This window comes from Rothia sp. HMSC069C01 (assembly GCF_001814655.1).
GTDB lineage: Bacteria > Actinomycetota > Actinomycetes > Actinomycetales > Micrococcaceae > Rothia > Rothia dentocariosa.
The window spans coordinates 33505-75781 of the sequence record NZ_KV817381.1; the positions used below are offsets into that span (position 1 = coordinate 33505).

Sequence of the window (42277 nt, forward strand, 5' to 3'; positions counted from 1 at the left end):
TGCCTTGAGCAGCTTGCGGCGGGAAAGGTTAGTGAGCTCATTCGTCATAACAAAAAATCCTTACGCATAAATGTACTATCTAAACTGTGCGAATGTTAAAATTCGTAAGATTTTAGACGTACTGGTTGATTTCGTTCTGGAGAGCCATGATGGTCTGGGAGGGTCCGTCGAGACGGCCATCCTGAGAGATGCCATAGTGGCTTTGCAGAACCCTGATAGTATTTGAAACGAGTGAAGTTTGTGGGGGAACTAACCCTAACCACAAATTCATCCACCTAATGGTGGGAGAACCTGTTGCCTGCCCTGAGGGTACCCACTCCCAACCACCGACAATTCCGGGGCATTGGGGAGCTATTAATGAGCTTTGGGAGCTAATCACGCCATCAACGACGAGACCTGTGTTCAGTTCTCCAGCTGATGCCCAGTCTGTATTTCCCGGAACGACAGCGTTCAAGAATCGCTGCAGTCCTGCGCTGGTTTCTTCGCCCCACCAGCCGTCGGCGGAGATGGCGTTTGCGGAGGTTGCGGTAACCAGGGTGGAGCCGAAGGCTGCAAGGCCTGCGGCGGGAACGCCTATGGCACCTGCCTTGAGCAGCTTGCGGCGGGAAAGGTTAGTGCTTTCGAGGGACATAAAAATATCCTTTCATCGGTGATGCAGATTGATCCTGCATTTTCACTGTAAAAGGATTCATCGACAAATAGCAATCCTAAATTTATTCTTCTATAAAGTTAAATAAAAACTTTTTAAATTTTTTCTGGGTATATTCATGAGCGAAATATTATTATATACGAATAAAATTTTTAAGCATTTTAAATGATAGTGGAATACGTTTATTTAATGAATGATGTACGAAAAATAAAATATTATGACCTGTTGATGTTATAGTCCTTGAACTCGTCTGTAGCGGATCGATACTCTAAAGAGACCGCACTGGAACGCAAGGAGAGATAATGATGAAAGCCAGTTTAATCACCGGAATCCGAAGCGTCGAAGCGCGCGAGATCGAAGATGCTCAGACCCAACAACCCGATGAGGCTCTCATTCGAGTTGCCTATGTGGGCATCTGCGGGACCGATCTTGAGCTGTACGACGGCACCTCAAACTATCTGCGGCGCGGTCTGACCGAGTATCCGCACCATTACGGACATGAGTGGGTGGGTGTGATTGAGACCCTGCCGCAGACTGCTCACGACAGTCGATTAAAAACCGGTGCCGTGGTCACCGGAAGCACCATGATTCCCTGCCTGACCTGCGATTTCTGCCAGCGTGGGCGGCGTAACCTCTGCACAAACCTGCGCGAAGTTGGTCTCTATGAGCATGGTGGGGCTGCGGCACAAAAGCTTGTAATGCCAGCGCACGTGCTGATCGTTATTGACGACGGTTCGGGTGCAGAGCCGCATCCCGAATATATTCTGATCGAGCCCCTCGTGACGGTTCTAGAAGGTCTGGCGAAAGCCATCCCAGAACCCGGCGATAGGGTACTCGTGCTTGGCGGCGGCACGATCGGTACCCTCGCGGCGCTGGTGCTGAAGCAGTACCCCATTGAGGTTGCGGTGGTTGACCCCTCGCAGCCCGTGCACCTTGCCGAGCTTGGAATTATGACCTATAAGAGTACAGATGCGCTCCCCGCCGGAGACTGGGATGCCGTGTGGGAGTGTTCCGGCTCCGGTACGGCGCTACAGGCTGTGCCGTCCCTGTTGAGGAACGGGGGCGCGGCGGTGCTGATTGGCTTCCCACCTGCGCAGACCGATCTTGATGCCTCGGAGCTTGCCCTGCGGGGGCAGTGCCTGGTGGGCGTCCGTCACGGCATCGACCACTATGCGGCTGCTGCGCAGTTCGTGCGGGAGCACCGGGATGAGCTGGGTACGCTCATCGACCACAGCTACAGCCTCGACGATGCACAAGCTGCCTTCGAGCGATTGGAAACAGGGGAGCGGGAACGCCCCAAGGTGATGTTGAGTATCGACTGATTGTTTTAGACAGTAGTCGCTAGCCCGTTTCGTGGTCTTCTGGGTCTTTTATTCCTGAGGTACCGTCATCGTGCGTTGGGTTGCATACGTGTAAGCGCTCGCATACATTAAAAGTATGAGTGTACACCCCCAAGCCAGGAGGCCTGTAACTTTCAGGCCTAATCCCGGTATTAAGAAACGTTTAGACAACTTGTCCCAGCAGACGAACCGTCCGGTATCTTTCTATATCAACGCCATTTTGGAGGAGCATCTGGACGATCTCGAATATGCATATTTGCTCAAAAGCGAGGCAGAAGATATTCGTGCTGGCCGTGCTAAGTCCTATTCTCTGGATAGCGTTAAGAAAGAACTAGGGCTATGAGCACTTGGGCTGTAGAGTTTTCTGCCCGTGCTAGGAAACAGATTAGAAAGCTTGATAGACCTATTGCCCAACGTATTATTATCGAGCTAGAAAAATTGGAGAAATCTGAGCGCCCGCAGGTGCACTGTAAACCACTCACTGGTGACCTATCTGGTTTATGGCGCTATCGTGCGGGAGACTATCGTGTGATTCTTGATTTTGACCGTGGTCAGCTAGTGATTCTAGCATTAGAGATCGCGCATCGCTCGACAGTCTACAGAAAGTAGCTTAGGGTTATCATTTTGTTCTTGTTCTCTGATTACAAAAAGCTCTTTGTGTGATAAGACCACGAAAAAATCTCGCTTTATCACGCAAAGAGCTTTTTATTTTAATCTAGCCTAAAAGGCAGGATGCGCAACGGTAGAGCGTTAGCCGACGTACTGGTTAATTTCGTTCTGCAGGGCCATGATGGTTTGGGAGGGACCGTCGAGCGAGCCATCTACGGAGACACCGTAGTGCTTCTGAAGCGAAGCAATGTCAGTCGGAGAAAACTTGCCGTCTTCTGTAGCCTTGTTGCCCAGCCATTTATGCATGTAGGTTATAGTGGGTGAACCCGTGGCCTGGTAGTAGGGAAACCATTCCCAACCACCGACGATTCCAGGGCACCAGGTCTGCATAGCTGCATCCTGACCACTGATAACCCCATCGACAACGAGGTTTGCACCCATAACTGTGTTCATGAAGCGCTGGAACCCGGCTGAGGTTTCGGAGCCCCACCAGCCGTCGGCGGAGATGGCGTTTGCGGAGGTTGCAGTGACCAGGGTGGAGCCGAAAGCGAGTACGCCTGCGGCAGGGACGCCCAGCGCACCGGCGCGCAGAAGGTTACGGCGAGAAAGATTGGTGTTTTCGAGTGACATAATGCATCCTTTCGTTTGCACTGCGGATAATTCCTGCATTTCCACCCTAAAATTAATGATCGGAGGATTGCAGCCATAGTTTTATTCCACTAAAGCATGCATGAAAGCTATATATAATTTATTCAATATTGTTATATACTTAAAAGTTTTTTGATGGTAAATAAATTAGGATTACTGATTATTTGCTTTGAAAAGTATTTTTAGCAAAAGAAAATATAAACACTAAATTCCAATCAGCGTTATATTGTATTCTCCTGCAACTGCATCCCAATCTTTTATAAACTTGGCTGCGCGTGCACCGGACTTACAAAACACACCCACGCATTCCCCAACGAGCGGCTTCAGCATGGCGCGCACCGCATCCTCTGTAGCTACAGACAGCGGAAGGCGCAGGGAATCCGGGTACTTCACCTGGGTTTCGCGTTCGCTCTGCTCGCGCACATCCAGCAGAATCTTCGGCAGTTTGTAGGCGCTCAAATCCGTCACGGGCACCCGCTCAGGATCGGGGGAGAGCGCAAAATTCTGGAAGGTGCCGCTCAATGCCTCGTAGGTGAGCAGCCGCCCCTCAAACGTCGGCAGCCCCGCCAGGAACTTGAGTGTTTCCGTCGCCATGAGCGATCCGATAACCGCCGTGGTAGCGCCCAGCACCCCGGCCTCGGCGCAGGATTCCAAGGTTTCCGGAGTTGTAGGGAACAGATCACGCAGATGTGCCGACCCTGAGCGGAAGACGCTCACGCTGCCCTGATACCGCAGCACCGACCCCCACACCAGCGGAATACCGGTTATCTCGGCGGCATCGGCAATCAAATATTTAGTCGCAAAGGTATCGGTACAATCGACGATCACCGCAGGGTTCTCATCGGCGAGCAGGTCAAGAATCCAGGATGCCTCCAGGTACCTTCGATACACCCTCACCCTCAGCGCCGGGGCGATCTCGCGGGCACGATGCGCGGCAACCTCAGCCTTCGCCCGGCCGCAATCGGCGATCCCGAACAACGGCTGGCGCTGCAGATTCGACAGCTCAATCACATCGTGATCGACGAGCGCAATCGACCCGACCCCGGCGGCGGCGAGCGCCTGCACCACCGGGCACCCCAGACCGCCCGCACCGATAACGAGCACATGCGCATTGGCGACCGCCTGTTGGTCGAAACCGGGCAGACGATCCTGCCGCAATACGCGCTCAGCTTCGAGAGCCTGCGCCTGCGCGGGGTCCTTTGGCGCTAGAATCTGCGGTGCCTCAGGCACCGAAGGGCGATCATACGAGGTCACATCCATGACACCAGACCTTCCGCCGGGGAGGAAGCCTTCGCGTGCTCGCGCTGAGGAATCCTGCCCGCGCCTCGCGCCAGATAGCCTGCCTCAACGGCGGCTTTCATAGCTCGCGCCATCGCCACCGGATCCTGCGCACGGTTGACCGCCGAGGCCAGCAGCACGCCCGAGCAGCCGAGTTCCATAGCAAGTGCGGCGTCCGAGGCGGTGCCAACCCCCGCATCCAGCAGCACCGGAACCGTGGCGCGGGAGCAAATCAACTCAATATTGTGCGGGTTCAAAATGCCCAGCCCCGTGCCGATGGGTGAGCCGAGCGGCATGACCGCCGCGACTCCCACATCCTCTAAACGCTTGGCGATCACCGGGTCATCAGAGGTGTACGCCATGACCGTGAACCCTTCCGCCACCAGCGTTTCGCAGGCGGTCACGGTCTCGCACACATCCGGCAGCAGAGTATCTTCATCGCTAATCACCTCAACCTTAACCCAGTTCGTGCCCAGGGCTTCGCGTGCGAGCCTAGCAGTGATAACGGTGTCGCGTGCGGTACGGCACCCCGCCGTATTAGGTAGAGGCGCAATATTTAGCCTGGTCAGAAGCGGAAAAATGGGGGTACCTGAGGCGTGCCTGCGCATCGCGACCGTGGTCATCTCGGTGCCGGATGCGACCAAAGCTTTTTCGAGCAGGTCCATGCTGGTGGCGCCCCCGGAACCCATAATGAGCCGGGATGAGAACTCTTTCTCAGCAATAATCATGGTCACTACCCGCCCTGAACTGCGGTCAGCGCATCGACCCTAGCGCCCTCGGGCACTTCGGTACTCGCCCACCGTGAACGCGGCACCACAGCACCATCGAGTGCGACAGCGACTCCCTGATCGGTGCCCGCCTGCTGAAGAATCAGCGCCTCAAGATTCGGGGTAGAAATGTCTAATAGTTCGCCGTTATAGGTTATTTTCATGGACTATTCCTCTCGTTGTTAGTGCACAAACTGGCGGTATGTTGTAGCAAAATCGCGTATCAGTGCTCAAACCTCTTCGGTGAGCAGGGCGCGAACTCCGGCGGAATATCCTCGCCCAAAAACACCTCCGCACCGGCTTTCCCAGCGAGTGCCGCCAGTAAAATTCCGTGCCGAAAATACCCGTTTGAGATCAGCTGCCGCCGCCCGGTCGCCGTTATGCGATAGCCAAAGATCGGCAGATCATCCGGGGTTCCGGGTCGCACCCCCACATTCGCCTCAATGAGCTCGCATTCCTCCACCGCAGGAACCACCCGAATCGCATCTTTGAGCAGCTGATACACGCCGTCCACACCGGGGCGTGTGCGCGTGTCCTCGCGGCTTGTCGCACCGATACACACCTCACCGCCAGGCCGTGGAATCACATAAACGGGCCGCCCGTTCACGAACCCGCGTACTACATGCTCCACCAGCGGATGCGGCGCCTGCAAACGCAGAATATCGCCGTAAACCGGGCGCAGCGGATACTTCCCCGCCGCGCCCAAACCGGTGCACACAATATCCCCAAAATCCGGGTCAGTCACACGCTCACGCACAAACTCGACCCCGCGCGCCCTCAACGCCTTCACGAGAGCCTGCAAAAACAGCCGAGGTGCCACCTGATGATCGCCCTCAATCAACGCCGCACCCGCCAAATCCGGGGCAAGTGCAGGTTCCAGGGCGCGCGCCCGGCTCACGGGAATCGCCTCGGCACTGCGATTGATCGAACGGTAATACTCAGAAACATCGCGCAGATGCGCCGCATCCGCACGGTCACCCGCCACCACCAACGTGCCGGTCGTATCGTAGCCGGTGGGCGCATCCGTCACCGCGGCGAGCCTGCGCATAAGCGAAGGGTACGCATCCGCACTGGAAACCATAAGCGGGAAAAGCGCATCCTGCTGAAACTGCACCTCGGCAATAGGCGCGAGCATCCCACCCGCAAAATAGCTGGCACCCGTGCCGCGCTCGCCGGGGGCTGGGTCATAGACGCACACCCGCTGGCCGCGTTCGGTGAGTTCAAAGGCGGTGGTCAGTCCGATAATTCCGCCGCCCACCACGGTAATAACTTCTGCCATGATTATGCCTGCAATTCCGGGTTTTCCACGAAGGCGCGTGCCATTGCAACCCCGGCAACCCCTGTTTCGCGGATGCTCGGGCAGTCTTGCGGCCAAATATCGCCGATGGCGACCACTGGAACCTCCGAGAGCTCGGCAAGTTCACGTAGCCCTTCAATACCCAGCGGCGGGCGGTTTGAGGCTTTGGTCGGGGAGGGGCGGAACGGTCCGGCACCAATGTAGTCGATCAGGTGCGCAACGGTGTTGGCGCGCTCAACAAGCTCGCGAGTGCCGGTCGTGAGACCAATAATGGCGTGCTCACCCAGCAGACGGCGGGCATCGGCGATGGGCAGATCGTCTTGACCTATATGTACCCCGTCGATGCGTACCCCGCGAGCGCGCAGGGCAAGGGCAACATCCACCCGGTCATCGATCAGTATCTTCTGGTGGGGGAGTGCGATGCGCGCAATCTCTTCGGCAAGGGCGTACAGGTCGCGGGCGCTGATGGGTTTGGAGCGCACCTGTATGCAGGTGGCATGCCGTGCCCGCTGCACCGTTTCGACGGGGTTTTTGCCGGTGACCAGATACAGCGAAAGGTCTATAGGTGTGGCGGTTCCGGCGGTGCTGTTGGGTGTCATGGGATCACGATTCGACTGTGAAAGTAGTGTTTCCTGCGTGCTCATGCGGGTGTTGCGGTGATTTTGCGACGATGCGGCACACGCAGATGTTTCCCACTCAGGCTAGCACACAACCTTTATCGTGGTTCTTGGCGGCGTTTTTATTGCTTTGACATGCTGCCTGAATCCGCGAGCAGGTAGTTTTTGACCGAAAAGGTAGGAAAATACTACCTGCTCGGCCAAAAACCACCTGCTCGTGGGGCTAGCTGAGGAAAATAAAAAAGCCCTGGCAAATACCAGAACTTTTGAGAGCGGCTGACGGGCTGGAAGTGCGGATTCCGAGTGAGCGAGGTACCAAATCCGTGCCTGGAAGTGATTCCCGTCTAAAATTGGGCACACGAAAACCCCTAACAGGAGCTAGGGGTTTATGTGAGCGGCTGACGGGCTGGAGGGTGCGGATTCCGAGCGAGCGAGGTACCAAATCCGCGCCTGGAAGCGATTCCCCCGGAAGCCTTAAAAAGAGGTCTCCAGCCGTTAGGCTGGAGACACAAGTGGAGCGGCTGACGGGAATCGAACCCGCGTATCAGGCTTGGGAAGCGTGCGCTCTACCATTGAGCTACAGCCGCGCATCCGTGATCGGACTTAACCTAGTGTAGCGTGTGCTGCCTCGGTTCGCACACTTTGCCGCAGATTTTTATTTTTGATTTGTCGGCTGTTCTTTTTGAGCAATGGTGAAGTATGGAGTCTGGAGTCGGTATCCTTAGAGTGTGCTTATTTCAGACCGCGATATTCGACGAGAAATTGCTGACGGCCGTATCGTACTTGAGCCGTTTGATGATTCGATGATTCAGCCGGCGAGCGTCGATGTGCGCATCGACCGCTTTTTCCGTCTGTTTGACAACCATAAGTACCCGCATATTGACCCGTCGCAGGAGCAGGAGGAACTGACTCGTCTGGTGGAAGTTGCCCCCGACGAGCCTTTTATTCTGCATCCTGGCGAGTTTGTGCTCGGTTCCACCTACGAACAGGTGACCCTGCCTGCGGATGTGGCGGCTCGCCTGGAAGGTAAGTCTTCACTCGGGCGTTTGGGGCTTTTGACCCACTCAACCGCAGGGTTCATTGACCCCGGATTTTCAGGGCACGTGACCCTGGAACTGTCTAATATGGCGACCCTGCCGGTCATGCTGTGGCCCGGGTCTAAGGTCGGTCAGCTGTGTTTCTTCCGGCTCACAAGCGAGACTGAGCATCCGTATGGTTCCGGCGCATACGGAAACCGCTACCAGGGGCAGCGCGGGCCGACCGCATCGCGCAGCTACCTGAACTTTCACCGTACAGAGATCCCCGTTGAGAAATCTGGCGACTAGTCGCCGTCCGCATGATTTTTTCAAGGAGATACCTTGTCGTTCAAGACAATGGCTTTAAGCCCTGCCGGTGCCGATCTGAAGGTTATTTTTGGCCCCGGTGTTCCAGATGCGCTGCGCGAGCAGATCGTACAGACCTGGGGGAGCCTAGCCCCGCGCCTCTTCGATAGTGTGCATGATGCCCTTGAGGCAACCCAGTCCGTGGCGCACGCTATTGTGCTCACGGACGGGAGTGTGAATCTGTTTGACGAGCACCCCGACCTGGTGAACCCGTTCGGGATTCTGCAGATTCTTAATATTCAGAACGAGAAGCAGGCGTTGGAGACTCTGACGTCTAACCTGACGGTTGCTATGATTCAGCAGTTGGCGGGTAAGCGCACCATGCTGCATGCCGCCGCCATTGGCGACCCCGCTACGAAGCGCGCGCTGGTGCTGGTGGGTGCTTCGGGGCGGGGGAAGACGACTGCCGCGCAGTATCTGGGGAAGAAGTTCACCTATCTTACGGACGAAACCACGATCGTGGGCGCCGACCGCGAGATTTACCCCTACCCGAAGCCGCTGTCGCTGGTTGTTTCTGACGACGAGCCGAAGGAACAGCGCAACCCTGTGGATCTGGGTCTGAACGCGGCGGACTGTGAGGATACGAGCTATACAGCCGCTCGCGTCGTCATGGTGGGGCGCACCGATGAGCCCACGAAACCCTATCTTGAGCGTGTGAGCCTGGGGGATGCGCTCATGTCGATTGCCGAGCAGACCTCCGGCGTGGCGCTCAACCCCGAGGGTGTGCTCTCGATTATTCGCCTGTTTGAGCAGTGCGGCGGCGTATGGCGGCTGGTGTATTCCGAGGTTGAAGATATTGAGCCGCTCGTGCGTGAACTTCTCGCCGAGAATGCTGTGCTCCCGAACTCCGAGAGAGTGGACGAGTACGAGACCTTTGAAACACCCGACCGCTTGCCGAACGTATACCCTAACGGCACGCGGGTTCTTCAGCGCATGTTTGGTACCACCGGGTACCTGGTGGATGGAGAAAGATTCCTGCTGCATCACGGAGATTCACTGGATGAGCTTTCCGCATTCGCGGCAGAGTGCTGGATTAACGCCGCTCACGAGCTGACGGTTCGGGAGCACTACGAGGCTATGCGCGAGCTGTTTGAGGGGCTGCCCGAGGATGCGCATCGCCAGGTTGTTGAGCAGCTGTCTGAAAGCGGCATACTCACGATGCGCACCGTAGACGACCCGCTGTATACCGAAGAAGACTCGAACTAAACAAACCCAATAAATACGCGAACAGATAGCAATCCGCTATCTGCTCGCGGGTTTAAGACTCGTAGGTTGAGGGGCGCACGAGTTTAGGGGAAACGGGTAAAGAGCTACCGTTGCGCCGCCTTGGAAACTTTCTTTTCGGCGCGGCGTGCCTTGCGCAGGTGAAGCGCTTGTGGCGATTCTAACGGCAGGGCCAGCAGCAGGCCCGCCAGCACCACGACCATAATGCCGAGAATACCCCACACCTGAGCATTAAAAATCGTGACGAACAGGCCGAAGAGCAAGGGGGACAAGAAGCTAGTTGCGCGACCTGTTGTCGAATACAGACCGAAGAGCTCACCTTCCGTACCGGGATCGGCGATACGCGCCAAGAAGGTACGCGAGGAGGACTGCGCGGGTCCCACGAAAAGGGCGAGAATGAGCGCACAAATCCAGAAGGTCATAGGGTAGGGGAACAAGAGCAGGGGCACGGCTGCAATCAGAATGCCTACCAGCGAGACAATAATGATCTTTTTGGGCCCCAGATAGTCATCCAGATACCCGCCCAGCACCGCGCCTACGGCGGCAACACCATTGGCGGCAACACCAAAAATAATGACATCCGAAGTACTGAACCCGAAAGAACCGGCCGCCAGCACGCCGCCGAAGGTGAAGATACCGGCTAAACCATCGCGGAAGATAGCACTGGCACACAGGAAATAGAGAGTCTGAGGGGCAGTTTTACGAAGTCTGACAATGGTGCGCCACAGTTCCTTATAGGAGGCGAATAGTCCTCCCTGCCGCGCTGGGGAAAGACGCGAGAGACCGCGCTCTAGGAACCTGAGCTCGCGGGTGGGCAGCACCTCTGGCAACACGTGTTTGCGTCGGCGCATCCGAATCAGGATGGGGGCGCAGAAGACCAGGCACCACAGGGCGGAAAACAACGTTACCGCACGAATATTGAAAGCGTTATCGGTGCTCAGGTGCAGCCCGTTAGGCTCAAAAATAAATCCCCACAACACGATAAGCAGAGCCACCAGGCCGCCCACATAACCCGCCGACCAGCCGATTCCAGAGATTTTACCAATATTATTCGGGGTTGAAACTCGCGGCAGCACGGCGTTATAGTTCACGGCGGCAAATTCGCTGAAGATATTCGCCGCAGAAATCAGGATCACGCCTAACCACAGGTGCCCAGGGTTAGGTTCCACGAAAAAACACAGGGCGGAAAGAAGCACCATGCTGAGCGTGTTCACACCCAACCAGAAGATACCTGTACCGGATTTGTCGGCGCGCTGGCCGCTGACCGGAGCAAAAAACGCAATGCAGACCCCGGAGACAGTCAATCCTAAAGAGAGAGCCGCAGAAGCACTTTCGGTAGACCCGAAATAGGAGCTCGTGAGGTAGACCGTGAAGATGAAGGTCATCATGATAGTGCCAAAACTTGATGAACCAACATCCCACAGCACCCAGGACGTGACCGAACGGCGGCTGTTACTGTGATCGGGAACGTGTGAGGTCATAACGGATGTGTTCACTTTCGTGTAAGACGCAGCTAGGCGCCCTCAATCTGGTGCTGGTTTCGCAGCTTACCCCCGGCGACATTGCCGTAGGCATCGCCTCCCAGCGTGCCAAGCGCCTTATTCTCTTCTGAGCAGGCAGACTATTCAGCACATTGGAAAAGATGCGCACACCGCTACAGCCTGAAGGCTGCGGGGGCGGCGCATCCATCCAAATACACCGTGAAATTACGAGAAGAAACGGCGCTGTGCGCGGGTAATACCGACGCTTACCAGGGCACCTACCACGGAAGTCACGACGCTCCACACAATAACATGGCGCAGAGTGTCTTCGGACTCGGGGTCGGTGGTAGGAGGTTCGTTACCGGTCACACGCTTCCACGCTGCACCAAGACCCTTGCTTGCCAAGGCGGCGGCGGCCATATTGGCACCGGTGATAGCAATCCTTGCTATGGGGTTCATATATTCTCCTCAAAAATCAGAAGTGACTATCCCTAGCCTATCGGCTTTGCGACTTAGATGCAGAGAATATGACCTGTTTTAACGCGCGCATACACGAAAAATTAGGGTAAAAACTCTAGAATGTGAGAAAAAGCACAGTATTGCGGGCCTGAAAGGTGTATACCAGCGGCAAATCAAGGAATCATATTACCGACCTGCCGCACGTTCTTGTCATAAACCGATTCAAAAACTCAACGAACTCACAGAAAACGACTCACACGGCATAGAATGTAAACGTTTATAAGCTTCGAATTCTCGAAGCAACACGACAGGGGAGCGCCGCAGACGGGCGCTGAGAGTGCAACGCAGACCCTCGAACCTGATCCGGTTAGTACCGGCGTAGGGAGTCGAAATATGTTTTTCTCAACACCCCACCCGCAACGGGTGTGGATGTTCCCCTTCCAATCATGGGAGGAAAATATGTCTCAAAAATCTCGCCTCAGCTGGCGGGTCAATGAAATCGTTATCGTCTCTGTGATCGCCGCCGCCTGCGCGGTAATCTTCTGGATCTGGGATATTGCCGTAGACCCCGCCACTAAAACGCTCTTCGCGGCGGTTCCCGAATACCGACCCATCGTCGCCGGTATGTGGCTGCTCGCCGGTGTACTCGGCGGGTACCTTATCCGCAAACCCGGCGCCGCGCTCTACTGCGAAATCGTCGCCGCCGTCATCTCCGTATTCCTCACCGGAGGCGCCTGGAGCCAATCAATCCTCATCGCCGGATTCTTCCAGGGAATTGGCGCGGAAATCGCCTTCGCCGTGTTCGGGTACCGCGTCTGGAACCTCAGCACAGCAGCCTTCGCGGGCGCACTGAGCGGGCTCTTCATGGGCGTCAACGAAATCATCATCTACTACCCAGACATGGAAATCTTCAAAGCCGTCATCTACGTGGTATGTGCGGTCGTCTCAGGAATTGTACTCGCCGGGGTACTCTCCTGGGGACTCACGAAAGCACTCGCTAAAACCGGGGTACTCGCCTCACTGGCCTCCGGCGTGCAGGCACGTACCGCACGCGGATAATAGACAGGCAGGCGTATGTCACAGCCTATCTCAACGCTCAAACCCTCAAACACGGAACATCCTGAACCACCTGCAACCCAGGGTGCAACTATGACCGAACCCCACACTACCGCCCCCGATGCGCCCGCCCGCGGTGCCGCAATCGACCTTCACAACTTCGGTTGGCACCACCCCGGGCGCGAAAAACCCGCGTTCTCGAACGTGAACCTGCGCATCGAACCCGGGCAGAAAGTACTGCTGCTGGGGCCCTCCGGCGCAGGAAAATCAACGCTCCTGCACGCTATCGCCGGGGTGCTGCACGATCACGACGGGCAGAGCCAAAGCGGTAGCGCGCGCATCGACGGCGTAGACCCCGAAGACGCACGCGGACTCATCGGGCTCATGCAGCAAGACCCAGAATCATCGGTCGTGCTCGCCCGCGTGGGCGATGACGTAGCCTTCGGCCCCGAAAACCTTGCGGTCGCATGCGAAGAAATCTGGGCGCGCGTTGATGATGCGCTCGCCGCCGTCGGGCTCGACTACCTGCCGCATGAGCATCCCACGAATGCGCTTTCGGGCGGGCAGAAACAACGCCTGGGGCTCGCCGGGATCCTGGCGATGCACCCGCGCGCCATTCTGCTGGACGAACCCACCGCGAACCTCGACCCCGAGGGCGTTCAACAGGTGCGTGATGCCGTGGTGCAGGCGGTCACGGCAACCGGCGCCACCCTGATCGTCGTCGAACACCGGGTGGGCGTGTGGGCGCAGCATATGGACCGCGTTATCGTGCTTGGTGCCGACGGAGGTATCACCCACGACGGCGCACCCGAAACTGTGCTCGCCCAAGCCCGCGAAACCCTCATCGCTAACGGTGTGTGGGTACCCGGGTATGTTCCCGAACCCGCCGCTGCTGCGGCACCGAGTGGGCGCATACTCCTGAGCGCCGAAAACCTTGTGATTACGCGGGAATTTCCGAGCAAAAAACAGTTACGGGCACGCCGACGGCAGCTCAAAACTATGCCGGAACCCGCACCCGTGCCCCTGGATATTCCCGCCCTGCGCGGGGGCATTAACCTGAGCATTCGAGAAGGCGAGCACCTGAGCATCCTCGGCCCCAACGGCGCCGGAAAATCAACCCTCGCACTCACTCTCGCCGGGCTCCTCTACGCCCCCAATGGAACCCTGCACGCGCACGAGGCACTGCGCGAGTTCGACCAAAACCCAATGGCAGAAAGCTCCCTCACCCGCGAGAAAAAAGCCGCCAGCTGGGATATTCCCTCCTGGACCCCCGCCGAGCTGCTGGGGCGCATCGGCTACGTTTTCCAAGAACCCGAATACCAATTCGTGCGCGGCAGTGTGCGCGAAGAACTCGAACTCGGGCCGCGCCGCCTCGCCGCCCTGCGCCGCGAAAAAATTGATGAGGATGCGCTCGCCGCCGCCACCGCATCCCTCGCCGAACGCTTGCGTTTAGACGGGCTCTTAGACGCCAACCCGTTCACGCTTTCGGGCGGGCAAAAACGCCGGCTGTCGGTTGCATCCGCTTTGGCGACGGCGCCGCGTGTGCTGATTCTTGACGAACCGACTTTCGGGCAGGATGCGAGCACCTGGGGCGAACTGGTGCGCCTGATTCGTGGGCTTCTTGCTGAGGGGGTTGCGGTGATCTCGGTGACTCACGACCTCGAATTTACGGCGGCTTTGGGTGGGCGGAGTATCACGCTTGAAAGCCTGCCGCATGAGCCCGCAGACCGGGGCCTTCAGGAAGGGAAGTAGCGCATGAATACCGATTTTTTCGGGCCGAGTGCCGAACGCAACAGCTGGTTTGGCGGGCTTAACGCGGGCGTCAAATTAGTGGTTGCGGGCGTGCTGGTTCTTGCGGCAATCCTCATTCAAGACCCGATAACCGCGGGTATCATCTTTGGACTGGAACTGCTGGGGTTTATTGCGGTCGGGTTTCGGCCTGTGAACCTGCTGGCGCGCAGCTGGCCTATCCTGATCGCGGTGCTGAGCACCGGCTGGAGTGTGGCGATCCTTGTTAATAAAACCGGTGCCGTACTGCTCGACTTTGGGCTGAACACCATCACGGAAGGGTCGCTCGCGGCGGCGTTTTCGATGATGATTCGTTCCCTGGCGATGATTCTGCCGACCTTCGCATTTGTGCTCTCAACAGACCCAACCGACCTGGGTGATTCGCTTGCCCAAACTTTCCGCCTGCCCGCCCGTTTCGTGCTTGCCGCGTTGGCGGCGTTACGCCTTGTCGGCATCCTATTTGGGGAGTGGAATACGCTGGGGCAGGCACGGCGTGCACGTGGGCTGGGTGCGGGTCAGGGCCCGCTCGGGCGCATCAAAACCGGTGCCGGGCAGGCCTTCGCGCTCATGGTACAGGCAATTCGCCGCGGTTCGCGCCTTGCGGTCACAATGGAGGCGCGTGGTTTCGGTACCGGCAAACGTTCCTGGGCGCGCGTGCCCGCCTATTCCCGGCGTGATGCGTATGTTGCGGTTGCCGCCGCCGTGATCGTGGCGTGCGCCTACGGGGTTTCGCTGGGACTAGGAACTCTGCGTTTCTTGTGGCAGTAGCCGCACCGAAGCTGCCGCTAGGTACTCCGGGCCTGAAAACCGGGGTAAAGGCGCGGCGCAAGTATCAGCCTTGCGCCGCTAACCCTGCACCTTAGCCCTGTGCCAGGTATTCCAAGAACCGGTGCGTGAGCTGCGCATCGTGCGCTAACGCCGTACCGTTCAGATGCGTGACCGGGGCGAGCAGACGCACCGAGGAGGCGAGCCATACCCCATCTGACTCGAAAAGATCCTGCGGGTACAGCGGGCCGTAGCCCAGTTCCCAGCCGTCGCGCCGCGCCGCCTCAAAAATAGCGCCCTGCGTGGTACCGGGTAGGATTCCGTGGTTCGGTTCGGGGGTGTACAGCGTCTTTACACCGTTTTCGATACGCGCCATCAGCACCGACGAGGTTGCCCCCTCCAGAATGCGGCGGTTGTCGGTCATAAAAATCGCATCATCCGCACCCCGGCTGTGCACATACCGCAAAACCGCCATATTAACCGCATATGACAGTGTTTTCGCGCCCGCCAACAGCCACGGGTATGCGGTGTTGTCGGCGGGGTCGTGCCCGCGCGGCAGTAGCATGGCTTTCACGCCGTTCTGACGCTGATTCACGGTAGTTTCGGGTACCGGGGATGCGATCAGCAGGGTGTATGGCCCGGCGGGCATTCCCACAGAGGCACGTGGCAGCCCGCGCGAGATAATGATTTTGACAATATGCTCTTCGCCGATTTCCGTGTGGGCGCCGGGCACGGCCTGGGCGAGAAGGTTTGCCAGCGCGTCCCGAAGCTGGTGCAGGTCGGGTTCGGGCAGGTCGAGCATACGCGCCGAAGATTCGAGTCGGGCGAGGTGCATATCAAGTTTTCGCACTCGCCGATCGACGGCGAGCATGGTCTCAAAAACGCCGTCGCCACGGGTAAACCCTTGGTCTTCCACGCCGATAAGCGGCTGGGTGGGGTCTACGGAAACGCCTTGCGGGTTCTCTGAATTTAGGAGCATCACGGAACTAGTCATGTTTCCAGTGTAGTGGCTCACGTGCCCTCACAGCAGTGCACGCCGAGCGGGCCCAGCTCCCAAGTGGCGTTTTCGGCGATAAAGTATATGTCCGCCTCGGCGATGTCCTCGAAGGTTTCGGGGTTGTCGTTGTCCCCCTCGATGTCGAGCCCGATTTTGCCGTCCCGTTCGAGAACATGAACTCCGCTGCATATGCTGATGAACGGGCCTTGCACCCGGTAGTCCGAAATATCTTCCAGGGTTACGGTGACGTGCCGCCAGACGTCGTCGGTAGCGGCCTTCTCCCAGCCGCCGTCTACATGGGTCCGGTCCACCGCGCAGAATCGCAGACGAACAGCTGTTCCCTTTGCATAGGTTACGGTGATCGAATCCAGCCAGCAGTCGTAGAAGTGGTTGAATCGTTTGATGATCTCTGCACTTGTGAGGTTTTCGTCGGGGCTCACGATCAGTCTCCTTAAAATCTTAGGATTTATCAGAATACCAGCAGCTAGAGCGATTACGAGGAGAAGCGGGTTTCTTCTCGAAAACGATGATATTTTTCATCTTTTCGGCAAAAACCCGCTTCTTGGGTATCAACGTATTAACATGCTCGATGCGAAGCTCTAGCGCCCGCCTTCGCCACCGTCTGCCGCATAGTCGGCATCCTTACGCGGGGTTGTGAAGAGCACGAGTGCGGTCATCAGCGCGAAGCCCAGAATTGAGAACGCCATCGGCATATAGGAACCCTCTCCGCCCAGCGAAACTAGGGGCGCGGCAAGTCCGCCCAGAAGCGCCTGAATCGTGCCCATCACGGCGGATGCGCTGCCCGCCATATGGCGTGCCTCGTTCAGCGCCAGTGCCGAGGAGTTACCGAAAATCAGACCCACCGAGCAGGTGAGGCAGAACAGCAGAATCAGGGTGGGCCACAGCGAAATACCCAGCGCGAATGAGATAGTCAGCAGACTTGAGAGCGTCAGGAGAGAAATCACGCCGATATTGACGATCACGCGCTGACCAATACGGCCAACCAGCGCGGTTGCCAGCGAGCTCATCGCCACAATGCCCAGGGAGTTCACCCCGAAGGCGAGAGTAAACTGCCCGGCATTGAGACCCAAAATGTTCTGGAGCACGAAGGTGGAACCCGAAATATACGAGAACATTGCGCCGAAGGCAAAGCACATGGTGAGGGAAAAGCCCATGTAACGGCGGATTTTGAACACTTTCGGAATCTCGGAGTAGACACTCAGCGCGGTGCCTTTGTACCGTTTTTCAGCGGGAAGAGTCTCGCGCAGAATGAAAATCACGGCGAGCATGAGCAGCGCGGTCACTACGGTGAGCACATGGAAAATATTGCGCCACGTGCCCCACGACAGCACCCACCCGCCGAAGAGCGGCGCCAGCACGGGGGCAAACCCGTTAATCATCATCATGACGCCCATGAGCTTGGCGGTTGCCAACCCCTTGGTGGTATCTGCAACGATCGAGCGGGCAAGTACTGCGCCAATAGCACCGCTGAAGCCCATGAGGAAACGCGCCGCAATGAAGACCTCAATGCTGGGCGAGAATCCGCACAGCGCGGTCGCAATAAAGCAGACTACGGAACCGATCAGAAGCGGTTTGCGGCGGCCGGTTTTATCGGAGAGCGGGCCGATCATAAGCTGCCCGAGCGCCATGCCTATCATGAAGGCGCTGAGAGTCATAGATGCGGCGGCATCGGTGGTGTTGAGCTCGCGGGCAACCGTAGGCAGCGAGGCCAGGTACATGTCGATACCCAGCGGAGCGATAGCGGTCAGCGCGGCAAGGGTGACGATAACGGGGGCAGGAATACCGAAGGAAACTTTAACGTGATCAGGGTGCTCATGACCCTGCTGAGAGGTAGTCTGTGACGAAGACACGGGTAGAGTGCTTTCTAGGTTTATGAACGCGTAACGGCGCCGAATATACCCGGCTGGAAACGCAACTTTTCTAGTCTAGCGGATGCGCGCATCCGGCATAAGTGGGTTTTTCCTCTACCGCTGCCGGATGGGGTGCCTAAAACGGATGCCTAAAAAGAGCCTTGATCGTGAATAAAGCGGGATTTATAACTCTTCATTCACGAACAAGGTTCTTTATATCGGGGGAGGGTAAGCACGGGCACAGCAAACAGCAGGGCAGAGGGCTACACCGTGCGGTAGATGATGTCCGCCTGCGCATACGTGGCGGAGTATGCAGCGAAGAGGGCTTCTTCCTGCGCCGCCCAGCGCTCCCAATGCGGGCGGTAGGTTTCACCGTCGCGGGCTATTGCCCGCCTGTACCGCAGCTCATCGGGCGCCTTCACTAGGATGCGCACATCGCAGGTACCGGTAATCGCCCCCACGCCCTCACAGATGATAACGGTCTCCTGGGCGGGGTCGATCGTGTGTTCGTGGCCGGGCGCATCCGCGTGCCAATCCCATTCTCGGTAGCTGGCGGGCTTACCTTTGCGTAGGTTCCGCGAGATTTTTCGCCAGGTTTTGGTTCCTTCCGCTAGCCCATCCCAGCCGGGGTAGATGGAGTCAAGGTTGAGCACGCGCACACCGATTCCTTCGGCGGATAAGGACTGCTCTAGGAGCTCGGAGAGCCTTGTTTTGCCGCTTCCGCTGCGCCCGTCGATACCGATGATCATCGGTAATGCGGCGTTGTTGCGGGCGTTGGTATCGAGCGGCATTCCGTCTTCGTCGGTGGGCGGCAGGGTGAGTTCGTGGTACATCTCTAGGCAGAACTCGAAAATTTCCTCAACGTCGTTGGTTTCGTAGCCGTTGCCGAAACCTATGCTCCACACGCCCATGCGCTAGTTTTCCTGCGGGGTTACGCTCAGCTCGGCGATCAGCGCCCGCGCCGCAGTGTCGATAAGCTCGGTCGTGTACTCGAAGTCGCGCATCTGCCCGTACCAGGGGTCGTAGATGCCCAGCTCGTCCAGGTTTTTACCCGCCATTGCGGGGTCGAAGGAGCGCATCATACGGATTTTGGCTTTGTCGTCCTCGGTGCGCGCAAGCTGTTTCAGGTGCAGGTAGTGCGGGGTGTCCATCGCCAGAATCAGGTCGTAGCGGTCGAAGTCTTCGGCAACGAATCTGGATGCGCGGTGCCCACTGGGGTCGATGCCGCGCGCGGTGAGTATGCGCCCGGCGCGGGTGTCGATGGGGTTGCCGATTTCGTAGTCCGTGATGGCGGAGGACGCAACCTCAACCTCAAGCCCCGCCTGGCGCGCGTGCTCACGAATCAGGTACTCGCCCACGGGGGAGCGGCAAATATTTCCGGTGCAGACAGTCATGATGCGGTACATAGTTTTAAGTGTATGCCAGCGGCACAGGAAAGGCAGCGGTATTAGGGCTGCTTGCCGAAGCGTCGTTTCTATTCAGAAGAGCTTATCGCTTCTGAATGCAAAAAACTCTTCCAGATAGGCAGGCAAGTTTTGGCTGTTACACCTCAAAGCGGGTTTTAGCCTCGCGCAAGTACGCCTCCCACAGAGCGTAGAGCCTGTCGATGTTCTCTTGGCGAGTGTACGTTGAAGGGTCATAGTCGGTCGGGGGCATGTATCGCACGAATGGGGTCACATCCTTGGGGTAGCCAAAATCGGCGTGAAGAATTTCTACCTCGCCCAGCGGGTCGTCAAAGTTCTTGCGGTGCTCATACACATGTTTGAGCAGCAGGTACAGCCAGAGCGCGTGGCGGGGGTCGGGGTTTCCGGGGTCGGGGTTGGTGATTTCAGGGGAGTCTTCGTGCCGCGCGAGTTCGGCCAGAATCCCATCAATCCGGTAGGTGTGTTCGGGTTTGCACTGGTAGAGCTCGTATTCCAGGTCGCTGGAGTCTTCCTTCAGCCGGTCGGATGCGTATCGCAGAATATCTGCGTGGCTAATGTATCCCTGCGCGAGCCCCCATCGTAAACCCTGCCAGGTGAGGGGACTCTTCCTGATGCCTTCATAGCCTATGTAATACGTGCCCAGCATCAATAGCGTTCACCTCCTATCTTTGTAGTCCCACGAATAACGCAGCATTTGGCGTATTACCCCACCCTAGAGAGTGGGTAATACACCCCAAGGTGCATTATTCGGATGAGTCCTGCGATGTACCCGAAGAATCCTGTCCCGGCTCGGAATTATCCTTCAGCTTGGGCCAGAAAATGTAGGTGAATATGGCGCAGATGATTGCAACAGCCGCGCCTGCCACAAACCCCCGCCCGGAGCCAAAACCACCGAACAGGAGAGTACCAATAGGCAGGGCGAACATGAATACGAGGACGGACGTGAAATAACGTGTAAAGAAGCGGGACATGACGCTCCTTTCGTTGTCTGTATGTAAACGCATCTTGAACGTTTGTTTATTGATAGAGATGTTACTAGATGCTCAACTTTGTTGGGTAGCTCTTAACCCCAACACGTCGCGGCAGAACCCTCTCAAGTCCCAGTCGTAGGATTTGCAAGAACTTATATTACTGCTGTGGATGCACCGTTCTCATGAATAGTGCAGCACACGGGGGAGATATTACGTGTTCCCTTGCACAGCTCGGTAGAGTTCTTCAACAGTGGTTATGTTGGTGGGGTCTTCCTGCTCGGAAGGGTCGTTGGGGTCGACAAGATCTGCTCCCTCAGGAATTATGAATTCTTTTCCGTTATATTCTTCTTTCTTGGGATCAATTTTGCAACTATCACGGCTAACATCAAACTTGTAGTTTTTTGGATCGACTATGCGCGAGAATTTTGCTCGGGAGAAGTCGGGTTCTTCTATAAAGGTTGTGTCAGAGAAAAGAACACTCTGTTTGAATTTAGCCTTAGAGAAAATAGCGCGCTCATAGGTTTCTTCATTTCCAAAGGTTGCTTGAGAGAAATCAGCATTCTGGGTAAAGGTAGCCTCGGCGAAGATAGCACGCTGGTCGAAATTAGCACTTTGGAAGTAAGCATCGTGGAAGTCAGCGAGCCGGAAGGTAACATGCTGTTCGAAATGGGCTCCGAGAAAGTCAGCACGCTGGAAGGTAGCCTTGGTGAAGTGAGCACGCTGTTTGAAATGGGCATCGAGAAAGTCAGCACGCTGGAAGGTAGCCTCGGCGAAGATAGCATCCGAGTCGAAAATAGCACTTTCGAAATCAGCATCCTGGGTGAAGATAGCCCCATGGAAGTTAGCATCCTGGATGAAGTACGTCTTGGAGAATTTTGAGGAAGCACCGAAATAGCTGTTGCTGAGATCAACGGGGTAGAAGAAAACTGCGCTTGAAAAATCATACTCAAAATATGACCATGTTCCAGGTTTAACTTCACCTTTACCATCTTCGTTCTTATCCTTATTGCTATTGAGTCGTTTTTCAATTTCTGACAGAACTGTTTTACGAACCTCCTGTTCTTCTCGGAGAAGTGATTTATCGCGCATAAAATCTTCGTGAGATTGTTTTGCGTTTTTCGGCTTTGGGAGTGGAATTACCTGAGGGCTGTGTAAATCTTGGTTACCTTGGCAGTTCTGCTGATATTCTTCGTAGCTAAGAATAAGTTCGTCATGGCGTTCAGCCAACGGAAAAGAAGAACGTATATACGCGCACAGGCTATCGATAATAATTTGTCCTTCTTGTCGACGTTCTTTCTCGGAAGGGAGGGTTTTCTCGTCATCTAACCAATCATCGACTAGTTTGGCTAGAGTATAGACACCGCCAAGACGGATAGGCGCTTTTTCATCGGCGAGCTGTTCAACCGCTTTGGCATAACGGCTACGCCGCTCGGCATGTACCTGCCGCATATGTTCCTGGTCGTTTTTACGTCGAGTCTCACCCAGAGTGACGGCACCCAAGAGTCCGCCAGTTGTGTAGATTAAGAGCTGGCGTAAGACAGGGCCATCATCATTTTTGTTGAAACCCGAGTTGATAGCTATCGGGAGGAAGAATGCCCAAGTTCCACCGAGAATAGCTAACATCCCAAGCCATACATAGAACGTTCTTAGTGTTACCTTTTTAGATTTCCGTATGTATCTCACAACTGACAGGGATATAAGCCCAATAGCTATAATTCCCAGGGATACAGTAACAATCACCAGAATACACTGTGCTTTTTGGGAGTCTGTTATATCCAATTCTGGTTCAGCCTTTCCTTTAACCGAGAGCAAATATTCACCCTCCATCATAGGGCGAGGGTGACCCTATGTATCGGATTTCCCATTGTTAACCTCATACACCGCGTAAGGTGGAGCGGGGTATCCCTTAGTGATCGCGCGGATTATCGCCCGCAGAGTCCTTAGCTTTCGTGTCGTTTTCGCCCCAAAACCACCAGCACAGCACCCCTTGCCACCTGCCCCTAACTCCTACCCACTTCAAAAACTTGAGTCTTTTTCACTCAAGTCTGTTGACATCCACCCAAACATGTGTAAAACTTGAGTACATGAGGCTCAAGGGGTCACTCACCGGGCAGCATCCCAGCACATCTTCATCGTGCATGCGCTCGGTCTAAAAACCCCTTACGCCCCGAAGATTTAACCAAGGAACCCGCCTCGCCAAGAAGCGGGGCATAACACTAAGGAGTACAAAACATGGCACGTGCAGTTGGTATTGACCTCGGCACCACTAACTCGGTCGTATCCACCCTTGAAGGTGGCGAACCGGAAGTTATCCCTAACGCTGAAGGTGCCCGCACCACCCCCTCCGTTGTCGCATTCTCCAAGGATGGCGACGTTCTGGTGGGCAGCGTAGCAAAGCGCCAGGCGGTTACTAACGTTGATCGCACCATCTCGTCCGTCAAGCGCCACATGGGCACCGACTGGACGACTGAAATTGACGGCAAGAAATACACCCCGCAGGAAATTTCCGCACGTATTCTGCAGAAGCTCAAGAACGATGCTGAAGCATACCTGAACGACAAAGTGACCGATGCGGTTATCACCGTTCCCGCATACTTCAACGACGCTGAGCGCCAGGCTACTAAGGAAGCCGGCGAAATCGCAGGTCTGAACGTTCTGCGCATTGTGAACGAGCCGACCGCAGCTGCACTGGCTTACGGCCTGGACAAGGGTAAAGAAGACGAACTGATTCTGGTCTTCGACCTTGGTGGCGGTACCTTCGACGTCTCCCTGCTTGAAGTTGGCAAGGACGAAGACGGCTTCTCCACCATTCAGGTGCGCGCAACCAGCGGCGACAACCGTCTGGGTGGCGACGACTGGGATCAGCGCATTGTGAATTGGCTGCTTGAGCAGGTCAAGTCCAAGACCGGTGCAGACCTCTCCAAAGACAAGATCGCTCTGCAGCGTCTGCAGGAGGCAGCTGAGCAGGCTAAGAAGGAGCTCTCCAGCGCATCCAGCACCAACATTTCGCTGCAGTACCTCTCGGTAACCCCCGAAGGCCCGATTCACCTGGACGAGAAGCTCTCTCGCGCAAAGTTTGAGGATCTCACCAGCGACCTGCTCGAACGCACCAAGAAGCCCTTCCAGGACGTTATTAAGGAAGCAGGTATCAAGGTTTCGGATATTTCCGAGGTCGTGCTCGTGGGTGGTTCCACCCGTATGCCCGCCGTGGCTAACCTGGTGAAGGAACTCACCGGCCGCGAACCCAACAAGGGTGTTAACCCCGATGAAGTTGTGGCAATGGGTGCAGCCCTGCAGGCTGGCGTGCTCAAGGGTGACCGTAAGGACGTTCTGCTGATCGACGTGACCCCGCTGTCCCTCGGTATCGAAACTAAGGGTGGCGTGATGACCAAGCTGATCGAGCGCAACACCGCTATTCCGACCAAGCGTTCTGAGACCTTCACGACCGCTGAAGACAACCAGCCTTCCGTGTCGATTCAGGTGTTCCAGGGTGAGCGCGAATTCACCCGCGACAACAAGAACCTGGGTACCTTCGAGCTGACCGGTATCGCCCCCGCACCGCGCGGCGTACCCCAGATTGAGGTCACCTTCGATATTGACGCCAACGGCATTGTGCACGTCTCCGCAAAGGACAAGGGCACCGGTGCTGAGCAGTCCATGACCATCACCGGCGGTACCTCCCTCTCGAAGGAAGACATTGACCGCATGGTCAAGGACGCTGAGGCTCACGCAGAGCAGGATAAGGCACGCCGCGAGGCAGCCGACACCCGCAACGCGGCAGAGTCTGTGGCATACTCCGTCGATAAGCTGCTGAAGGAGAACGGCGAGAAGCTGCCCGAAGACGTCAAGACTGAGGTTCAGGGCGATGTTGACGAGCTCAAGAAAGCTCTTGAAGGCGATGACGACGATGCCGTGAAGTCCGCTCTTGAGAAGCTGCAGGCATCCCAGACCAAGCTGGGCGAGGCTCTGTACGCTTCCGCACAGGCAGAGGCTAACGCAGACTCCGCTTCTTCCTCCAAGGAAGATGACGAAGATGTGGTAGACGCCGAGGTTATCGACGAGGACGAAGACGAGAAGAAGTAATCATGGCTGAACACGAGAACACTGCGGGAGACCCACTGGAGGAGGCATTCAACGCCCCCGCCGCCGAGGGTCACCCCGAGGCTGAGGAAGCCCCTGCCGTAGCCGATGCTGCGGCGGGGGAAACCCCCGAGCCGAACGAGGAAGCACCCTCAGAGGATGCGAAACTCGCGGCAGAACGCCTGGACAGCCTGCTTCGCTTGCAGGCGGAGTTCACGAACTTCAAGAACCGTGCCGCCCGCGAGAAGGAACAGCTTCGAGAATTCGTGGCGAGCGATATCGTGAGCCTGCTTCTGCCGGTGCTCGACGATATTGATGCCGCACGCAAGCACGGCGACCTGCAGGAAGGCCCATTCGCTGCGATCGCCACCAAGCTTGAGGATTCTCTCAAAAAAGAAGGCGTGGAACGCTTCGGTGAGGTGGGCGAGCCCTTCGACCCGAATATTCACGAAGCGGTTATGCAGCAGCCGACCAGCGAGGTAGAACCGGACCATATTTCGATGGTTCTGCGATACGGGTACCGTGTGAAAGATCGCGTGGTACGCACCGCCCAGGTTGCGGTGGCTGTCGCCGAATAAACGCTCCGTAGAGCACATAACGGGCGGGTTCTTGAGGAATTGAGAGCCCGCCCGTTTGCCGTATATTTCCGCGGATTTTCTGGGATTTCTCTTCCAAAATTGAGTCTAGTAGACTAAACTTTATATAGGATTAAAAACTAAGGTTGTGCCCCTTTGGACGGGGCGTTACAAGAACCCCGGACGACGGGGAAGGAGAACTTACATGGCAAGCGAAAACTGGCTGTCAGAAGACTTTTACAAAACCCTCGGCGTGAAAGAAGACGCCTCTGAATCTGATATTAAAAAGGCTTACCGCAAACTCTCGCGCAAATATCACCCCGACCTAAACCCCGGGAACGAGACAGCCGAGAAGAAATTCAAGGAAGTCTCCGAAGCCTACGATGTACTCTCGGATAAGAAACAGCGCGAAGAATACGACCAGATTCGTAAATACGGTGCCGCAGGGTTCGCTAATGGCGGCTTCGGAGGCGGCGCTGGCGGATTTGGTGGTGCCGGTGGTTTCGGCGGATTTAACGGCCAAAACGTGCATTTCACGACCAGCGGCGGTGGCGAAGGTATCAACATTGAAGACCTGCTCGGTGGACTCTTCGGTGGTGGCGTTGGCGGCGCGGGTGGTTCACGCCGTACCGCCGGGTTCACGAGTGCCGATTTTGGGGATGCCACCGGGTTCGGGGGAGCTCAAGGCTTCGGCGGCAGGCAGCAGCGTGCCCCGCAGGATAATAACCTCTCCACCAGCACACGTATTACCCTGCCGCAGTCGTACACGGGCACCAAGGCGACCGTGTTCCTGCCGGACGGCACGAGTACTGAGGCGCGCATCCCGGCGGGTGTGAAGGACGGGCAGAAGGTGCGTGTGCGTGGCAAGGGCCGCCCCGGCACCGGCGGCGATCTGATCGTGACCGTGCGTGTTTCAGATGACCCGCACTACAGTCGCGAAGGAAACAACCTGGTGTTGCGTGCCCCCGTCACTCTGGAAGAGGCCGTCAACGGCGGTGTGCTGGAAGTACCCGTACCCGGCGGTAAAACCGTCAAACTGCGGCTGACCCCCGGCAGCGTGGGCCGTAAACTGCGTGCGAAAGGACGCGGGTTCACAACCAAGTCGGGCACCGGCGACCTGCTGGTGATCCCCGAGGTACACCTGCCGCAGAACCTAAGCGATGAGGCGAAGGAAGCCTTCGAGAAGTTCATTGCTCTGGCGCCGCAGGAGAACCCCCGTGAGGACCTTTTGAAGAAAGTTAGGTAGCTTATGAGTGCCCATAATAAGCAGTCGTCGGCATCTGCCTACAGCGCCGACCGGCCGGTTTTTGTGATTTCGGTAGCGGCGGAGCTGGCGGGGATGCACCCGCAGACACTCCGCCAATACGATCGCCTGGGGCTGGTGCAGCCTTCGCGTGCGCCGGGTAAGGCCAGGCGCTATTCGCAGCGCGATGTGGATTTACTTCAGCGTATTCAGCAGCTCTCGCAGGAGGGCGTTTCGCTTGAGGGAATCCGCCGGATTATTGAGCTTGAAGAGATGGTTGAGGAACACCGGGATCATATTGCCCGCCTGCAGGCTCAGCTTGAGGATGCGCACGCCAAACTGGGCCTGGCGGAACGAGTGTTCGCAGCCAGCACCCGCGGGGATGTGGTGAACATCCAGCGGGGGCAGCGCCCGGCGCCGCGCAAACGCTCCTCGGCGGTAGTGCTGTACCGGCAGAAATAGGGCTTGACCGCCCCAATACCTGCCGCTTTGAAACGGCAGCTGCGAGTATTTACTTACGCCTATACGTCAGGTCGTGGGCGCGCCTTCCTGCCTCGCGAGCCTTCCTCTCAAAGCTGGTCAGGATACGCCCCTCCCAGCGCGGCGCCCAACCACCCACGGGGTCGTCCTCGGTAGCGCCTTCACCGGCATGCAGATTCTCGAAGTCGGGGTGTGCCTCCATGACATCGCGCATCACGTGAGCGTATTCTTCCCAGTCGGTAGCAAGGCGCCAGATTCCGCCGGGTTTGAGCACGCGCGCAACCTTGTCGGCAAAAGCGGGGGAGACCAGGCGGCGTTTGTGGTGGCGTGACTTGTGCCAAGGGTCGGGGAAGAAAACCCAGAGCTCATCAACCGAATTTTCTTCCAGCATGTTATCGAGCAGTTCGGGGGCGTTAGCCTGAGCGACGCGCACATTCTCAACCCCGGCCTGCCCCATCTTGAGCAGCAGATCCGCAATGCCGGGGGTATAGACCTCAACAGCAAGGAAGTTTGCCTCGGGCATTTCACAGGCGCGGTGCACGATTGCTTCGCCCAGCCCGGAACCGATTTCGACCACCTGGTAGGCTTCGCGCCCGTAGATTGTGACCGGGTCGAAGGCGGCTTCGGGGGCTACAGAGGTATCTGCCTGCAGCCGGGGTATGTCGAGCACGTGGGTTTGGGAGTAGGTGTCCCACGCTTTTTGGCGGCGCGAGGTCAGGCGGTCGCCACGGCGCACGAAGGAGTAGGGCTGGCGGAAGAACTCGGGCGGTACCGTTTTCTTCTCGGGCGTCTGGGGCGCATCGGCGTTGGCTGATGCGGTGGTCTGCGCGTTCTGCTCTTGAGATGACATACCTATCAGGATAACGTAGCGGCGCGCGGAGAGAGGCACTGTTAAAAATTCTGGGGAGTTAAAAATTTCGGGAGCAGTTTTTCATTGTACTGAAGAAACTGCCCCCGTTTGGTCTTTGCGACCGCAAATTCGCCGTGCAGGCTACTTTTTCTTGCCGGAGAACAACAGCGCTAAGCCCGCGCCGAGAATCACGATGTTGTTGGCGAGCTGCTGCCCATCCTGGGTGGGGCGGAATGCACCGTCATGCATGTCGGGGTTGCGGAAGTACATGGTCATGAGGTTCGCACCGAAGGCGGTCAGACCCGCGCCCGCGAGGCGGGCAGGAATAAAGGGGGTCAGCAGGGTGGCGCCGAGTGCGGTTTCTGAGTATGAAATAAGTTTGCCGAAGGTTTTCGGCTCCAGCTTGGCGACGGCGGGAACGCCGGTTGCTGCCATCTGCTGCAGATATGCGTAGGTACCTTCGTCGGCGCCGAGTTTCTTGATGCCTGCATCGAGCACGAGCGCGCCCGTGGTGAGGCGCAGTGCAGCATTTGATAGTTTACCCATGAGTGAGTGTCCTCCTGATATTTTGTGATGAGATGAGTGATGCGGTGTTTCCGCACCGGGCATTGCAATTGTAGCGGCAAACCTCAGGAAAGTTTATTTAATCGTAAAGTTTTAACATAATTTTTGCGGTAAGCATTATTTTTCAGCGTTTTAGCGGGAGAGTAGAGATGTGCCCTCGGCGTGTTGCCGCGCTTCCAGTACCTAAGACGTAATCGGTGCAGGCGCCTTTTGCGGGTAGAATTCTGTGTAGTCATGGCGTAACGATGCGATTTTCCGTGAGCCGTGCTCGTGCGAAAATCTGAACTGCATCGTGATGCCCCGAAGGTCGGGGCTTCCTGTCGAGGTTGTAGCCCGCAGGGCAGAGCGCGCATAGAAAAGAGGAATAGTGACACAGCGGCCTTCCGAACATGCCGTTACCGAGAACGAGAGTTCGACGGGTGAAGAGAGCCTGCAGCGTGGCTTAAGTTACAGACACATCCAGCTCATCGCTATTGGCGGTGCGATTGGTACCGGGCTGTTCCTGGGATCGGCGAAGACTATTTCGCTCACGGGACCTTCCATCGTGTTTGTCTATGCGATTATTGGCGTCATCATCTATTTTGTACTGCGTGCGATGGGCGAAATTCTGCTGTCTAACCCGAAGTACAAGTCATTCACCGATTTTGTATCGGATATTTTGGGTGCGCGCGCGGGCTTTTTCGTCGGCTGGTCGTATTGGTTCTTTTGGGTGACCACGGGTATTGCGGATGTGCTGGCGATTACGGATTACACGCATTACTGGTTTCCCGAACTTCCCTCGTTTATTCCCGCGCTTATCGTAATCGGGGCGCTGCTGGCTCTAAACCTGCCCTCGGTGAAGAATTTCGGTGAGATCGAGTTCTGGTTCGCGATGATTAAGATCGTGTCGATTCTGGCGCTTATTGCCGTGGGTGCCGTGATGGTCGTGTTCGGGTTTACGAGCCCGGATGGAACGGTCGCCTCCATCACGCACCTGTGGGATCGCCCGGGACCTTCGGGCAACGGTGTGTTTATTCACGGTTTAACGGGTTTCTTGGGCTCGTTCCAGATTGCGCTGTTCGCGTTCGTGGGTGCTGAGCTGGTGGGCACCGCCGTGGCAGAGACGAAGAACCCCGAACGTACCCTGCCGCGTGCGATTAACGCTGTGCCTTTCCGCATGGTGCTGTTCTATGTGCTGCCGCTGTCGGCAATTCTTGCGGTGACTCCCTGGGATAAACTCGACCTTAACATGAGCCCTTTCGTGGGGATGTTCTCACTGGCGGGTGTGTCAATTGCTGCCTCGCTCATTAACTTTGTAGTGCTGACCTCGGCAACATCTTCGGCGAACTCAGGTATTTTTTCGACCTCGCGCATGGTGTATGGCCTAGCAGAGGAGGGGAATGCGCCTTCCTTCCTGAAGAAGCTCTCGAAGAACGGTGTGCCCACGAACGCCCTGTACCTGACGACGGTTCTTCTGCTCTTTAGCCTGGTGATGCTGGCGTTTGGGCGTGAGCTTCTGGAAGCGTTTACTGTCGTGACTTCGGTGGCCTCAATTATGGGTATTTTCACATGGTCGATGATTCTGGTGTCGTACCTGGTATACCGCAAGAAGTTCCCTCAACGGCATGAAGTCTCTCAGTATAAGATGCCGTTCGGTCGCACGATGAGCTGGGTTGGTTTGGTGTTCTTCGCTCTGATGATCTATGCCCTGAGCTTGCAGCCAGAAACCGGGTTGGCTCTGGCGCTTAGCCCTATCTGGTTTATTGGGGTCGAGCTTGGGTATGAGATTATGGTGCGCCGTCATGCGCGTAAGCGCCTTCTTGCGGAGTCGGCACAGGTGGAATCTGAGTAGCGAGTTTATTTCTTCCTCATTAGCGGGCGGGACGCGGTGCGTAGAAAAAACGTGCGGCATCCCGCCCGCTGTGTCTTTGGGGGCGATGACATACGGCATGTACCAGAACAGACCCCAGTATGTATAGATATTCTTAAATTTGTATAGAAATCATATATGATGAGAATTTTTCTTTTGAGAATGTGGCGAGTTAGGCAATAAAGGGACGTACCTCACGTGCGCTGTGTTTTCCGAAAGTAAGGCTTATTGTCAAGGGTTTTTCACAGATTCCTTCCGAAATTTTTTGAATTTCGATATAAAGAATTTATTGTTCGTGACGCATGCTATAGATACGCGACACACTTCTTGGAGATAATTACACAATACCGTCCCTGTTATGTAGAATATATATTCAAAAGTTGTGATAGCTCACCGTATCTTACGGGCTGAGTGCTGCACTTGCCGCCCCGAAAGCCGGGGCTGTCCCGCTCGGCTGCGGGACCCAACCACGAAAGAGGAACTGTCATGCAGCAACCTCACGATAATGCCGCATCGGCGGCAGACACGACAGATAATGCTGAAGAACTGCACCGCGGGCTGAGCAACCGACACATCCAGCTCATTGCTATCGGCGGTGCTATTGGTACCGGGCTTTTCATGGGTTCCGGTAAGGCAATTTCTAAAGCTGGTCCATCTATCCTCTTGGTCTACATGGTTATCGGCGCCGCTATCTTCTTGGTGCTGCGTGCGATGGGTGAGATCCTTCTATCAAACCTGAAATATAAGTCATTCTCAGACTTTGCTACCGACCTGATCGGGCGCCCCGCAGGGTTTTTCCTTGGATGGTCGTACTGGTTCATGTGGGTGGTCACCGCGGTCGCAGATATTATCGCAATCGTGGGCTATACCGAGCTGTGGTGGCCCGATTTACCGAAGGCGGTTCCAGCACTCGTCGTGATTATTGCGCTGCTGGCGCTGAATCTGCCCTCGGTGAAGAACTTCGGTGAGATCGAGTTCTGGTTCGCCATGATTAAGATTGTTGCCATCTGCGCCCTCATTATCGTGGGTGCCATTATGGTTGCTACGAGCTTCACGACACCCAGCGGTGCTCACGCTCAGGTAGCCAACCTGTGGAACGACGGTGGGTTCTTCCCCAACGGTGCCACCGGATTCTTAGGCGCCTTCCAGATCGCGGTCTTCGCCTTTATGGGGTCCGAGCTGGTAGGTACTACCGCCGCCGAAACCCAGAACCCCATGGTGACTCTGCCGAAGGCTATTAACTCAGTGCCGGTTCGTATTCTCATTTTCTATGTGGGTGCCCTGATCGTTATTCTGATGGTAAACCCCTGGCGTGAAATTAATCCGGCCAAGAGCCCCTTCGTGACCATGTTTACCCTCGCCGGTATTGCCATTGCGGCGCATATCGTGAACGTTGTGGTGCTGACCTCGGCAACATCATCGGCGAACTCGGGTATCTTCTCGACTTCGCGCATGGTGTACGGTCTCTCGCAGGAAGGTTACGCCCCGAAGTTCCTCGGTAACCTTTCCGGGAGCGGTGTGCCCCGCAATGCGCTGTTCCTCACCTCGATTCTGCTACTCTCCAGTATCGCCCTGCTCTATGCTGGCGACTCGATTATTGAGGCGTTCACGCTGGTCACCACGATGGCGGCGGTACTTGTGATCTTCGTATGGTCGATGATCCTCGTCAGCTACCTGTGTTACCGCGCGAAGCGCCCCAACCTGCACCGGGAAACCACCTATCCCATGCCCGGCGGCGTGGTGGCATGCTGGATCGTGCTTGCGTTCTTTGCTTTCATCATCGGGATTCTTGCTACCGATAAAGACACTCTCACCGGTCTGATGCTCATGCCCATCTGGTTCATCCTGCTGACTATCGGGTGGTTTGTGAAGAACAGCATCAACCCCGAAATCCCGGAGACCAGCATTACGCAGTCGCATCCGGTGGTGGATATGAAGGCACCGAAGAATAATAAGTAAGGATACTTCTACGGATATCTGTTCCGCATTACTTCCGGTATAAAAAGGCTCTTGATGTGAATAGGGCGGCGTTTCTAACGCTTTATTCAATCAAGAGCCTTTTAGCGTGATAGGGGAGAAGAAACGGAAGAATCCGCGCCCCGGATTAACCGGCCTCGGTGCCCGAGGTATCCTCGGCATCCAGCACCAGGTCATCCGTGCGGTAGTAGTCCCAGCGGGAACAGCCCATACCCCAGCGCATCGCCTGTACTACATCCTGCGCGGCCTCATGAGGGTCAAAAACATTCCGGTTCCACATAGGCTGCATGGGGGTCGGCGCCACCCACCCGTGCGAACGCAGGTAGTCGGTACTGAACTTGGGCAAAACCTCAGCCTCCATCGCAATTTCGCACAGGAACCCGGCGGGGGAGCGGTAGATGCACACAAGCGGCATTGCGTTAGCATTCGCGGCACCCGTGAGCACATAGTAGGTGCGCAGATGCCTGCTCCAGGGCAGGCTCGCCAAACGCTGACCGAGTGAGTTCGTCACCTCGTCCCAGCGGTCGCGGGCAGAAACCGTCTGCTCAGACTTCACAACCCCAATACCCTGCACCGCAAGCTGCTCGGGTGAAATACTTGGCGGATGCGGCGGCACCCGCACCGGTGCGACCTCACTCTTCGTCATCTGCAGGGCATCGGTCACCATTGTGCGGCCCACCTGCAAGGCGGTATGCCAAGATCCATATTTCGCGCGCACCGCCGCCAGAAACGGCACCCGACCCAGATTACTGCGCATGGTAGACCATGTTCCGTAGGCAAGCACCGTCGGCTGCCGATCATACCGAATACAGTAACTCATGAACCTGCCCAGCTGGTTGCGGAATTCCATATCCGTGAGCGAAGTACCGCCCAGCTGCCAGTTGTACTCCGCATAATCGGGCGGACACACACCGGTGCGCAGCATGGCGGTTGACCATCCGCCATCACCCAGCTGATCACGAATGCTCTCGCAGGAGGGCGGCCATACAAACGAACCGTGCGCCACGTCTTGGGACTCAGCCGGAAGATGCTGGCACACATCGCGGTAGGTAAGCTCGTCAAGCTGCGTATACGGATGCAGCGCCAAGTACTTGAGCCCAGCGCCCACCTTCCCTAGAATCAAGGCGATATTCTGCGGTGAAACCCGTGCGCTCTCCAATAAGCGCAGCATATCCGCCATGACTGCTGCATCCAGAGTTGTTGCGGCGTAGGAACCATCCGGCTCCAGACCGTAAGCCTCTGCCACCGCATACCAGACGGCGGTCGCCAGCAAAACATGGGTGGGAGTCTGCTCGCCGTGCGAACCAAACTCCCACATGCCAGAATCTAAAGCAAAATCAAGATGTTCCCGGTTAACCTGCGGAAAAAGAACACGAATACGCCGGTGCGTTTCGCTCGGAGTCCAGCCCTGCGCAGCCAAGGCGGTAATCAGCGTGCCAAACTGCTGATGAAATTCGGCGTACCCCGGCGGCAAAGACGAACGTGAAGGCGCCTGCGCGCGATCGTCAGCACGACCATACATGCGAAACCTTCTTTCAGCCAGTCCACCGTGAACCGGCTACCGTCATGTCATCTTCTATGCCCCGGCGCATAACTTCTGCACAATCGCCGGAATATCTGAAAAATAGCGATGTGATGTTATTACCCATTCTAGATGCGGGACCATAGCTGTAAAATTTATTACGCTCCGATGCGCAACATACCCCGCGCCGCACGCCCCGCAAGACTGGCACAGCACACCCGAGAATGCGAAACTGAGAGAATGAGCGAAAAACACGAGCGCACCGAAGCTACGAACACCCGCATCCTGACGATGCTCTCTAACGAACTAGACCTCAAACCCACGCGTGTTCGTGCCGCCGTAAACCTGCTCGACTCCGGGTCTTCGGTTCCGTTTATCGCTCGATACCGCAAAGAAGCTACGGGCGCGCTCACCGACACCCACCTGCGTGCTATCAGCGCCCGGCTCGATGCCCTGCGTGCGCTCGAAACTCGCCGTGAGAATATTCTCAGCTCGCTCGCCCAACGCCGCGAAGACGGGCTGATCGATCCGCTTACCTACGAACAACTCATCACGGGGGTGGGGGCGGCATCCAGTAAACAAGACCTCGAAGCGCTCTACGCGCCCTACCGGAGTGAGCGCATCACCAAGGCGCAGCGTGCCCGCGCGGCAGGTCTGGAGGCGCTCGTTGAAGACCTGCTCGAAGTTCCCCTTGCCGGGGTCTATGATATTGCCGCAGCCTATGTAGACGAACCGGATGAAACCGACGATAAACAGGCGGCCGATGCCGGAAAATCCGAAGACGCCCGAATTACAACGGTGGAGGAAGCCCTTGACGGTGCCCGCGCTATCCTGATCGACCGGGCGCTGACTGACCCAACGCTCGCCGAACGCCTTCACGAAAGAATGGTTGCCACCGGAATGATCTCTAGTCGAATTATCGCCGGGAGAGAAGCCGAAGGGGCAAAATTTGCCGACTATTTCGACTTCTCCGATAGCATTAGGCGTATTCGCCCGCACCGGGTTCTCGCCCTGCTTCGCGCCAAAGAAGCCGGAATCGTGCGGCTCAGTATTGACGGTGCCACACCAGCCCCGCCCCTGAGCAAACTCCGCGGAGAAGCGCGTGCTGCTGCGCTTGCCCTCGCCGAAAATTACGAGAACGTTCGTTCGGGATACGAGCGTGAAGTCGCCGCCGCGCTGCGCATACCCGTGCAGGTTCTCAACACCGTCGACAGCGAAGACCGTGTGCTCGGCTGGCTCGCCGCAACCGTGCGCACCGCATGGCGCAAACGGCTACACCCCCGCCTGGCAGACCGCATACGCAATGCCCTCTTCGAGATGGCAGAACGCGAAGCCATCACCGTTTTCGCCTCGAACCTGCGCGACCTTCTGCTTGCCGCGCCCGCCGGGCAAAAAGTCACCCTCGGGCTTGACCCGGGGCTGCGTAACGGCGTGAAATGCGCGGTTATTGACGGCACCGGGCACGTGCTGAAAACCTTCACGGTGTACCCGCACGCGCCTCGATACGATCATGCCGGTGCGCTCGCTGCCCTTGAGGATGCGGTTCTCACCCACGGCGTGGAACTTATCGCTATCGGCAACGGCACCGCCTCACGTGAGACGGATAAACTCGCCGCCGAACTGCTGGCGAAGCTGCGTTCTCAGGGGTATAAGGCGGCACAGAAGGTTACCGTCTCAGAGGCGGGGGCATCCGTATATTCGGCCTCTGAAATCGCCAGCGAAGAGCTGCCCGATCTTGATGTAACGGTACGCGGGGCGGTCTCGATCGCTCGGCGGCTGCAAGACCCGCTCGCCGAACTCGTCAAAATTGATCCCCAGTCTTTAGGCGTGGGGCAGTACCAGCATGACGTCAGCGTGACCGCTTTAAGACGCGCCCTCGATAATACGGTTGAGGACTGCGTAAACGCGGTGGGGGTTCACCTGAACAGCGCATCCGCCGCACTGCTTGCGCGTGTTGCCGGTTTTAACCGCACGATTGCCGAAAATATCGTGGCGTACCGGGGCGAACACGGGGCTTTCACCGCACGGGAAGAGCTTCTGAATGTGCCTCGGTTAGGGGCTAAGGCCTATGAACAGGCGGCGGGATTCGTGCGGATTCTGCACGGTACCGAACCGCTGGATGCCTCTGCCGTGCACCCCGAATCGTACCCTGTGGCGCGGCGTATTATCGCCGATGCGCAGCGGAATCACGGGGCACTCTGGCAAACCGGGCGGCTTATCGGCAGTGACGGGGAAGACCCGCTCACCGCGCTCGACCCCGCCGACTACGTGAACGGGAGCATCGGCGAATACACCGTGCGCGATATTTTTGAGGAATTGCGCCGCCCCGGGCGTGACCCGCGCCCCGAATTTCGTACCGCACACTTCTCTGAGGATATCTCTCGCTTTGAGGACGTAACCGTTGGGATGGTGCTTGAGGGAACCGTCTCGAACGTCGCGGCTTTCGGTGCCTTCGTCGATATCGGAGTGCACCAAGATGGGCTGATTCATATCTCGCAGATGAGCCGCGAGTATGTTGCGAACCCGCACGATATTGTGCGAAGCGGCGATATCGTGACTGTGAGAGTTGTTGAGGTGGATGCGTCTCGCCGCCGTATTTCGCTCTCGCTGCTGGTAGATGAGGGTGGCTCGGAGCGCTCGGAGACGGAGCATAAGAAAACGAATAAACGTTCTTGATAGGATTGAACCCAGAATGCGCGTCGCAGGAACGGGCATCCGGTAGCGCGTATGACTAAGAGAGTATTTCGGATGCGGCACCCGACGACACCTTAGCGCATGTCCGTCCTTCGGTCGTAGGGCGACCTCAAGTCCTCTTTTAATGCGCTTTCGGTGCGTCTGGAACCGCATCCATCTTCTTAGAATCTCCGTGTACTTACCCAGCGCGAGTTATTGCGGATGTGCCCGTTTGTTCCTCGCTGCGCTTCCGCAACAACTCACGGCAGAGCTTCGCGGTACGTTGCGCCTAGAATTTAGGATTCTCAGGGTCCGGACCTATGCGACCATCCTTCCGCGTAAGCCCATCAATCGCCGCAATATCTGCTGTATCCAGGGTGACATTAGCGGCCGCAAAGTTCTCGGCAATGCGCGCAGGAGTAACCGACTTCGGGATCGCCACGATCCCCTTCGCCAGATGCCAGGCGAGCACAGCCTGCGCCGGAGAGATACCGTGCTTACCCGCAATCTCAACGATCACCGGGTCTTTCAGAATCTCGCCACCCTGACCGAGCGGCGACCAAGCCTCAGTCACAATACCAAACTCACTGTGCACCGCGCGCATATCTTCCTGTGAGAAATACGGGTGCAGCTCAATCTGGTGAATCGCCGGGGTCACGCTGGTATCGGCGATAATTTCGCGCAGCTGAGCCTGCGGAAAGTTAGAGACGCCAATCGAACGCACCTTACCCTGCTTTTTCAACTCAATGAGCGCCCGCCACGACTCCAGATAGGTGCCCTGCTGCGGCATAGCCCAGTGAATCAGATACAGATCCACGTAATCGGTGCCGAGCCGCTCTAGCGATGCATCAAGCGCGGCAATAGCCTTCTCAAAACCCTGATCCGAGTTCCACAGCTTGGTGGTGAGAAAAATATCCTCGCGCGGCACGGAGCTGGCGGCAATACCGCGACCTACCCCAACCTCGTTCCCATAGATGGATGCAGTATCGATGTGGCGGTAACCTGCTTCGAGAGCCGTACCGACAGCATCGGCGGCACCATTATCCTCAATCTGCCACACGCCATACCCGAGCTGAGGAATGCTGTTGCCGTCGTTGAACGTGATGTTTTTGACCATTACTTCTCCTGAAATTTGATGGGGACTGACGCTTTCAACGGTACCCCTGGATGCGCTTGCACGCTAGGGTGACGGGCGCATCCAGCCCAGCGCGAAACCGGTAAGCCCCTCCCAGGCACGGAAAAGAGCCCTTATTTTATATAAAGCGTGAAAAATCCCGCTTTATTCGCTATCAAGAGCCTTTTCAGCAGGGAAAGTTAGGAATCAGTCGGGGTGAAAAGCTCACGAATCTGTTCCGCATCCACCCGGGACGAGGCGAAGGAGCCGTCGTTGACGACCGCATCAAACAGTGCCGCTTTCGATGCCTTCAAATCCATGACCTTCTCTTCAATGGTGCCCTCAGCCACCAGCCGGTACACGTGCACATCGCGTTCCTGCCCCAGCCTGTGGATGCGGTCCACCGCCTGCTGTTCAGCCGCCGGGTTCCACCACGGATCCATAATGAAACAGTGATCTGCCTCCGTCAGGTTCAGTCCGAACCCGCCCGCCTTGAGCGAAATCAGGAACACCGGCGCCGCACCCTCGGCGAAATCTTTCAAAACCTGCGGGCGGTTACGGGTTGTGCCGTCCAGGTACAGGTAGTCGATGCCTTCAGCCTGCAGCCGTTTAGCAATTGTGCGCAGATACCCCGTGAACTGGCTGAACACCAGCACCCGGTGCCCGTCGCTTAAGAGTGAGGGCAGATGTTCCACCAAATATTCGAGCTTGGCGGAAGCCACCCCGGCGTATTCGTCTGGATCGATAAGCGTGGCGTCAAGCGCCAGCCGCCGCAGAAGCGTGAGCGACTGGAAAATCGTGAACCGGTTCTTATCCATATCTTCTAAAAGCCCGAGTACCTTCTGCCGCTCACGCTGCAGATGCATATCGTAAATATGCCGATGCGCCGTCGTGAGCGGCACGTTTACCCGCACATCGTTCTTTTCGGGGAGATCGGCGGCGACCACATCCTTCGTGCGGCGCAGCATCAGAGGGCGAACCCGGCGGCGTAGCTTCTCGATAACCTGCGGGTCCTCACCGGACTCGGCGGGGCGCGCATATAGGTCGCGGAATATGCGCGCTGACGGGAACAGCCCGTCCGCCACAATCGCCAAGAGCGCCCAAAGCTCCATGAGGTTGTTCTCCATTGGGGTGCCCGTGATGGCGAGTTTCACCTGCGCGTTTAGGGCACGTGCTACCTTCCATGCGCGAGTTTTCGTGTTCTTCACGAACTGCGCCTCGTCCAAAATCAACGCACCCCACCCTGCACGTGGTGAAGCACCGTTCTCTGTATTTTTGGGAACATGGTTACCGAATTCAGTGTATCCGTCCTCGTCGAGGCGAAACAGCGCATAGCTCGTGAGCACCAGATGCGCACCCTGCACTAGCTCGGCGATGCTCTTGCCGCTTTTGCTCGTAGACTCGGTGATAGTCACCACCTTTGCCCCCGGCACGAATCGCGCGGCCTCCTGCGCCCAGTTACCCACCACGGATGTTGGGGCAACCACGAGGAACGGCGCAAAGTCGGTGTTATCGGCGTGTTGCTCATGCTCGGCGAGTGCTTGGGCAAGCAGAGCGAGTACCTGCACGGTTTTGCCCAAGCCCATATCGTCGGCAAGAATCCCGCCCAGCCGGTGCTGCCTCAAGAACGCGAGCCAGCGGAAACCCTCAAGCTGATAAGGTCGCAGAACTGCTGTAAGACCTAAGGGAGAGGGCAGATGATTCGCTGAAAATACGCCGGAAGAAACAGATAAAGAATCGGAATGTTCGTTCTCTAAAACTTCTTCGGAATCGGCGGTCTCACCCGCACGGTCGGCGGCCTCCACAAGGGCGAGAAGACTCTTGACCTGCGCATCCCAAGAAGCCACGGTTTCCACACTCGAAGCGAGCGATTCCAGCTCAGAGAACAGCCCCGCCTGATGCCGGTTAATACGCAGCTCACCGCCGGTTTCGTTGAGCGTGCGGGCCTCCTCAATGAGGGTTCGCAGCGCCGAAAACTCCGGGCGATTGAGCGAAAAATAGGTGCCGTTGCCCAGCAGAATACGGTCTTGATTCCGATCGAGCGCCTCAAAAACCTGGGCGAAAGGCACAGTCCAGTTATTGACCTTAATAGCGATACCCAGCCCGAACCAGTCACGCGAATTACCCTCGGTTACCTTGACCTCAATCATGGCGTCGGTTGCCTCGGTAAACTCGGGCACGGAACCGAGCAGCCGCACGCGAACCCCGGGAATGCGTCGCAGGGTGGGTAGCACATGGGCGAGAATATCGCGGGTTTCCCATCCCTGAGAGCGGCGTTCCCCGAACCCGCCCGCCAACACCGGGTTGGATGCAGTCGCTGACCGTACCGCGCGCAGCACCCGCGCCTCAAAACGTTCGTCGCGTTCCGTGCCCAAGCCCAGCGCCGGCAGGCGGCGAACCCCTGAGTCTGTGCCTTCTTCATCGAGTGGGTTCTTCGGGTACTCCCAATACCAATTTAGGAGTGCATCATGCGAAATCTCATCATCAAAATGCGCTTCAAACACCAAATATGGTGAATGAACCTTTGGCAGAGCCAAGGCCGGGTCTGGGGTAAAGAACGGGACGGCCCGCGTGAGGGTGGGCAAGAACTCGCGGTGAAAAGCTTCGCGTTCGTCTGCCGGAATACGCATTTCGCCGCGAGATACCAACGATTCTGCGGCTGCGTCCAAGGGCTCGGCAAGCGGAATAAACGCCAGGTTAAGACCCTCCGGCAGATCCGGAATAGTCGGCGTCGCAACGTTCTCGGGCGATAGCTCGGGAATGAGCCCACCCGTTTGTGTCTCAGAATTTTCGCTCTCGTCCGAGCTCTCCTCCGCCTGCTGCGAAGATTGAGTCTGAAAAACATCACGATGCGGCGCGTCTAAGGCGCCTTTGCGCGTGCTTTTCCAATGCACCCGATGCGCCTGTTCCTCGTAAATACGCTGCACAAGAGAACCGAGCGCGAAAAATCCTGAGCGTGGCGAGCCGATGGGGTGGCAGTGCGCGGCATCAAACCAGAGCTGCCGCACCCGGTTATCTTCGCGGGTTTCCCATCCCAAGGCGGCATGAAGAGCCAGGTCAGGAGCGGAATCTTCACTCACGGCAGCCTCTGCGTTCTGTCGGGATTCGGCCTCAACGGCTCCGGCGTGTACCCTCACCTGGGCGGGCGGCAGAACCGCCGTAGTCACCTCAAACCCTTCGAGAAGAATCGGCAGGCCAATCTGCTCTGTGCGCGCTAGAACATCCCACAGTAGTGTGGAGTTCGTGGCGGTGAGCGAAATCCAGTCCCGATGCGAAGAGTACATATTCTGCCACGGGCGTGCGATAGCGTATATCTCGGCGAAGAATCGTTCGTGCTCAGGGTACACTTCGTGACGACCGACCGGCCCACCAACGCTTGACGCGAAGGTCTCCCAGCTGAGCCCGCCCTTGATCCAGCGCCCGGTTTTGGACTGCATCAGCGGTCGCGCCAGCAAATTGATAGGCGGGGTTGCACCGGGAATATTGCGCCCGCGCGCATACGAACCCGAAATGCTGAAGGAAAGGTCGAGCGCCCCCGGAACCCGTGCCGAATCAATACCGGATGCTTCACCCCGGGCAGCGAGAACCTGCGCCATATCGCGCCGCCACACCGAAATTTTCGAGGGCGAAGAATGCGTATTCTCGTGGTCGTTCAGGGAGAGAGATTCGGGTTCGGTGGTGAGCGAGCTTGCCGAACGAATCGCCCCCGATGCGCGCAACGCCGCCAGAGGATTGTCGGCTGTCTCCGCAACCTGTTGCGCGGTATCTTCTGGGCTCTCTTGATTCATAGACTGGCGGATGCGGCCACCGGGCGCATTGTCGAGGGCTTTCCGCGCGGTTTTGGCACGGTCGAGTGCGGTGAGCATGAGGGCGACGGCGTGCTTGCAGTCGGCGGCGACCGGGCATGTGCATCGAGCGTTGAAAAGATTGGAATCGGCGTCAGAACCCGGGAAGAAGCGAATATCTACCTCATAGGGAATAGGGGTGCTCCCATTCACCAGACCTTCCAGCGTGTTTTCATCTTCATCGTAGGTGTAGCGCACCACTTCACGCTGACGGGCATAAGCAAGCCCGCGCTGGTATGCCTTATGCCCCGCCTGCCGAATAATCTGCGCAACGGTGACGGGGATATCGGGGAAAGGGTTTGGCGTGCTCACCGTTCCATTATCTCAACGGTGTCAAAGAAGCGCGCGGTAATTCGTTATGAGGTCTGTCCAAGATGGGCTGAGCGTTTCTTACGTGCATTTTTGATGACTATTGTGAAGAACATAATAAAAGTGATGATGGTGGTCAGGAAGCCAACGCATAAGACACTCACGGCAAGGGTAGCGGCTGCCTGTGTGAGAGGACTCGACCCCTTGGGCTGGATGCCCCTCCACTCGAAGGCATGGTACTCAACGACTGCTCCCCAACCTGCTAGGATGAACAATCCAATACCGAGAATGAGGAATAGTGCAGCTATTGCCCCAACCATACGTGCAGTTTTCATGCTTTCCCCTTGAGTAACTGACTTTATGGATTCATCTGGTCCCGGTCTTCTGCCGAGGGTGTTTTATTCTGCTCAGCATGCTTATTTTGTGCCTTGCGTGCCTTCTTGGTCGCCGTTGTGAAGAGCAGAATAAAGGTGATAATGCCGGTGAGGAAACCAATGCCTAGGAACCATAGGCTCAGATTATTAGTCGCCATGACGAGCGGACTTGCTCCTGCGGGATCGACACCCCTCCATT

Annotated in this window: 39 protein-coding genes, 1 tRNA gene, 1 pseudogene and 1 riboswitch; of the genes and pseudogenes, 16 read left to right on the top strand and 25 right to left on the bottom strand. The window is 56.9% G+C overall.

From position 1 onward, the window contains the following. Nucleotides 1-112: 112 nt before the first annotated feature. Nucleotides 113-631: a chemotaxis protein CheA gene (locus HMPREF2981_RS02195; RefSeq protein WP_070660473.1), complete on the bottom strand. Its 519-nt coding sequence runs from the start codon at nucleotides 629-631 to the stop codon at nucleotides 113-115. 320 nt (nucleotides 632-951) lie between these two features. On the opposite strand from HMPREF2981_RS02195, the gene HMPREF2981_RS02200 reads away from it, so the two are divergent. The 3 genes from HMPREF2981_RS02200 (at nucleotide 952) to HMPREF2981_RS02210 (ending at nucleotide 2598) form a co-directional block, all read left to right on the top strand. Continuing rightward, the gene (locus HMPREF2981_RS02200; RefSeq protein WP_246825222.1) at nucleotides 952-1971 is read left to right on the top strand and encodes a zinc-dependent alcohol dehydrogenase; all 1020 of its coding nucleotides are present in this window, start codon (nucleotides 952-954) and stop codon (nucleotides 1969-1971) included. Nucleotides 1972-2086: 115 nt separating this feature from the next. Beyond that, nucleotides 2087-2332 carry a type II toxin-antitoxin system RelB family antitoxin gene (locus HMPREF2981_RS02205; protein WP_070536324.1) on the top strand — a complete coding sequence of 82 codons (246 nt, stop codon included), beginning with the start codon at nucleotides 2087-2089 and terminating at the stop codon, nucleotides 2330-2332. Continuing rightward, nucleotides 2329-2598, top strand: coding sequence for a type II toxin-antitoxin system RelE family toxin (locus HMPREF2981_RS02210; RefSeq protein ID WP_070536322.1), 270 nt, complete (start codon nucleotides 2329-2331; stop codon nucleotides 2596-2598). The genes HMPREF2981_RS02205 and HMPREF2981_RS02210 overlap by 4 nt, the downstream gene beginning before the upstream one ends. 141 nt (nucleotides 2599-2739) lie before the next feature. Here HMPREF2981_RS02210 and HMPREF2981_RS02215 read toward each other — a convergent pair whose 3' ends face one another. The 7 genes from HMPREF2981_RS02215 to HMPREF2981_RS02245 form a co-directional block, all read right to left on the bottom strand. Continuing rightward, complete coding sequence (locus HMPREF2981_RS02215) at nucleotides 2740-3228, bottom strand: chemotaxis protein CheA (RefSeq protein WP_070660476.1); 489 nt, start codon at nucleotides 3226-3228, stop codon at nucleotides 2740-2742. A gap of 222 nt (nucleotides 3229-3450) precedes the next feature. After that, nucleotides 3451-4506: a ThiF family adenylyltransferase gene (locus tag HMPREF2981_RS02220; protein ID WP_070660479.1), complete on the bottom strand. Its 1056-nt coding sequence runs from the start codon at nucleotides 4504-4506 to the stop codon at nucleotides 3451-3453. Continuing rightward, on the bottom strand, nucleotides 4497-5252 hold the full coding sequence (locus HMPREF2981_RS02225) for a thiazole synthase (protein ID WP_070660707.1): 756 nt from the start codon (nucleotides 5250-5252) through the stop codon (nucleotides 4497-4499). The genes HMPREF2981_RS02220 and HMPREF2981_RS02225 overlap by 10 nt, the downstream gene beginning before the upstream one ends. Nucleotides 5253-5257: 5 nt before the next feature. After that, on the bottom strand, nucleotides 5258-5455 hold the full coding sequence (gene thiS / locus HMPREF2981_RS02230; RefSeq protein WP_006888800.1) for a sulfur carrier protein ThiS: 198 nt from the start codon (nucleotides 5453-5455) through the stop codon (nucleotides 5258-5260). A gap of 59 nt (nucleotides 5456-5514) precedes the next feature. Then, a complete protein-coding gene (gene thiO, locus HMPREF2981_RS02235) occupies nucleotides 5515-6570 on the bottom strand; it encodes a glycine oxidase ThiO (RefSeq protein ID WP_070660482.1) in 1056 nt (351 codons plus the stop codon). A 2-nt stretch (nucleotides 6571-6572) separates the two neighbouring features. Beyond that, nucleotides 6573-7187 (bottom strand): thiamine phosphate synthase, encoded by a 615-nt coding sequence (locus tag HMPREF2981_RS02240; RefSeq protein ID WP_070660485.1) that lies wholly within the window; start codon nucleotides 7185-7187, stop codon nucleotides 6573-6575. A 531-nt stretch (nucleotides 7188-7718) separates the two neighbouring features. Continuing rightward, nucleotides 7719-7792 (bottom strand) — tRNA-Gly (locus tag HMPREF2981_RS02245). 141 nt (nucleotides 7793-7933) lie between these two features. Between HMPREF2981_RS02245 and dcd the strand changes: the two genes are divergently transcribed. Then, complete coding sequence (gene dcd, locus HMPREF2981_RS02250) at nucleotides 7934-8530, top strand: dCTP deaminase (protein WP_004005998.1); 597 nt, start codon at nucleotides 7934-7936, stop codon at nucleotides 8528-8530. Nucleotides 8531-8563: 33 nt separating this feature from the next. After that, nucleotides 8564-9793: a hypothetical protein gene (locus HMPREF2981_RS02255; protein ID WP_246825223.1), complete on the top strand. Its 1230-nt coding sequence runs from the start codon at nucleotides 8564-8566 to the stop codon at nucleotides 9791-9793. Nucleotides 9794-9897: 104 nt separating this feature from the next. Here HMPREF2981_RS02255 and HMPREF2981_RS02260 read toward each other — a convergent pair whose 3' ends face one another. Further along, nucleotides 9898-11292: an MFS transporter gene (locus HMPREF2981_RS02260; protein ID WP_070617841.1), complete on the bottom strand. Its 1395-nt coding sequence runs from the start codon at nucleotides 11290-11292 to the stop codon at nucleotides 9898-9900. A gap of 5 nt (nucleotides 11293-11297) precedes the next feature. On the opposite strand from HMPREF2981_RS02260, the gene HMPREF2981_RS11175 reads away from it, so the two are divergent. Next, a complete protein-coding gene (locus HMPREF2981_RS11175; RefSeq protein WP_256370512.1) occupies nucleotides 11298-11423 on the top strand; it encodes a hypothetical protein in 126 nt (41 codons plus the stop codon). Nucleotides 11424-11517: 94 nt separating this feature from the next. Here HMPREF2981_RS11175 and HMPREF2981_RS02265 read toward each other — a convergent pair whose 3' ends face one another. Beyond that, nucleotides 11518-11751: a DUF4235 domain-containing protein gene (locus HMPREF2981_RS02265; protein ID WP_070617838.1), complete on the bottom strand. Its 234-nt coding sequence runs from the start codon at nucleotides 11749-11751 to the stop codon at nucleotides 11518-11520. Nucleotides 11752-12050: 299 nt separating this feature from the next. Then, a riboswitch (TPP riboswitch) is annotated at nucleotides 12051-12153 on the top strand. Between the two features lie 57 nt (nucleotides 12154-12210). Here HMPREF2981_RS02265 and HMPREF2981_RS02270 point away from each other — a divergent pair. The 3 genes from HMPREF2981_RS02270 to HMPREF2981_RS02280 all read left to right on the top strand — a co-directional run bounded on the left by HMPREF2981_RS02270 (nucleotide 12211) and on the right by HMPREF2981_RS02280 (nucleotide 15363). Next, on the top strand, nucleotides 12211-12810 hold the full coding sequence (locus HMPREF2981_RS02270; protein WP_135008460.1) for an ECF transporter S component: 600 nt from the start codon (nucleotides 12211-12213) through the stop codon (nucleotides 12808-12810). A 90-nt stretch (nucleotides 12811-12900) separates the two neighbouring features. Beyond that, nucleotides 12901-14559, top strand: coding sequence for an ABC transporter ATP-binding protein (locus tag HMPREF2981_RS02275; RefSeq protein ID WP_070660710.1), 1659 nt, complete (start codon nucleotides 12901-12903; stop codon nucleotides 14557-14559). Between the two features lie 3 nt (nucleotides 14560-14562). Beyond that, complete coding sequence (locus tag HMPREF2981_RS02280) at nucleotides 14563-15363, top strand: energy-coupling factor transporter transmembrane component T family protein (protein ID WP_070660491.1); 801 nt, start codon at nucleotides 14563-14565, stop codon at nucleotides 15361-15363. Between the two features lie 91 nt (nucleotides 15364-15454). Here the strand turns inward: HMPREF2981_RS02280 and HMPREF2981_RS02285 are convergent, their stop codons facing one another. The 8 genes from HMPREF2981_RS02285 to HMPREF2981_RS02320 all read right to left on the bottom strand — a co-directional run bounded on the left by HMPREF2981_RS02285 (nucleotide 15455) and on the right by HMPREF2981_RS02320 (nucleotide 22453). Next, nucleotides 15455-16354 carry an aminodeoxychorismate lyase gene (locus tag HMPREF2981_RS02285; protein ID WP_070660494.1) on the bottom strand — a complete coding sequence of 300 codons (900 nt, stop codon included), beginning with the start codon at nucleotides 16352-16354 and terminating at the stop codon, nucleotides 15455-15457. Nucleotides 16355-16371: 17 nt separating this feature from the next. Continuing rightward, on the bottom strand, nucleotides 16372-16797 hold the full coding sequence (locus tag HMPREF2981_RS02290; RefSeq protein WP_037232510.1) for a hypothetical protein: 426 nt from the start codon (nucleotides 16795-16797) through the stop codon (nucleotides 16372-16374). Between the two features lie 159 nt (nucleotides 16798-16956). Then, nucleotides 16957-18228: a multidrug effflux MFS transporter gene (locus HMPREF2981_RS02295; RefSeq protein ID WP_083313838.1), complete on the bottom strand. Its 1272-nt coding sequence runs from the start codon at nucleotides 18226-18228 to the stop codon at nucleotides 16957-16959. A 263-nt stretch (nucleotides 18229-18491) separates the two neighbouring features. Beyond that, entirely contained in the window at nucleotides 18492-19139 is a 648-nt protein-coding gene (locus HMPREF2981_RS02300) for a nucleoside/nucleotide kinase family protein (RefSeq protein WP_083313839.1), read from the bottom strand. A gap of 3 nt (nucleotides 19140-19142) precedes the next feature. Continuing rightward, nucleotides 19143-19622 (bottom strand): low molecular weight protein-tyrosine-phosphatase, encoded by a 480-nt coding sequence (locus tag HMPREF2981_RS02305; RefSeq protein WP_246825224.1) that lies wholly within the window; start codon nucleotides 19620-19622, stop codon nucleotides 19143-19145. Between the two features lie 148 nt (nucleotides 19623-19770). Then, nucleotides 19771-20298 (bottom strand): DUF2247 family protein, encoded by a 528-nt coding sequence (locus tag HMPREF2981_RS02310; RefSeq protein WP_070660500.1) that lies wholly within the window; start codon nucleotides 20296-20298, stop codon nucleotides 19771-19773. A gap of 97 nt (nucleotides 20299-20395) precedes the next feature. After that, the gene (locus tag HMPREF2981_RS02315) at nucleotides 20396-20623 is read right to left on the bottom strand and encodes a hypothetical protein (RefSeq protein ID WP_070660502.1); all 228 of its coding nucleotides are present in this window, start codon (nucleotides 20621-20623) and stop codon (nucleotides 20396-20398) included. Nucleotides 20624-20833: 210 nt separating this feature from the next. Beyond that, the gene (locus HMPREF2981_RS02320) at nucleotides 20834-22453 is read right to left on the bottom strand and encodes a pentapeptide repeat-containing protein (protein ID WP_246825225.1); all 1620 of its coding nucleotides are present in this window, start codon (nucleotides 22451-22453) and stop codon (nucleotides 20834-20836) included. 402 nt (nucleotides 22454-22855) lie between these two features. On the opposite strand from HMPREF2981_RS02320, the gene dnaK reads away from it, so the two are divergent. The 4 genes from dnaK to HMPREF2981_RS02340 all read left to right on the top strand — a co-directional run bounded on the left by dnaK (nucleotide 22856) and on the right by HMPREF2981_RS02340 (nucleotide 26983). Then, the gene (dnaK, locus tag HMPREF2981_RS02325; protein WP_004006017.1) at nucleotides 22856-24706 is read left to right on the top strand and encodes a molecular chaperone DnaK; all 1851 of its coding nucleotides are present in this window, start codon (nucleotides 22856-22858) and stop codon (nucleotides 24704-24706) included. A gap of 2 nt (nucleotides 24707-24708) precedes the next feature. Next, the gene (locus tag HMPREF2981_RS02330; protein WP_070660514.1) at nucleotides 24709-25281 is read left to right on the top strand and encodes a nucleotide exchange factor GrpE; all 573 of its coding nucleotides are present in this window, start codon (nucleotides 24709-24711) and stop codon (nucleotides 25279-25281) included. Nucleotides 25282-25483: 202 nt separating this feature from the next. Further along, nucleotides 25484-26524 (top strand): DnaJ C-terminal domain-containing protein, encoded by a 1041-nt coding sequence (locus HMPREF2981_RS02335; protein ID WP_070660517.1) that lies wholly within the window; start codon nucleotides 25484-25486, stop codon nucleotides 26522-26524. 3 nt (nucleotides 26525-26527) lie between these two features. Next, on the top strand, nucleotides 26528-26983 hold the full coding sequence (locus HMPREF2981_RS02340) for a heat shock protein transcriptional repressor HspR (RefSeq protein WP_004006020.1): 456 nt from the start codon (nucleotides 26528-26530) through the stop codon (nucleotides 26981-26983). 49 nt (nucleotides 26984-27032) lie between these two features. On the opposite strand, the gene trmB is transcribed toward HMPREF2981_RS02340, so the two are convergent. Next, the gene (gene trmB / locus HMPREF2981_RS02345; RefSeq protein ID WP_070660719.1) at nucleotides 27033-27851 is read right to left on the bottom strand and encodes a tRNA (guanosine(46)-N7)-methyltransferase TrmB; all 819 of its coding nucleotides are present in this window, start codon (nucleotides 27849-27851) and stop codon (nucleotides 27033-27035) included. Between the two features lie 141 nt (nucleotides 27852-27992). Beyond that, entirely contained in the window at nucleotides 27993-28397 is a 405-nt protein-coding gene (locus HMPREF2981_RS02350) for a hypothetical protein (protein WP_070660520.1), read from the bottom strand. Between the two features lie 385 nt (nucleotides 28398-28782). Between HMPREF2981_RS02350 and HMPREF2981_RS02355 the strand changes: the two genes are divergently transcribed. Together HMPREF2981_RS02355 and HMPREF2981_RS02360 are read left to right on the top strand one after the other, a co-directional pair. Continuing rightward, complete coding sequence (locus HMPREF2981_RS02355; RefSeq protein WP_070660522.1) at nucleotides 28783-30246, top strand: amino acid permease; 1464 nt, start codon at nucleotides 28783-28785, stop codon at nucleotides 30244-30246. Nucleotides 30247-30750: 504 nt separating this feature from the next. Next, complete coding sequence (locus tag HMPREF2981_RS02360) at nucleotides 30751-32223, top strand: amino acid permease (RefSeq protein WP_004006024.1); 1473 nt, start codon at nucleotides 30751-30753, stop codon at nucleotides 32221-32223. A gap of 145 nt (nucleotides 32224-32368) precedes the next feature. On the opposite strand, the gene HMPREF2981_RS02365 is transcribed toward HMPREF2981_RS02360, so the two are convergent. Further along, nucleotides 32369-33763, bottom strand: coding sequence for a TY-Chap domain-containing protein (locus HMPREF2981_RS02365; protein WP_004006025.1), 1395 nt, complete (start codon nucleotides 33761-33763; stop codon nucleotides 32369-32371). 240 nt (nucleotides 33764-34003) lie between these two features. Between HMPREF2981_RS02365 and HMPREF2981_RS02370 the strand changes: the two genes are divergently transcribed. Then, nucleotides 34004-36439, top strand: coding sequence for a Tex family protein (locus tag HMPREF2981_RS02370; RefSeq protein WP_070660525.1), 2436 nt, complete (start codon nucleotides 34004-34006; stop codon nucleotides 36437-36439). A 286-nt stretch (nucleotides 36440-36725) separates the two neighbouring features. On the opposite strand, the gene HMPREF2981_RS02375 is transcribed toward HMPREF2981_RS02370, so the two are convergent. The 4 genes and pseudogenes from HMPREF2981_RS02375 to HMPREF2981_RS02390 form a co-directional block, all read right to left on the bottom strand. Further along, nucleotides 36726-37553, bottom strand: coding sequence for an aldo/keto reductase (locus HMPREF2981_RS02375; protein WP_013398540.1), 828 nt, complete (start codon nucleotides 37551-37553; stop codon nucleotides 36726-36728). A 197-nt stretch (nucleotides 37554-37750) separates the two neighbouring features. After that, nucleotides 37751-41707 carry a DEAD/DEAH box helicase gene (locus tag HMPREF2981_RS02380; protein WP_070660528.1) on the bottom strand — a complete coding sequence of 1319 codons (3957 nt, stop codon included), beginning with the start codon at nucleotides 41705-41707 and terminating at the stop codon, nucleotides 37751-37753. Between the two features lie 44 nt (nucleotides 41708-41751). Beyond that, nucleotides 41752-42039 carry a hypothetical protein gene (locus tag HMPREF2981_RS02385; protein ID WP_070660531.1) on the bottom strand — a complete coding sequence of 96 codons (288 nt, stop codon included), beginning with the start codon at nucleotides 42037-42039 and terminating at the stop codon, nucleotides 41752-41754. 23 nt (nucleotides 42040-42062) lie between these two features. After that, nucleotides 42063-42277: pseudogene (locus tag HMPREF2981_RS02390) on the bottom strand (hypothetical protein); the annotation flags it as partial.

Excerpts from the sequence above, each read along its gene's own strand:
- HMPREF2981_RS02195 (WP_070660473.1), bottom strand. The coding sequence starts at position 631 with ATGTCCCTCGAAAGCACTAACCTTTCCCGCCGCAAGCTGCTCAAGGCA.
- HMPREF2981_RS02200 (WP_246825222.1), top strand. The coding sequence starts at position 952 with ATGATGAAAGCCAGTTTAATCACCGGAATCCGAAGCGTCGAAGCGCGC.
- HMPREF2981_RS02205 (WP_070536324.1), top strand. The coding sequence starts at position 2,087 with ATGAGTGTACACCCCCAAGCCAGGAGGCCTGTAACTTTCAGGCCTAAT.
- HMPREF2981_RS02210 (WP_070536322.1), top strand. The coding sequence starts at position 2,329 with ATGAGCACTTGGGCTGTAGAGTTTTCTGCCCGTGCTAGGAAACAGATT.
- HMPREF2981_RS02215 (WP_070660476.1), bottom strand. The coding sequence starts at position 3,228 with ATGTCACTCGAAAACACCAATCTTTCTCGCCGTAACCTTCTGCGCGCC.
- HMPREF2981_RS02220 (WP_070660479.1), bottom strand. The coding sequence starts at position 4,506 with ATGGATGTGACCTCGTATGATCGCCCTTCGGTGCCTGAGGCACCGCAG.
- HMPREF2981_RS02225 (WP_070660707.1), bottom strand. The coding sequence starts at position 5,252 with ATGATTATTGCTGAGAAAGAGTTCTCATCCCGGCTCATTATGGGTTCC.
- thiS (WP_006888800.1), bottom strand. The coding sequence starts at position 5,455 with ATGAAAATAACCTATAACGGCGAACTATTAGACATTTCTACCCCGAAT.
- thiO (WP_070660482.1), bottom strand. The coding sequence starts at position 6,570 with ATGGCAGAAGTTATTACCGTGGTGGGCGGCGGAATTATCGGACTGACC.
- HMPREF2981_RS02240 (WP_070660485.1), bottom strand. The coding sequence starts at position 7,187 with ATGACACCCAACAGCACCGCCGGAACCGCCACACCTATAGACCTTTCG.
- HMPREF2981_RS02260 (WP_070617841.1), bottom strand. The coding sequence starts at position 11,292 with ATGACCTCACACGTTCCCGATCACAGTAACAGCCGCCGTTCGGTCACG.
- HMPREF2981_RS11175 (WP_256370512.1), top strand. The coding sequence starts at position 11,298 with ATGTGTTCACTTTCGTGTAAGACGCAGCTAGGCGCCCTCAATCTGGTG.
- HMPREF2981_RS02265 (WP_070617838.1), bottom strand. The coding sequence starts at position 11,751 with ATGAACCCCATAGCAAGGATTGCTATCACCGGTGCCAATATGGCCGCC.
- HMPREF2981_RS02270 (WP_135008460.1), top strand. The coding sequence starts at position 12,211 with ATGTCTCAAAAATCTCGCCTCAGCTGGCGGGTCAATGAAATCGTTATC.
- HMPREF2981_RS02275 (WP_070660710.1), top strand. The coding sequence starts at position 12,901 with ATGACCGAACCCCACACTACCGCCCCCGATGCGCCCGCCCGCGGTGCC.
- HMPREF2981_RS02280 (WP_070660491.1), top strand. The coding sequence starts at position 14,563 with ATGAATACCGATTTTTTCGGGCCGAGTGCCGAACGCAACAGCTGGTTT.
- HMPREF2981_RS02285 (WP_070660494.1), bottom strand. The coding sequence starts at position 16,354 with ATGACTAGTTCCGTGATGCTCCTAAATTCAGAGAACCCGCAAGGCGTT.
- HMPREF2981_RS02300 (WP_083313839.1), bottom strand. The coding sequence starts at position 19,139 with ATGGGCGTGTGGAGCATAGGTTTCGGCAACGGCTACGAAACCAACGAC.
- HMPREF2981_RS02305 (WP_246825224.1), bottom strand. The coding sequence starts at position 19,622 with ATGACTGTCTGCACCGGAAATATTTGCCGCTCCCCCGTGGGCGAGTAC.
- HMPREF2981_RS02310 (WP_070660500.1), bottom strand. The coding sequence starts at position 20,298 with ATGCTGGGCACGTATTACATAGGCTATGAAGGCATCAGGAAGAGTCCC.
- HMPREF2981_RS02315 (WP_070660502.1), bottom strand. The coding sequence starts at position 20,623 with ATGTCCCGCTTCTTTACACGTTATTTCACGTCCGTCCTCGTATTCATG.
- HMPREF2981_RS02320 (WP_246825225.1), bottom strand. The coding sequence starts at position 22,453 with ATGATGGAGGGTGAATATTTGCTCTCGGTTAAAGGAAAGGCTGAACCA.
- dnaK (WP_004006017.1), top strand. The coding sequence starts at position 22,856 with ATGGCACGTGCAGTTGGTATTGACCTCGGCACCACTAACTCGGTCGTA.
- HMPREF2981_RS02330 (WP_070660514.1), top strand. The coding sequence starts at position 24,709 with ATGGCTGAACACGAGAACACTGCGGGAGACCCACTGGAGGAGGCATTC.
- HMPREF2981_RS02335 (WP_070660517.1), top strand. The coding sequence starts at position 25,484 with ATGGCAAGCGAAAACTGGCTGTCAGAAGACTTTTACAAAACCCTCGGC.
- HMPREF2981_RS02340 (WP_004006020.1), top strand. The coding sequence starts at position 26,528 with ATGAGTGCCCATAATAAGCAGTCGTCGGCATCTGCCTACAGCGCCGAC.
- trmB (WP_070660719.1), bottom strand. The coding sequence starts at position 27,851 with ATGTCATCTCAAGAGCAGAACGCGCAGACCACCGCATCAGCCAACGCC.
- HMPREF2981_RS02350 (WP_070660520.1), bottom strand. The coding sequence starts at position 28,397 with ATGGGTAAACTATCAAATGCTGCACTGCGCCTCACCACGGGCGCGCTC.
- HMPREF2981_RS02360 (WP_004006024.1), top strand. The coding sequence starts at position 30,751 with ATGCAGCAACCTCACGATAATGCCGCATCGGCGGCAGACACGACAGAT.
- HMPREF2981_RS02365 (WP_004006025.1), bottom strand. The coding sequence starts at position 33,763 with ATGTATGGTCGTGCTGACGATCGCGCGCAGGCGCCTTCACGTTCGTCT.
- HMPREF2981_RS02370 (WP_070660525.1), top strand. The coding sequence starts at position 34,004 with ATGAGCGAAAAACACGAGCGCACCGAAGCTACGAACACCCGCATCCTG.
- HMPREF2981_RS02375 (WP_013398540.1), bottom strand. The coding sequence starts at position 37,553 with ATGGTCAAAAACATCACGTTCAACGACGGCAACAGCATTCCTCAGCTC.
- HMPREF2981_RS02385 (WP_070660531.1), bottom strand. The coding sequence starts at position 42,039 with ATGAAAACTGCACGTATGGTTGGGGCAATAGCTGCACTATTCCTCATT.